Consider the following 57,671-nt stretch of genomic DNA (forward strand, 5'->3'; position numbering starts at 1 on the left):
CACCGAATTTTGACCTCTCTGAGGTTGATCAAAAAAATTCGGAGACAACAGCGATCAGAGGGACGATCCGTAACCGTAACGACCACCAAAGCGCTAAGAGTCAATCCATGATGAAGAACGCTCATATAAACATCCCGAGAGGAGATTACACTGTGCTCGATATCAAACAGATTCAAGAAATTATCCCGCATCGTCCGCCGTTCCTGTTGGTGGACAGAATTTTGGAGATGGAAGATGGCAAACGTGCGGTTGGTTTGAAAAATGTAACGATTAATGAACCATTCTTTATCGGTCATTTCCCTGAGTATCCGGTAATGCCGGGTGTTTTGATCACCGAAGCATTGGCTCAGGTTGGTGCAGCGGCTATGTTGAACCTGGAAGCTAACAAAGGAAAAATCGGATTTTTGGCGGGACTGGACAACTTCCGATTCCGTGGACAAGTTGTGCCCGGAGATACGTTGATTCTGGAAGTGGAGATTACACGTCTGAAGGGTTCTATCGGTAAAGGTAAAGCAACTGCCCGAGTGAACGACAAAGTGGTCGCTGAAGGCGAGATTATGTTTGCACTGTCAGACCCAAGCTGATTACATACGTGAGCATTGACATCATGCAGGAACGTAGACGGACCGAATGATGCAAGATGTTGAAGTAACTCAGCACACCTGAATTTATATAGACGGAAGGGGTTTATCGGAATGGAACAGTTAAGCACAGCAGCAGCAGAGACGTTGCAGCAATGGTTGGAGGATGCTTCGATTGATGAAGCAACGAAACAGGAGCTTCGTGACTTGCAGGATCAGCCGAAAGAGCTGGAGGAACGTTTTTACAGAAACCTGGAGTTTGGTACAGGTGGATTGCGCGGAGTCATTGGTGCCGGAAGCAACCGGATGAACCGCTACACCGTAGGTCGGGCAACGCAAGGATTTGCGCGTTATTTGCTTGAGCAGCATGGTGACCAAGAAGGCAAACCTTCTGTTGTCATTGCTCATGATTCCCGTCATTTCTCACCTGAATTCACACTGGATGCTGCGCTTGTACTGGCTGGAAACGGCATTGTAGCCAAGCTGTTCCCATCCCTGCGTTCAACTCCTGAGCTGTCATTCGCAGTGCGTCATCAGAAGGCAACTGGAGGGATCGTTGTAACAGCGAGCCATAACCCACCGGAATATAACGGCTACAAAGTATACAATCATGAGGGCGGTCAATTGGTACCGGATGAAGCTGAAAAAGTCATTCAGTACATCCAGGAAGTGCCTTCCCTTGCTGACGTGAAAAAGCTGACGCAAGAAGAAGCAGAAGCTCAAGGGCTCCTGATCTGGTTGGGTGAAGACCAAGATCAAGCGTTTGTGGATACCGTAGCAAGCCGCAGTCTGAGCCGCGAACTGATCCAATCCGGCATAGGCCGTGATTTCAAAATCGTTTACACACCGCTTCACGGAACAGGTAACATTCCTGTACGTCGCGTGCTGGAGCAGATCGGATTCGAGCAAGTGCACATTGTAGCTGAACAGGAACAGCCGGATGCTGAGTTCTCTACCGTGAAATCCCCTAACCCGGAAGAACGCGAAGCGTTTACGCTTGCAATGAAGCTGGGAGAATCCGTAGGCGCTGACATTCTGATCGGAACAGATCCGGATGCAGACCGTATGGGTGCTGTCGTGAAAGACAACGATGGCAAATATTTCGTCTTGTCCGGTAACCAGTCTGGTGCCATTATGGTACATTACCTGTTGAGCCGTCTTCAAGAGACCGGAACACTGCCAAGCAATGGTGCGGTTGTCAAAACAATCGTAACAAGTGAGATGGGTGCTGTTATTGCTGAACATTACGGTGCAGAAGTGATGAACACACTGACGGGCTTCAAATATATTGGTGAAAAAATGAACCAGTTCGAAGCAACAGGCAGTCATACATTCTTGTTCGGATATGAAGAGAGTTATGGCTACCTTTCAGGCAACTATGCCCGTGACAAGGATGCTGTCCTTGCCTCGATGCTGATTGCTGAAGCAGCTGCGTATTATAAGAGCCAAGGCAAGACGCTGTATGATGTCTTGCAAGAGCTGTACAACCAATTCGGATATTTCTTGGAGAAGCTGGAGTCCCGTACGCTGAAAGGCAAAGACGGCGTGGCTCAGATTCAAGCCAAAATGACGGACTGGCGTTCCAATCCGCCACAAGAAGTAGCGGGAATTGCGGTACAAGATGTGCTGGACTATTCCCTTGGTCTGGACGGTCTTCCGAAGGAGAACGTACTGAAGTTCATTTTGGCAGACGGTTCATGGTTCTGCTTGCGTCCTTCAGGAACAGAACCGAAGATCAAAGTATACTTCGCCGTGCGTGGAGAGAATTTGGAAGATGCGGAAAGCCGGATCGAGCGTCTGGTGACAACAGTGATGTCGCGTGTAGACGCACAATAATACAAATGCAACAATGAGCAAGAACATGAGAAGGCCTCTCCGCACCGTAAGGTTGGTTGGCGGAGGGGTTTTTCTTTGAAATAAAAGTGTAGATGGTTCTAGCATATAAGAAGGCTTGTTGACACAAGCTGTTTGTAACCTATTGTATGAATGTTAAATGAACGAATTACTTGAGCTGAACGTGCATTTGGTTCCAACACTTGAGGAGGTACATGTAGTGCGTCAAAAATGGCTTTATTGGAATAACGCTTCTCGGAAGTGGTTGTGGCTCGTCGTTATTATCGGTCTGGTCGCGTCCATCCCTGTAATCAGTGATCGGGTGCAGACAGAATCTTCTGCCAAAAAGGTGGAGCTTGTCTTCAACTATCGAGGTCTGCTGGATATTTCCGCCTATCAGGCACATCCGCAAGATTTCATGAATGAACAATTGACTCGTCTAAAAGACGCAGGCGTAACAACGATGGCTGTGTTCGAAAGTACATTGGACGAGCTGAGAAAGACACGCCGACTAATGGTATATAACGGCCAGGATCTCGCGAACCTGACCAAAGATGTGATCCCTTCTAATGCGAATTACACGTATGTGTTATTTACATCGGAGGAAAACGCACAGACGTATACCCCTATTATTGAACAAACGTTCGCTGATCGGCAGATTCCGGTAGTGCCTTGGGAATATGAAGGTCGTAGCGGCTTAATATTGCAGACTCCTCCGGAGAATGCCAACATGCAGCCTTTGCAGCCCGATCCGGTTGCCGTGAAGATGCTACGTGATAAAGGGTTCTACATTTTGCCGCGGATCTCGGACAGTGTGCCATACAGCCAGGAATCGATGGAGCGCTTGCTTACCTTCTTCGAAGAGAATGGCGTAAAGCGCATCTTGTTTGATGGTGATGCTGTGAAAGGGTACAATGATAATGCAGAGATGAAAAGTCTCGACCAATTTGCACAGTTGCTGAACAAGCACAATATTGGTCTTGCAGCCATTGAGAACTTGAAGAAACCGCAGTCTGGATTCCAGACCCTTGCATATAAAACGGATTACAACGTTACGCGTCTGTACTCCCTTAGTGATGGAGATGCCAATCTGGACGTAGACACAATTGCTGACCGTTTTGTTCTCGCAACCAAGGATCGCAATATTCGTATGCTCTATATGAATGCATCGCCAAGCCGGAATACAGCAAAGGCCATGATTACAGATCCAATTGAGAATCTGATCAATAGCTTAGGTGAGCCGGGTCATGCGGTAGAACGCATGGCGAAGCATGGATTCGAGTTAGGACAAGCTGAAGCATTTACAGTTAAGGATTCTTCGATTCAGCGTTATGCCAAGCTGGTTGCTCTTGTTGGTGCAATTGCCATGATTGCACTTATGGTTTCTTATTTTATCCCACTACTGACTTTGATCGCATTTGTGGTCGCTTTGGTGGGCAGTGCAGGATTGTTCCTTTTGAAACCAACGCTGCTGGAGCAAGGAATTGCCTTGCTTGTGGCAATCGCCGCGCCGACCATAGCGATGGTGCTGGCCGTTCGTACAGTGAACTATCAGCAACAGCGTCAACCCGACGCATCCGCGGGTCGTCGTTTGAAACAAACGTTAGTTTTATATGTAAGAACTTCGATTCTGTCATTTCTGGCGGTACCTTTTGTCATCGCATTGCTTAACAGTATTACGTACAGTCTGGTGATTAACCAGTTCCGCGGCGTGAGTCTGTTGCACTTTGCGCCTATGGCACTGGTGGCGATCTATATTGTGTTTTACCGGGGTTCGGGATCGTTCTCTATTAAACAAATTAAGAATATTCTTCGTACACCGATTACCGTTGTAATGGTAGTACTGGGACTTGTTGCTGCCGTTGTTGGATATTACTATTTGAGTCGTACAGGCAACTCGGGTTCGGTTACACCATTCGAGATGTTCCTACGTGTTGTGTTGGAAGATACGTTCGGTGTACGTCCGAGATTCAAAGAATTTATGCTGGGACACCCGCTGTTTATCGTTGGCGTGTTCGCCGCTTTAAAATATCGTAAAGTCATCTTTGTGCTCATTATTGCAGCGATTGGACAGTTGTCCATGGTGGATACGTTCGCGCATATCCATACGCCGGCTGTATTGTCACTCATTCGTGGAGTGATGGGATTGGGACTTGGCTTAATCTTCGGTATCATTGCTGTGGGTGTGTGGCAAGTAGCGGAAGGATGTTGGAAAAAATGGTCACCACTTCTCAAAAGTTAGTCATCTCGGGGTATTACGGATTCCGCAATAGCGGAGACGAAGCGGTGCTAAAGTCGATTTTGACAGCGCTGGAAGAGGAAAGCCAAAGGTCGAACATAACCATTGAACCTATTGTTCTCTCGGGTGATCCCGAGTCAACAACCGCCATGTACGGTGTACGCTCCGTGCATCGTATGAAATTGAAGGAAGTCCGTGAAGCGCTCAAGGAGAGCGACGGGTTAATCAGTGGCGGAGGAAGTCTATTGCAGGATGCAACTGGACTGAAATCCATTCCTTATTATCTGGGTGTAATCAAGCTGGCCCAGTGGCTGAAAAAACCAACGTTTATCTATGCACAGGGGATTGGCCCAGTGAATCGTAAAATTTTCAATCCGATGATCAAATCGGTCTTTAAGGCCTGCACCTATGTATCCGTTCGGGATGAACAATCTGCAGATTACCTGCGTGGGCTCGGGTTACAGTGGAATCAGATCCATGTTGTACCCGACCCCGTAATGGGTTTGCCATTACCTGAAACAAAAGTTGAGAGGGGCGTAGGTGCTGTCTCAGCAAATGCTACTACTCAAGCTAATCGAGTGGAACCTTCAACTGGAGGACATACCAAGCTTCCTGTGATCGGCGTTTCGGTACGTTTTTGGGAGTCAGACCGGAAGGAACTTACAGCTATTGCAGCAGGATTAAAAAAGCTGTGCTCCAAAAGAGCGATGCACTTGCGTTTTCTGCCATTTCATCTGCCAGTTGATGAACAGGCATCACGATTCCTTATGGAAATGCTAGGTGATGTGACCAGCAAAGGCAGCGAGATTAGCATCACAGAAGATCTGACCGATCCTCAGCTTATGCTGGAGGAAGTCAGCAAGTGTGATCTCGTCATCGGTATGCGTCTGCACAGTCTGATCTATGCAGCTTCGCAATATGTGCCTCCGGTGGGTATCTCGTATGATCCGAAAATTGATCAATTCCTGCTTCGTCTGGACAGTGAACCAGCAGGAAATACGGATACACTCGATGGAGATAAACTCGCCAAGACTGTTGTTGGACTGCTGGATCAACGTTCACAGTGGTTGAAGGAACATGAAGAAGGCATCACCCAACTGAAGCAGGAAGCCAGAGTGCCTGCACAGCAGATTATTAACTATTTAGGCCGCAAAGGATGAGATAAAGATGAGTCAGACCGGATCAATACCTACCGTTTCGATCTACGGCATTCCTTTTTCCAAACTGACGATGAAAGAAACGGTAAAGGTTCTCCAGGAAGCTGTGCTGTCCAAGCAGACACCACATCAGGTCATCACAGCCAACCCCATTATGGTTATGGCCGCATTGGAAAATCCCGCAATTATGGAAGTCATGCAAGCTGCGGAATTGATTGTTCCTGATGGAACAGGTGTCGTATGGGCTGCGAACTATTGTGGAGATCCTGTAGCTGAGCGAGTGCCGGGTTTTGAGCTTTTACATGAATTGCTGCGTGTTGGAGAAAACTATCGATGGGGCGTATATCTGCTGGGTTCCACCCCTGAGGTGATTCAAGAAACGGCAGTTCGGTTACAACAGCAATATCCGGCGATTCGAATTGTGGGTTATCGCGACGGTTATTTTGGTCCGGCTGAGGATGAACAGGTCATCGCTTCCATTCGGGAAGCGGCACCTGATCTGTTGTTTGTAGCACGTGGGGCGGAGACCCAAGAACCGTGGATTCACAAGCACAAAGATGCACTGCAGGTTCCCGTAACCATGGGCGTTGGCGGAAGCTTTGATGTGATTTCGGGTAAAACTAAACGTGCGCCTGTCCTGTTTCAAAAGTTAAGACTGGAGTGGTTTTATCGCTTATTGCGTGAACCAAGCCGGGCTGGCCGGATGCTTGCGCTTCCGAAATTCGCTGTTAAGGTGATGCGTGACAAAGAAAACGTGACGAAAGTCCGTTAAAAACAGGTAATTGCGAGATAAATGCGTGTTTTTGCTAGAAATTGAGGATGGCTTTTCGGGTGTGATGAGCGTATAATTCATTCCGGATTACATGTGTGCCACTCCATGAAAACAGAAGCGTTACACTTGGCACTACGATTGCAAGGCAACCTGTCGATCGCCGTTATCCCCAGATTTCCTTTTATCCTTTTCCAAAGGATGAAATCCGGTGATAAATGCGAACGTTACACTTCTCTAGTTTTCCTTGTACTCTCCGTTATCGTGTAACAAAATTTTTCATCAAAAGTGACTAACAAATAATTTTTTATATATAAAAAGAGATCAGGGGATTTATAATTTCGTACAGGTATTATAATTGGGGGTCGAATGTTCAAATGGTAGCGATCTTTATCATTGGATTTATCGTGTCAATGGGACTGGCTCTTGCCCTGACACCACTTGTCAAAAAGTTCGCAGTCCGCATTGGCGCAATGGATACGCCGAATGCACGTAAAGTACACACACGGATCATGCCTCGTCTTGGTGGTCTGGGGATATTCCTGGCCTTTATTATTACAGTTGCTGCATTGCTTCCGTTTGTATCGGCATGGTTCACGACTCGGGATATGAGTTTTGTCAGCGCGTTTCTGATTGGTGGAACAATTATTGTACTGATCGGCGCACTCGATGATCGGTTTGAACTATCGGCCAAAGTGAAGCTGCTTGGTCAGATCGTTGCTGCTTCTGTCGTTGTATTCGGATTTAATATCCGGGTAGATTTCGTTAACATTCCGTTTCAGGATTCCTACTCTTCACTCGAAGCTTGGGTATCCATACCGCTGACGATCTTCTGGATCGTTGGTGTAACGAATGCGATTAACCTGATTGATGGTCTGGATGGTCTGGCAGCCGGTGTATCTGGTATTGCAATTGGTACCATTGCCGTAATGTCATTCCTCATGGGTAACATGATGATTGCCTTGATGTGTCTTGTATTGCTGGGTAGTATTATCGGATTCCTATTCTTCAACTTCCACCCGGCCAAGATCTTCATGGGGGATACCGGATCACTATTCCTTGGTTTCTCTCTGGCAATGCTGTCCATGCTGGGATTCAAACAAATTGCTATCGTGTCCTTTATTACACCGCTGATCATTATCGGTGTGCCGCTCTCGGATACCTTCTTCGCGATTATCCGTCGTGCGGTACAACGGAAACCGATTTTCGCACCGGATAAAGGTCACCTGCATCACTGCTTGCGTGAACTTGGATTCAGTCACCGTCAGACGGTACTGATCATATACGGAATTGCCGCGTTCTTCGGAGTTCTGGCCATTATCCAATCTTCCGCTGCCATGTTTGAAGCGAACTGGGTAACGTTTGTGGTCATCTGTATCATGATGTTCTTCCTCCAGGTGGGGGCAGAAGTTATCGGGCTTGTTAGCAAGACGAGAAGACCGGTTATTAACTTCCTGATGCGCATGCGCGTCAAGCTGAATCCGGAGACCCGTTCGAAATCATAAATAGATAAATGTAATGGTTATAGCTATTCTTGAATATTATTCCAGACCCAACCTTATCCCTTGTGGATAAGGTTTTTTGTTTATTTTGAGATTTTTACTAAATAATTGGATCTTTTTGCCGATATATAAAGGTAACTGACTTAAAAGAGGAGAGATGATATTTAATGCAACAAAAGAAACGGCCGTTGGTCTGGATCATGTTGGTCACCATGGTGTTCTCATTGTTCCCACAGGGTCTATTCGGTGGGTCCGTTGCTTCGGCTGCGGATTCATTTACGACTTATTTTACGCCATCCGATCGAACGATTCGTGAAAGCTCTAGACTTTCGTTAGTTTCTAACAAAGGTGAGTTTATCACTCGGGATAATGTGTATAAAAGCCCAACGTCATCATTAACGATAACAGGCACATTTGCTATGGTTAATGGAACATCGCTTAAAGTGAAGGTGGAGCAGTTGAATCTTGCTCAGACTGGAGCTGTCCAAGAATGGAAAGTTGATGAAACACGCACGACTACGACTGCAATAACTGACAATGGTAACAATCGTTTTACAGCAAATAGTGTAGGTTTGTTTTCCGGATTTAACAAAGTTACATTTATCGGGACACAAGGACAGAGTACCGTGGAAAGCTCAGACACATTCTATGTTTTGTATGATCCTGCCCCATTTATTGAAAATTTCACTCTTTTCACAGATCCTTCAGCTGAGGGAGGTAGTGTAGCTTACAATTTAAATGAAGGTACAGAGACTGTAGTTGACACAGAACGGGTGGATTTTCAAGGTAATGTGAAGAATGCAACTCAAGTTATCGTGTCTGTTAATGGTAAGGACGACATTGATACACCTGTACGGCCAGATGGAAGCTTTTTTGCGGCACAAATGAAATTGTTGCCAGGAAAAAATATATTGAAGTTCAAAATTGTAAGTGAAGCAAATCAGATCGAAACAGAGCGTGTGGTTTATTATTTTGATAAAACTAAGCCGTTCGTTCAACTTAATGTAAATATCGGTAGTGAGACGAAATCGGTATTGAGCAGAAGCGAACCGGCAACGTTCACAGATCCAGATAAGACAACTGCAACATTATCTGGTGAAGTATTGATTCCGTATGAGGAAGGTAGTAATAATTTTGCTACAGATGGAAAAGTAACAATACAGCCTGGAGGAAAAACAACCTTTGACGATTATGATGTTACAGTAACTGAAGAGAAACTAATTACAGGTCCCGACGGGAAATCTGTGAAATACAGAATGGTTAAGTTTCAAGGGGTTCCAACCTATGATTTAACACCTGATGGTTCCATAATAGCGAAAAATCAAATCCTTAAAGTTAACGTAACCCAAGGAACATTCAGTGCAGAATATGCAGCGAATTACGTATATTCATCGGATGCACAGGATATTACTAACATTTACTACCTACCTAATTACAAGGGTGGAGTTATCGACTCCAAGGTTCCAATTAACGGAACAATGTTGCAGGATGATGAAGTATTTATATTAGTTGAGTCCAGCAGACCAATCACAAAGACGCTAAAAGCTGTATATCTGCCTTCAGGGGCTAATGAGCTTGATATTACAGAATATACTGGCACTCCGGCTGCTAGTGGCTTAGAGTCCAATCAAAAAGTATACGTTATTAAGAAGCTTGCGAGCGGTAAACAACAGATCCGCTTCTCATTTGGAACGAATGTTTCACCAGAACTCTCAAAAGTTGTTGAGCTGACTTATGCTACAATCAGTTCGATCTATGTAGAGAGCCTACAGAATGGTAGAACATATACATTTGACTCATCTAAAGGCACACAAAACCTGACTCTTAAAGGGGAACTACTTGGTTTTAAGTCCTTGACTGATCTCAAGGCTGAGTTGATTGTAAATGGTCAATTAAAGGCAACGACAGATGTAAGTATGGTGAAAGATCCGGTTCTTGCTTTCCCTAAAACTAAAGACTTCAACTTCAGTCTACCGATTCAGAGAAATGGTCCTATCTATTATGGAGAGAACACTATCGAAATACGGGCTATTGAAGAAGATGCGGGTGGGCTACCGAGAACGATATCCACGATTTTGAAAATTAATGTAGTGGATACGAATAATTCAACGATTTCTACATTCATGCCTACATTGATTCCTAAAGACTCCAGAAGTGTTTTTGATAAAAACACAGTATCGACATATTCTGAAGATGAACTGACTAAAATCTTTGCCGTCACTCCAGACTTTGTATTCAAAGATAACAAATACGTAACAAGTGAAAAAGAATATGATTTGGTATTCCGAGGTAGTGGTGCACAGAACATTAATGTGACATCTGGATCAAAAGTGATCTTCAGCAAAACCGTTAATACAACACCGGTTCTGGATATCATCAACAGTGGATCAGTTGGAGGAGAAACAACTGGCTCTGACTTTGCGGGTAATGAAGATCAGTTTATTGCGAGGATTCGCGGTTTGAAGTTCGATGCACCGGGAACCCAAGTTTATACACTCGAATTAATTAATAGTACAGGTGCCCGCTCTACACAGAGAATCGAGATTGTCCGTGAACCTGCGTCCTATCGAATTGTTGCGCCTCAGCCAACAGTAGGTAATCAAATTGTCGTAAATAAAAACTTTATCCGGTTCGATATCGAGGCAGAGGGAGCAACGGAGGTTCTTATTGGTAAAGAAGCAGCGGTTAAACGGCCTGACTATAACAATCGTTTCATACTGGATTATGTGGGATTGAAGGCCGACAAAGAAAACAAAATCAAGATTAGCATTACGCGTGCTGGTGGGACTACGAATGATACGGTAACTGTGTATTACACCAGTGCGGTTACAACAGATTCGCAGTATATGGCTCCTAAAGTAGCCAATAAATACACGGTGTTCAATAAAGAATTAACGTTGTCCTTCCCTAAAGGGACGGTTCTTCAGTCGGAGAACTCGATAGGAATCACGAAATTTTATCCTAACAACAAACTTTTGTTTGGTATTGCAGAACCAGCAAAAGGTATTGTAGAGCGAATTAATGATTATGGAAATTCAATCGGCGTTGATTCGGATGAAAGAGGTACAAATGTTCAAAAAACACCAATACAAGTGTCTCCAACGATTTCTGGTAATTTCGCATCTACTTTAAGTACAGGTGATTTTGCACTGATTTCGGATATCTACTGGATCAATGGTGGCTTAGGAGAGCTAGGTAACAAAAGCGACAATGGATACAAACCTGGTACAAACGGTCTAGCTCCTTATAGCGTAGAAGGGACATTTACTAATTATGCTGCAGAACGTATCCTGACACCTTCACAGCGGGGAACATTAACTCTGAATTATGATCCATCTATTGTAGATGATGTAGGGTCTACGATTACGGTTTACAAATACTCAGATAAAACAAATCCAGGTAACTGGGTATCCATCGGTGGTAAAGTAGATACGAAGAAGCATACGATTACTGTACCGTTTAATGAGTTTGGTTATTACAAAGTCATGAAGCAGAGCAGAAGTTATTCGGATATCACGAATCATCCATGGGCAAGAAATGTACTAAATGCGATGTATTCCAAAGGGCTGATGAAGCCGTTGAAGAGTAATTCATTCGGTGCAGATGATCAAACAACACGTGGGGAATTCGCAACATTGTTGGTTAAGGGAATGGATATTCCATTGATAAATCCAACCAAACAAACGTTCAGTGACGTAGGGAAAGGCACTGGAGCTGAGATTTGGAGCTATGAAGCCATTGAGACAGCAGCGCGTGTGGGGATTGTACAAGGACGCAGTGATGGATTCTTCCAGCCACAATTACCAGTTTCCAGAGAAGAAGCGGCTGTTATGATTGCACGTGCAATGAACGCGAAACTTGCGGCCAATGATAGCAAGTTATCTTCAGCGCTAGGTAAGTCGTTCCTGGATTCATCTTCAATTGAGTATTATGCTCGTCCAGCTGTACAAGCAGTGACAAAAGCGAAGATCATGGAAGGAAGCCCTGTGACTGTTCCGGGAGCTAAGAAACCTTCATATCAATTCAATCCAAAAGGGAACATGACTCGCGCGGAAGCGGCGAAGATTGCTGTGGAATTGCTCAAAAAGAGCACAGGTCTATTCCCTAAAACCTTGAGTTAATTCATTTGATACATGGAATCAATTTAGGAAGGACCTGTCCCTTACTCTAAAGGGGCAGGTCCTTTTCATGGCTGTCAATGAATTGACATAGAGTACTTTTATAATAGAAGAAACAGAACTTTTACCAATAACTATTTTTGTAATTTGCTAGAGTTTAAGATACAATAACGGTAAATACACAATGATCTAGAGGGTGAAGTTAGCTAATGAAACCGATTTATTCGAAAGCCCAGCTGGGCTACATGAAGGCAAAGACACAGTTTGAGAAGCAGGCAGTCATTCTGGAGAAAAAGTTGGAAGATACACGCAAGACTCAGGAGATCTCTCAGGAAGTTATGGAAGGGCTTGTACAGTCCACTGGCTTCCATGATGCGTATAACAATCTGGTTCTGGCTGAGAATGAGTTGATTGAATGGTCTCACACAACGATGAAGCATGAGAAAACGTACCGTGAGAACAGACAACCAATTGACGATATGTATCTGAGATTGAATAGTGATCCAAATATGCGTGCTCAAATCATTGAACTCGCGATGAAGATTAAATAACTTATATTTCCAGAAATGCAGGAAAAGCATCCCAATAGGGGTGCTTTTTTATTTTATTTTTTGTGAATTTTGTCGCTTCATGGGCTGAAGTTGCGGGTATAAATAAACGTTGGTAGCACAGGTAAACCAGAGATCACAATTCCAGATTCACTGCTGTATCAACGGTTTGAAAAGGTTTTGAATGGCTTCAATACCCGCACTGTACCTATACATAAAAAAAATCAAAACTTTTTTTGTGCAATCCGCAACTTTTTGAAATCTACTGCGTTTAAAGTGTAGAGTCGAAAACATTGGGCCTGTTACCAAGAATGACCTCGTGAAGAATCTTGTCTATTTTTTAGAAAAAATTGCTTTACGGCACGAGAGACCCATTGTATAATACGTAAGGTAGGATTAGGAAACTACTCTATTTACGTGTGATTCTGATTTACAAACTAGTTTACAAGTTTCTGTGATATGCTCACAGACATCATTTATATTAACTTGCTCACAACTCTGGAAAGGGGGTGCAACAATATATGAGGAATACGAGCGACCCTATTAAAAAAGAAAATTCAAATGTTATGAACGCCCAAGGAGGAGAAAAAAAGGTTATGAAGAAAATTTTATCCGTAGCATTGTCTACAGCAATGGCATTCTCAATGTTTGCATCTGTAGCATTCGGTGACACAGCAGTTTCCCCGCAACAACAGTTTGATGCATTGAAAGCAAAAGGTATCTTCAACGGTTATCCGGATGGTACAGCAGGTCTTGACAAAGACATGACTCGCGCTGAGTTTGCAAAAGTTATCACTAAATTGCTGGGTCTGAAAGAGATCACTGGAACTCTTTCTTACACTGACAAAAACTACACAGCTAAAAACTGGGCTGTACCTTACATCGAAGCAGTAACAGCTGCTGGTATCATGGAAGGTAAAAACGTTGAGAAGAAAATCTTCGACTTCAACGGTAAAGTGACTGTGTCCGAGATGGCTACAATCCTGACTCGTGCATTGGATCTTGAAATCCCAGCTGAAACAAACAACACTGCTCCAGCTTGGGCTAAAGGTTATGTTCAAGCAGCAATCAACGCTGGTCTGGTTGATGCAAACACTAACTTCACAGCTAACGCTTCCCGTGAATTGCTTGTAGGCGCTGCTTACTCAATTGACCAAGCGCAAAGCTTGAAAGTATCTTCTTACACAGTAACTGAAGGTGGAAAAGTTGTTGAATTCAAAATCAGCGACGGCGAAACTGTAAAAGTTACTTTGGATAAAGCTCTTGAAGCTAACAAAGAAACTGAAGTGAAATTTACTTACAAAGATAAGAACTTCACTGAAAAAGTTACTTATGTTGTAGAAGCTGCAACTAAAGTACAATCCGCTACTTCCACTAACCTGAAAGAAGTAGAAGTTGCTTTTGACGGTAAAGTAGACAAAGCTACTGCAACTGACAAAGCTAACTACACAGTGGACAGCAATTCCAAAGGAATCAAATCCATCACTTTGTTGGCTGATGGTAAAACAGCTCGCCTGTTGTTGAACGAATCCAGTCAATTCACACAAGGTACTACTTACAAAGTAGTAGTTAAAAATGTGAAATCTTCTACAGGTACTGTAGTGCCACAAGGTGAAGTTTCCTTCACATCTTCTGATAATGTACTGCCTACAGTAACAGAAGTTAAAGCTCTGGGAACTAAAGTTATCAAAGTAACTTTCTCTGAGCCGGTTAAATCTCCAACAAGCAGCAACTTCCAATTGGATGAAAAAGCTTTTGTTGGATCTGTAACTCAAGGTGCTAACCAACGCGAAGTGATCCTGCGTGATTACACAGGTTCGATCTCCGAAGGTGCGCATAAACTTACAACTTCACTGATTGAAGATTATGCTGGTTTGAAATCTTTGGCAGCAACAACTGATTTCACTGTAGCTGCTGATACTGAAGGTCCTAAAGTGACTGAAGTTTCTGCTACTTTGGAAAAAGTAACTGTTACTTTTGATGAAGAAATCGATCCACAAAGCGTATCTAATGAGAGCTTCTACTGGAAGTCTGGCGATACGAAAAAAGTAGGTAAAGCAACTCAAATCTCTGGTAACGTATATGAAGTTGATTTCACTGAAAACCGTCTGCCAGGATACGAAACTACTTTGTTTGTAGAAGTTAAAGACTACTCCGGTAACGCTAATGCTACTAAAGAGCACAAAGTTACTGCAAGCGTTGATTTGGTTCAACCACGTGTGCTTGAAACAACTTACGGCCCAACAGTTGAAGGTCTTCGTTTGACTGTTCGTTTCGATAAGTCTGTTACTGCGGCAGATGCTAAATATTACACTGTTAAAAAAGGTAATGATGTAATTCCTGTTAAGTCCGTTAAAGCTGCAGGTGGATCCGACAATAAAGTGTTCTATGTAGAATTCTACAGTACTGACCTTAAAGGGACTCATAGCCTTAAAGTAGCAGATGTTCAAGATACTACAGCTTTGCGTAATACCTTGGTAACTTATGAAGGTACTTTCGTAGCTAGCGATAGTCAAGCTCCGCAACTGGAAAGTTTCGGTATTGATGCTAACAATGATACTAGACGTGTTGCTTTGACTTTCGATAAAGAAGTAGACTTGGCAACTTTGAACAATCGTGCTAACTACTACTACACATTCAAAAAAGACAACTCTACAGCACAAAAATTGTCTTTGCCGAATGATGTACAAATCAATGTAGATAACAGTGGAAAATCAGTTATTCTTGTTTTCCCACAAACAATTGATGGAACAACTATTAAATTTGGTGGAGCTGAATCTGTTCAAGCAATTAACATTGTTGGATTGAAAGCTAAAGCTAACCAAGTAGTTGGTGGAGTTGATGCTCCACTCGCAGTTGCTGATCTTACTTTGAACTCTGTAGTATTGAAAGATGCTAAAACAGTTGAAGTCACTTTCAATAAAGCAATCTCTAATGCTACTAGAAATGACTTTACTTTGAATGGTGAAATTCCATCTACTGTAACTGTAAAAGACAATGTTGTAACTCTGAAGTCTACTTCTGATCTTAGTGGTGCGGTTGATGTTGAAACTGTGCGTAACAACTCTATCCAGTCTTATGCAGGATACAAAATTGGTTATGTGATTGAAACTCCAGTAGGTGTTGTTGCGCCTCGAGTTGACGAAAGTGCATTGCCATCCAACAAAGTTATTGTTCAAACAGGTAAGAAATTTGTAATTCCTTTCACTGAACAACTGGAAACTGCAAACCAAGCATCTGTTGCAACTGATTTGGTAATTAAGAAACTTGGCGAAGAGAACACTCCAAAACTTGATCCAATCAATGACTATCAAACAACAGTTGAGGGTAAAAATGTTATTGTAACAATTGACCCTTCTGTAACTTACAACCAAGAGTTCTCTGTACAAGTGAAAGATGAAGGTGCAACATTTATCCGTACAGTAGGTACAGATAAAAAAGCAGCTAAATCAAGTGTTTACAAAACTACTGCTAATGAAGCAGCTCAACCAACAGGTGTAGCTACTACTGCACCAGCAGCAACAACAACTAACGGTGCTGCTCAAGTAACAGGTGCTAATCAAGCGGTTGACTTGCCAGTTAACGCTAATATCACTACTGCAGGTTTTGTAATTGTTACTGGTGATGTTAACGGCACAGTTGTTAATCAACAAGTAGCAGTAGCTCTGGCTGATGATTCTGCAGCTGTAGCAACAAAAGTTGCAAGTGCTTTGAACATTGCTGGTTTTAATGCTACTGCAACAACTAACAAAGTTGTGTTGACATCTGCAGAGAAAGTAGCTAATAAAACTGTAACCCTTACTCTAAAAGATGATACAGCTGTAGGCGTGACTCAAGCTAATGCAACAACAGTAACTCCTGGTGTTGCAGCAGTTACGGGTGTGGCACAAGTTGTAACAGTTCAAGTAACTGGAGCTACAAGAGATGGAAGCAACAAAGTTACATTTACTGATGGAACTAACACTGTTGTGAAAACTATCTCTGTTAAAGCTGGTGATTCTGCTGGCGTAGTCGCAGCTAAAATTTCTGATGTATTCGCTGGACAACTTAACGGATTTACTGTATCTTCTTCATCCAATGAAGTTAAATTTACAGCTACCGTTCAAGCTACTGACAAACCAGTTCAAGTAACAATTTCTGCAAACTAAAATTGTTATTGGTAAAAAAACCTACCCATATGGGTAGGTTTTTTTTATTGTTAAAAATTATATTATTATACACTATATGTACAAGCATACCTCAAGCAGCCGCATATTATATGACAAAGAATATGGATACGATAATGTGATATTTTAGTAGTCCACTATATTGTTTCAGTATTTACTTCACTAAAACCAACAACATCGTAACTTTCTCTCCATCCCAAACGTTTATACTATAAAGCAACAAGCAACTTATGGGAGGTTTGGAAGTGGATCATAAAAAGGTCATAACGACTTTGATAACTAGTATGTTATTCATCAGTTCAAGTGGAGGTTTAGTAGCTGCTGCAAGTACACCAGCTAACTCAGGTAAACCTGCTACAAATAACAGCGCAACAACAAAGAAGCAACAGACAACAACCACGAACAAAGTCGTACATACCCTGGCTAAGGTACCTGCGGTCAAAGTAACTGCACGTAGTACCGTGAAGTTAACAGACGTCAATATCTTGTCGCAAGACGACGGGAATACGGTGACGTATACACTGACGTATAAAAATAATGACAGCACACCGATGATGATGCTCGATTATTGGAGCAAAGTGAAAACAAAAGGTGGAACAAGCTTCTCTCCAAAGCTGATCGCCAAGGATCAAGAGAAGAAGACAGTATCACCGGGTTCCACGGTGGATCTCACATACGTTATGAAGGTTGGACGTGAAGTGAAATTGAGTGATCTGAACTTCCTGATTGTAAAATGGGATTTCAGTAAACCAAATTATGAAAGCACGTTGGGGAAATTCAATGTTCCCGCATCATATAGCATCACTACACCTGTAGGTAAAACAAAGACGGTTCGTCTGAGTGATTCAGCCGTCAAGGTTAAAGTCTCGGGAATTAAAGTGTATCCAGGTGAAAATAAGAAGCAATATGTCAAAGTTGGCGTGAACTTGAACAATATCAGTTATAAGCTATTGGATAATCCAAACATCAAGTGGATTCTACGTACACCAGGTGGTACGAATTATCCGTTGACCCCGGATAAGGATAGTACGGGTGTCAGTATTCAGGCACAGGCCAATAAAACGTTAAATTTAATGGCTTCTTTGCCTACAGCGTTGAAACTGGAAAAGTCCGAATTACTGCTAGTGGAAGAACAAGGTGAAGAGAAGACAGCTCTGCCAGTGGCTGCATTACAGCTTCCTGAAGCTAGCCAAACGAATGTAAACGTAGTAGCGAATCAACCGAATATCATCTCGATTGATGGACAACCTGTATCGACTCTATTGGAATCTGCTCGTGTCCGTGGTGAGGATGAAGAGTTTGATCTAACGATGCAGTGGGTCATTAAGAACCAAGGGAAAAAAGAAGTTAAGGTTCCCAAATACGCATTAGAGATCCGTACAGAAGATGGAACTTCCTATCCGATCGAGACCAAGGCATTAGATGATCTGAAGTTGAAGCCAGGTGCGACTAAAACGATCAAACTGAACTCTACGATTCAAGGGAATGGCGATACCAGCAAAATCAAATTATATGCGATGACACCTACAACCAAAGATGAGAGCAAAGAAGGGGAAACATCTGGCGGAGGCACGAGTGGCTTTGAGTTCTCTTATCCGATTGGCATCTATGCTATTCCTGAATCCGTAACAAGTGGAGATGGACTTACAACAGAAACGGTAATTAAGAATAGTAAAGGTACATTCGGGGTATCTGTTGGCTCCTTACAACGTCTCCCATGGACAGACAGTGATATTATTGCTGCCAAGGTCACCATCCGTAATGCATCGACCAAAACGGTTCAATTGCCTGAGCTGGAAGCAATGTTTACAATCGATTCTGCACGTATTGATGGAGATACGAAGCTGATTCGTGCAGAAGGCGGCAAGTTACTAGGTTCTGGTATGGTCACCGAAGCTTATCTCCTGACGAAGATTCCATCTGAACTCAATATGAGCCGTCTGGAATTAACTTTGCAGGAGAAAGTAAGTGAGGAAGAAAAGAACGATTGGATTACCCTTAGTACGTCCGGTTTAATTCAGCCCCTCTCTTATGTAGGCGAAGGGAAAACCTATACTCAAGGAACTGCAGATAAAGAAACAGAGCTGGGCATACGCAGAACATATATATATCCGGGATCTTCGTCCGATATTGTATACACCGAATTCGAGATGACGAATAAGTCTCTGCGTCAGAGTGGCCTTGCGAAGTTGGTAGGATACTACAAAACAGCAGATGGTCAATATTACAAAGCAACAGCCAAGCAGGCAAACCGTGTACCGGGACCAGGTCAGAAGAGTATCGTTACGTTCTGGGCCAAAGTGCCGAAGAGTGTAAAAACATTATCTGATATGCGTCTGATTGTAGGTGAAGGGGTTGCTGACAACAAATTTGTAACCGGTGAAGGTGATGCAACGGCTTATGTTAATGCCATGTCATTTGAAGTACAGCCAAAATCATTATCTGTTCTATCTTCTCTGAATGATATCGACTTGTATCCGTTCAAATTCTCGGGTAGCAATATTAAAGCTTACCTTACAGGTGGAACGGCAGTACAGATTGAGATGATCTACTCCTTAACACAGGAGGAAGCTGTGGATAGTGGAGAGTATGGACACAAGCTGATTCTGTCTCTAACCGATGGGTCAGGTAAAGTGTTTGATAAAGAGATCACACCAGGAACTGATCTGAAAACAGGCATTAACCAGACGCTGAACTGGAGTATTGATGATACGGTATTTGATAAAATACGTGGTGGCTCATATCGCGTAGCCTTGTATGATGTTTTCGAAGGTCAACGAATTCGTCTTGCGGAACAAGGTTATAGTTACGATGTATCCAAACTGCCTAAAGAAGAACCGATCATCCCGGAGTTCCCGGAAGAGGGTTCTAATAATCCCAATAATAATCGGTAATTTGTACGCAAATTAAGATATTTTAAAGCTAAGACCTCGCTTCCACATCTACGGAAGCGAGGTTTTGCTTGTCGCATGTCTATTTTTTCTCTATAGTTAAAGTTAATAGATTACCAGAGGAGGAAAATGATTCACATGAAACCTTATATGAAAGTATCCCTCGCTGCGCTCGCCATTGGTGTTGGCGTCTGGGTTGGGTCGGTATACAGCAATACAGCCATTGGAGCAGGCACCAGCCAACCAGGAACAGCGGATGATCCGGTTGTAACAAAGAGTTATGTAGATCAGCAGATCCAACAGGCTTTGGGTGGTAAAATCCCGACTGGAGTAGGAAGTACCAATACGGGAACAGACAGCAATGCAGGAAATGGTAACAACACCGGCTCTACAGGAACTGGAAACTCCGGTAGCACAGGTGGAGACACATCCCTTCCTCCACTGGTCTCGGGCGCTTCTGAAGCCGTTGAGATCGTAACCGTGAAGCCGGGTCAACAGCTGATCGGAAAGTCTGGCGCGGAGTTCATTGTACGTAGCGGCAAAGCTGTGATCGTCAGTGAAGGTACGAATGGTGTAGCGGATCTGACGGACGGGATTGACCTGACGAATGGACAGGTAGCGCCGACCAATCACCTGCTCTCTTTTCCAAGGGATGGACGGGGGATCACGGTCTTGGAAGGAAACAAATACAGCTTAACTGTAATGGTTCGTGGTGGATATACTCTGAAATAGGATTTGTAGCTGTTAAAGGAATTATTCATTAGTTATACATTTTATTTGCTCAGATTACCCAGTTCTAACAAACATTAATACGGCTAGCCAGCCTTGTTCCTGCTCACTCTATAACTGTTGACAATCAATTAATGGAGGTGCAGGAATCATGGCTAGAAGCAATCGCAAAGTGGTACCCGAAAGTCGTCAAATGCTGGATCAGATGAAGTATGAGATTGCTGCAGAGTTTGGTCTTAATGTAGGTTATGGTGGCAGAGGTTTAGCTGGTGCGGATACAGAATTTGGATCTGAACTGGGTGAAGTGAGTGATCACTCCTATGGGCAATACAAAGGGTGGGGACATCTGACTTCCCGCGAGAATGGATCGGTTGGTGGAGAGATCACGAAAAGGCTAATTCGCCAGGCAGAACAGCACTTATAGGGCATTTTCCTTACCCCATTTCGTTTGACACGTCTTGACAAATACGTTAAGATGGCACTTGAGGTATGCAACCTTTTCCACTAGGGAAAGGTTGATTTTCGTTTGAGGCAATTACCTGAAAAATCCTTATCTTCGGTACTGCGGACCCTGCGTCCTTATTCCATTTTGGAAAGCTTCGAGGGTACAGTGAACGAATCGCTGTCATGTTTTGTTCGGGCAATCGCCATACTATTAGTTATGGGAGGTTGAAACTTCATGTCTGTTAAAGGCCGGCATCTATTTACATCGGAGTCTGTAACCGAAGGACATCCGGATAAAATCTGCGATCAGATCTCAGACGCCGTATTGGACGCGTTCCTGGCGAACGATCCTAATGCTCGCGTAGCTTGCGAAGTTTCCGTAGCCACAGGCTTAGTGCTTGTCATCGGTGAAATCAGTTCAGCTTCTGAATACGTGGACATTCCGTCCATCGTTCGTAATACAATTAAGGAAATTGGGTACACCAATGCCCAGTTCGGTTTTGATTATAACACTTGTGCAGTTCTGACTTCTCTGAATGAGCAGTCTGCTGATATTGCCCAAGGCGTTAACGCAGCGTTTGAGAACCGTGACCCGGAACAAATGGCTCGTGAGACAGAAAACATTGGTGCAGGTGACCAAGGTCTGATGTTCGGTTTTGCAACGAACGAAACACCTGAACTCATGCCTTTGCCAATCGCTCTGTCCCACCGTATCGCGCGTCGTCTGGCGGAAGTGCGTAAGAACGGTACATTGGAATATCTTCGTCCGGATGGTAAAACGCAAGTAACGATTGAATACGACGGTGACAAACCGGTACGTGTGGATACAATCGTTGTGTCTACTCAGCACGCTGAAGAGACTACGCTGGAGCAGATCCAAAAAGATATCAAAGAACATGTAATCTTGCCTGTTGTTCCAGCTGGATTGCTGGATGAGCAGACTAAATATTTCATCAACCCAACAGGACGTTTCGTTATTGGCGGACCTCAGGGAGATGCAGGCCTTACTGGACGTAAAATCATCGTAGATACCTACGGCGGTTATGCACGTCACGGCGGTGGTGCGTTCTCCGGTAAAGATCCGACAAAAGTAGACCGCTCAGCAGCATATGCAGCTCGTTACGTAGCGAAAAACCTTGTTGCTGCAGGTCTTGCAGACAAATTGGAAATCCAGCTCGCTTACGCGATTGGTGTAGCCAACCCGGTATCGATCAACGTGGATACATACGGAACTGGCAAAGTCAGCGAAGAGAAATTGGTTGAGCTTGTGCGTAACAACTTTGATCTTCGTCCGGCTGGCATCATTCGTATGCTGGATCTGCGTCGCCCAATCTACAAACAAACCGCTGCTTACGGTCACTTCGGCCGTACAGACCTGGATGTACCTTGGGAGCAAGTGGATAAAGTAGACCTTTTGAAAACTCAAGCAGGTCTGTAAGTTAGGTGCAATAGTAATGGAGCCCTTGATTCCGTTAAGGAATTAAGGGCTTTTTTGTGCTTCCATCGATTTCACTGCTTGTCATGGACAAAGGAAAAATTATGGAATAAATCCCCAAATAACTAAATGAAATCCCTTCTCTAACCGAAATACATAATGAGGTCTGTGCATCAGACAGGAGAAGAAATGCAGATAAGGGGGAAGATCAGTGGAATTGAAGAGAATTGCAAGAAAAGGCATGCTTGGAATCTTAATTGTTATGCTGACCGCTCAAGGTTGGCTTACGGGTTGGAGTGGAGTCGAACAGGGAGCATATGCTGCACACGTATTAAGTGCAAATGGAATAACGAATACTGTTCCTGCCGTGAAAGGAACGAATGTGGATAGTTCAATACCATTCGTTATTGATTTTGATAAACCTGTTCAGAAGGCACCAGGTACACAAAGTTCAATCTTGATTAAGCGTTTGGATGACAATACAACGATGGGTTCGGTGCTGGTATCCAGTGAACAAGTCGTGATTGATCCCACACCACCGATTACAGATCCTACGACACCGGATGCGGGAGACAGTACGCCTGTACCAGCTATTGGCCTACGAGTGACGATTACACTGGGCAAGACTCTACCGGGAGCAACATACTACGTAGAGATAGATAATAAATCATTTGTTTACGCGGACAATACTGCATTTCCGGGACTGACTAACAAAGAGTGGACCTTCAGTACTTTGGGGCTAGGCTCAGCTTCCCTTGTGAGTAGAGTTCCTGATAACGCAGCAATGGTATCCCCTTCAACTAAGGTAGTGATGACGTTCGATAAGCCTGTAACCGCAGGTAGAGGGAATCTCATTATTTATCAGGGAAGAGTTGGTGGTACTGTATTTGAGCAGATTCCAGTAAACGCAGGAGCACCTCGAATTACAGGTTTTGGAACCAATACGATTACGATCGTTCCCACGAATAACTGGAACAACAACACTACATATTACATCGTAATGCCAGAAGGTTATTTGAGGGATAGCAATGAGAATGATATCAGTGCAATTAGTGGGAATGTTTGGGGATTCAATGTCATATCCGATCCGACGTCCCTTATGGTATCTACTGTATCTCCCGCAAACGGTACTACCAATGCACCATTAACGGGAAAATTAACAGTTACGTTCAACAAAGAACTTGATCCGAATTACATTCAGAATGTAACGCTCAAAAAATCAAATGGAGCAACCGTTGCATCCAAGACAGTCATGAATAGTGCAAACAATAGACAATTGCTGATTACACCTGCGAACGCATTGGACAGCAACACGAATTATGTGGTAGACATCCCAGCCAATACGTTTCGTGATAAAGCAGGAAATACATTTACAGGCCTTAATGGGTCTACATCATGGGCCTTTAAAACATTAAGTGCAGATACAACTGCACCTGTGTTGAAGAATGCTAAGATGCATAGCAATAACACCATTCGCCTGACTTATGATGAGTGGCTGTACAGCACTAATTCGCTGAGTAGTACTTATGCTGTAACTGTAAATGGTGAAAAGAGGAATGTCAGCTCCACTTATATCTCAGGTGACAGTGTATATGTTGTCTTGGATACGGGTGTAGCAGTAGGACAGGTTGTGCGGATCGCATATGCACCCGGTACTACAAGTAATCGTCTTACAGATCAGTCTTCCAATGCTGCGGCTGCTTTTGGCGCAAGAGATGTGGAGAATGGTTTAGATTCTGTTATGTCCAAGCCGCGAGAAGGTAACGTGTATTACAGTACAATGACGTTGTACTATCCTGAGACGGTATATATCACTTCAAGTGATGCAGCAAGACAATTCAGTGTAACTGCGGATCAGTCGGCTGTAGGCATCAATAGCATATCAATCAATGGCAGCTCTGTGGTTACATTGAATCTTAGTCGGTCAATTACGGATGGTGAAGTCGTTCGTGTTGCATACACGCCAGGTTCATGGCCTGTAAAAGATACACGTGGACAGGCTCTTGCTGGATTCAGCGGCTTCTATGTCCGTAATTCAATTGATACCAAACCACCTGAGTTTAAGAGTGCTGAGGTGAGTGGTAACAAGTTATGGATGCGTTACAATGAACCACTGAACACGACGAATAAACCGCTCAACAGCCAATATTCTGTTCTGGTCGATGGTAAGCCAGTCTTCGTTAATGCTTCCGAGATCGAAAATGATCTGGTTACGTTAACGCTGGCTTCAGCGGTGAAGGATACACAAAATATATCTCTATCATATGTACCTGGGGCATTGCGATTAACGGATCTGAACAATAACCCAGCAGGATATCTCAATCTGACTCCAGTAACGTACACATATGGAAATGGCAAAATCCTTTCGGCTACGCTTCAGGGAGACACGGTTCAGATTAATTTCCGTGATTCAATCCAGTCCCAGGCTGCACTAACAGCATCTCAGTTCAGTGTAGTGATTGGTAATTCAACCACAACTGTATTGTCTGCTTCAGCTTCTGGCTCTGTGGTGACGTTGAAAGTGGATACTTCAGCAGTAACATCGACAGCTACTCAGACGGGAACGGTGAGTTATGTACCTGGGGCAGTGCCGTTACGGGATGCGTCGAATGTCACGATAACAGCATTTGGTCCACTTACGTTACAACAGACGAATAATAGTTCGAACAATAATCAGTCGGGAAACCGTCCTTCCTGGTTGTCGGAATTGGATGCAACGAGCTATGGTCAGTCTTTACTTGTGATGAATAATACTACGGCTTCTGCTGTATCTGCGATGTCCCACTATAATCGGCCGACTCGTCAATTCAACGTGGATGCAACCAAGTTGATTCAGTCCTTTGAATACGCTGGAGCAATCGGGAAATTGACTCAGCCGGTGGTATTTGAGATTCCGGACAGTGAATCGGCTGCGTATGTTGGATTCCCATTAAATGCACTGACTCAGATTGCTGCAAGTTATCGCACAGGCACTATTGGTGTGAAGTATGGCGATCTTCTCTGGACGGTGCCGCTGTCTAATTTAGATATGGCGGCTATGAGTCGGAGTGTAGGAACGTCAAACACAAGTACAACGACAGGAGCAACGGTTCCATCCTTATACGTTCAGTTAGAGACGGTACCTGTCTCTTCATCGGGGACGATGGAAGGCTTGATTGCAGGTGCAGGAGCGCAGAAGCTTGGCAACTATACGGACGTATATTTGTATGCCGGTAATGGAACAAGCGATCAACGTGTAGATCAGAATATCAAAAGCCAACTGGCCATGCAATTGGCTGCCAATACCCCAAGTGTAACATCTGGATTTACGTATATCGATCCAGTTACGTTTAGGTTATCCAATGTACCTAGTTCCTTTAAAAATACGACAGGTGGTGTAGTTGTTCAAGGACAGCTGAATGGCAATCAGTCAGTAGTCCCTGTTAACAACATCGTTAGTTATCCGGATACGGCGTCACACTGGGCTAGTGAGGTCATTAAGGAGCTCTCTGCCAAATGGATAATTAACACACCGGGTGGTTCCTTCTACCGACCAAATGAGAACATAACACGTGCGGAATTTGCTGAATTGGTCGCTAGAGGTCTAGGACTGAATGGAGAACCTACTGCAGCAAGTCGTTTCCAGGATGTTCGTAGCGGTAGTGTGACAAGTGCCTATATCGGTGCTGCTGCTGAAGCGGGAATCATTACAGGAAATACCGATGGTACGTTTAAGCCAGATCGCCCCATTACGCGTGAGCAGATGGCACTTATGATGGTACGTGCGATGAACTACGGTGGGAAAACAGTCTCTCTTCAATCTTCGGCTGCTACCACTCTATCCAAGTTCAAGGACAGCAACAAAATCCAGTCCAAGGATTCTGTTGCCAAAGCTGTGCAGGAGGGAATCATTCAAGGCATGACAGCCAGAACATTTGAACCTCAGGGAAATGCAACTCGTGCACAGGCAGCAGTGATGTTGAAGCGGGTTTTGGACAAATTAGGATATCTATAATAGTAATTAGCTCTTTATCTTAGTGAAGCGAAATCGATCAGGGGAATAAGTTCAACTGGTTGGTTTCGCTTCTTTATATTATAAAGTCATAAATTTCATGGATAGAGGGTGTAAATTTGCTTAAAAAAATGCTAGTTTTTGTCCTCGTTCTGGGGTTAATATCTATACCATCACTGGCGTATGCTCAAGATAATAAAGAATCCATACAACTGTACGTAAATGAAAAGCCAACAAATATTAAACTGATGACAAAATCAGGAACGGTGTATGTTCCGTTTCGAGAGTTTATTCAACTAATGGGGTACCAAGCGGATTACTCAGTGGTAGATCGAGAGATCTCAGTTAAGATCGGGAAATCAAAATTTATCTTTCTACCGGACGATGGTTACATTAGTGGATCGGGAGATTACTACGAATTACAAAGGCCAGGTATTCAGATTGATGGAAAATTCTTTTTACCTATCCGTTATGCCGCCTGGTTAACCAAGCATGCGGTTAAGTATGATAAAAAGTCGAATACGGCGTGGATGGTGCAGTATGGGTATGGTCAAGAGAAAGAGATACTTGATTTGATAACAACATATGATAGAGCTTTCACTGTAGAACTACTAGCTTCAGATCATATGCAGAGATCTTATTTGACGGATAGTAAGATAGCACCCCAAGTGAGCGAAATCCCTGATCGAATCTACAATGTCGATATCACAAGCATTACATATGAATCTGCGAACCAGGCATTATTGTACGTTACTTATATTCATAATAATCAGGTAATGGACGACCAGCATGAGATCGTATTCAGAATTAAGAAAGAAAATAATATGTGGAAAATACTTCAGGATCGATATCTTTCCAGTAATACTACGCTTCCAGAAGATATCGATAAATCTGTACATACGATAAAAGAGAATTTTAATGAGAAGCAACAAAATGTCCTATCTGACCTCAGGCAATATTATAGAGCGTTTTAATCAGAAAGACTTTGATTTAACGTATAAATACACTTCGCCATTTGATATTGGACGAATGAACGCAAATGCAGTTGATGAATGGAGAACATGGGAGCACATTACAAGAGCTTCCTTTGAGTATGGAGACACTACGTATCATATGTCTAATGAACGAGTCGTGTTTCTTGGGGAGAAGCAAGCTGTTGTCCATGCTACGATGCAATGGAGTAGTGTTTCAGAGAAGATAGAGCAACATAGTTCTGAATATAACGCACTAATCTATCTTGATTATGCCAATGGGCACTGGAATTATAGTGATGAATTTAACATTGATGCTAACTATGAAGAAACCAATAGAGAGTTACCTGAAATATTTTTTCCAGAATTATAATAGGATTCAACATAAATCAATATTGTTCTAGAACTCAGGTGTGCAGTTAATGCCGCGCCTGGGTTTCTTTTTGCCAAGAATACCCTCAAAGTTAGCTGGGGGCGTAACTTTTTCCACAAAAAGCAGTCTATTAATAGAAGAGTATACTAGAGATCTCGCTATCGGCTGCCCACTTGGCAGTGTTCGTGATGTCTAAGATTGATATACAAGATGGGAGAGACGTTTCAGACATGCTGGGGAAACATGAGAAACAGCTGGAAGACGTTAAGGGCAGTAAGGTGAAGAAATGGGCGATTGTGACGCTGGCGGGTGTGATCTGGATTGCACCGGTGATGAGCGCAGGTGGGCAGATGTGGTCAGGCACTTCGTGGCAATCGGTGGCCGCTGCAGCATCTACAAATACAAGCAAGTTGAGTGAAGAAATCCTGACTTCGGGTGCGAAGCTCATGAAATACAGATATACAACAACACGTTCCGGTTCCAAGGTCAACGTACTGGCGGATGTAGTCCAGGTGGATCTGCTGAACCCGTATGTGAAGCTGGATGTAATGACAGGCAAGGGCGGTAATCTGAACAGTAAACAGAGCACAGGTGCCATGGCCAAGGAAAACGGTGCAGTAGCTGCTGTAAATGGCGATTACTTCAATGTATCCGGGGAACTCTCGCCAATTGGTGGACAGGTCTCCGATGGCGTGCTGGTCTCCACACCTTCCGAACTGTCAGGCATGTATGCCCTCACGGTGACCAAGGATGGCAAACCGATGATCGACGAGTATTCTTTTGACGGAACTGTGAAGGCACAGGATGGTTCAACCTTTGCTTTGCGTGGGATAAATAAAGAGGATTATACGGTAGAGTCGGGTGCGGTGAAGTATAGTCATGCCAACTCGATGTATATTTATACACCGGCATGGACATCGAGCAAACGACCAAATGATCCTTCCACAACTCCAACAGAGGTTCTCGTGCAGAACGGAGTAATCACCCAAATCTCGGATAAAAAAGCGCTAAACATGACGGTGCCGAAGGATGGGTACATTTTGCGTGCGCATGGAACAGCGGCGACATGGATCATGAGCCATCTATCCGTTGGGCAAACCTTGGATGCGGATTACAAGCTAAAAGCCAAAACAACCGGGCAATCGGTTGATCCTAGTAACCTGGAGATGATGATTGGCGGTCATACCATTTTGGTGAACGGTGGAAAGGCAGCTTCCTTTTCCCGTGATATCGCATCTTCCGGCATTGGTGGCATTCGTGCCAGAACGGCAGTAGGATACTCCCAGGATGGTCGGTATGTCTACATCATCGCAGCGGAGAAAAACAGTAACAGCAGCGGGATGTCGCTGACGGAACTGCAATCCTTTATGACCAGTGTGGGTGTCTGGAAAGGCATGAACCTGGATGGAGGCGGCTCCACAACAATGGTAACACGTCCGTTGGGTGAGCAAACCGCTGGTCTGACGTTCAACACAGAGTATGGCACCGAGCAACGTCAGGTTGTAAACACGCTAGGTGTGTTCTCTACGGCTCCTGTAGGTAAACTGAAGGGCTTTGCCGTGAGTGGTAGCCAAACGTTGCTGGTGGGTCAAGAGGGCAAGTACACAGCCAAAGGATATGACACCTACTACAACCCGATCGCAACAGGCGATATCAGCATGTCCTGGAAGTCCAGCAACAACAGCATCGTGAGTGTCAGCAACGGTACAATCAAAGGCGTGAAGCCAGGCACAGCAACGCTGACGGCAACGAGCAATGGAGCTTCATCCTCGATTAAAGTATCGGTATTGGGTGGAAGTGAATTGGCTTCCCTGACAGCAGGATCGGGTCTCGGTTCGCTCCAAGCAGGCACAACGATGTCCATTCCTGTAACGGCAACAACGAAGAGCGGACAAAGTGTGACGGTTCCGGCAGACTCGCTGACATGGGAATTTATCGGGTTCAAAGGTAAAGTTACTGCTGACCAATTAACGGTATCTTCCGTTAATTCTGGTGCACAAGTAGGATATGCGATTGGTCGTTATGATGGTTACAGCACAGTCGTTGTACTCTCGGCTTCTGCAAGTGAAACGATCTGGGAGAACTTCGAAAACGTGAATTATCCGATTAACTTCACAACGAACGCAGCGGGTGTAACTGGTACGGCAACAGTCACAGCAGGAACTGGTGAAAAAGCCGGCTCCAATGTACTGCAACTCGGTTATGATATGACTGCTGGAACAGGCAAAATGTACGCTTATGCACAACTGAATGGTTCTACTGGCAGAGAGGTATCTGCAGCGGCTACGTCGATGTCGATGGATGTTATGGGAGATAAAAGCCTGAACTGGTTACGTGCCGAATTCACAGATGCCAATGGCAAAACGGTATATGCCGATCTCGCCAAGGCGATTGACTGGAACGGGTGGAAGAAGCTGAGCGTGGACCTAAACGGACTGAACATCGCCTATCCGGCGAAGCTGAAGCGGGTCTATGTGGTGAACGTGGAAGAAGGTCAGGATGAGCGTGCGAAATCAGGTACGGTTGCTTTTGACAATATCGCATTCACGATGCCTTCCAAGTCCAGTGAAGTCGGATTGCCTACGGGTACAGCTTCGCTTGTGCTTGGACAGAAATCGATGACGGTGAACGGAACGAAAAAAGTGATTGATGCAGCACCGGTCCTGAAAAATGGTACAACGTATGTGCCAATCAAACATGTTTTGGACGCTTTTGGTGGTCAGGCAAGCTGGGATAGCAAAAATCAGCGGATCACGGTATTACGTGGTGGCAAGCTGATTGATTTGATTGTAGGGCAGAAAGAATTCATTCTGAATGGTAAAAGACAGAGCGCAACTGTTGCACCATACGTAACGGGTGGTAGGACTTTAGTCCCGCTAAGACTCGTTTCCGAGCAACTTGGTCTGACTGTAAAATGGGAACAGAAAACGAAGACCGTTACCATCTCATCGTGATATGGTATGATATATACCGGAAACGATAGAAATGGAGTCGAACAAACGTGGATTTACAAGCCGATGCCATAGACCGCGTCATTAAAAACGCCATACAAGTCATGGAAAACAGCAAATATCAAATGTTCGAAATTATGGACGCAACTCGCGATGAGCTGAAAACACTCAACGAAGAGTTAAAGTCGGTACTGAAGGAGACGGCGGAAACGATCGAGAAAGTAGATCAATTGGAGCTGAACTACCGCCGTTCCCGGATCCGGCTGACTGAGGTTAGCCGCGACTTTGTCCGTTATTCCGAACATGATATCAAGCAGGCGTACGAGAAAGCAACACAGCTGCAGCTGGATCTGATGATTTATCGTGAGAAGGAAATGTATCTGAAGGCTCGTCGGGATGATCTGCAGAAGCGTGCCAAAAATGTGGAAGCTTCTGTGGAGCGTGCCGAGACCATCGGTTCGCAGATGGGTGTTGTACTCGAGTACCTGTCAGGTGAACTGGGTCAAGTGACCCGGATCATCGAATCTGCCAAAAATCGACAAATGATTGGTTTGAAAATAATTTTGGCCCAGGAAGAAGAGCGGAAACGTATTGCTCGTGAGATTCATGACGGGCCTGCGCAGATGCTCGCCAATCTAGTGCTTAGGACGGAAATTGTAGAAAGAATGCTCATTAAGCAGGATTTTAAGATGGTCCAGGCCGAAATAGTAGATTTGAAAGGCCAGGTTCGTTCCAGTCTTGAAGAAATGAGAAAAGTTATTTTCAATCTGCGTCCTATGGCACTGGATGATCTGGGACTGATTCCAACGCTTCGGAAGTATGTGCAGGATTTTGAGGTAAAAACGAAAATCCGGTCGCTTTTTGAAACAAGAGGTAAGGAACATCGTTTATCTTCAGCCATGGAGGCTGCAATCTACCGCCTCGTGCAGGAAGGTCTGTCGAATGCTGCAAAGCATGCTTATCCCACTTATGTTGTAGTGGAAATTACATACCAGGCTCAGCTCGTCAAAATTGTCGTTCAGGACAATGGGCTTGGGTTCAAACCGGAGCTTCTTGCCAAGAAAAGCAAGGATCATACCCACTTCGGTCTGATTGGGATGAGAGAACGGGTTGAACTGTTAGAAGGAAGAATAGAGATTGAATCCGCAGAAAATCAAGGAACCAAAATAGTGATTCATATCCCGACAAACGTGGATAAGGGAAAGGAGTAGCAGGATGATGGAAAACCGTGATACTGGTAAAGCATCGATTAAAGTTCTATTGGCTGATGATCATCAGCTGTTCCGTGAGGGACTGAAACGCATTTTAAATATGGAGGACGACATTGAGGTCATCGGCGAATGCGGCGATGGTATTCAAGTGCTCGAATTCTGCAATCAGGATAAACCTGATATCGTATTGATGGATATCAACATGCCAATCGAAAACGGGGTTGAAGCAACGGAGAAATTGCGTGAGCTGTTCCCTGATGTCAAAGTCATTATCTTGTCCATTCATGATGATGAAAGTTATGTATTTGAGACGCTTCGTAAAGGGGCTAACGGATACTTGCTGAAGGATATGGAGGCCGAGTCTCTGATCAATGCGATTCGTTCCGTGCATGAAGGACATGCGTTCATACATCCGAAAGTAACAGGCAAACTGATCATGCAGCTGCGTCGTATGACGTATCTTAATGAAACAGGGGCAATGAGTGAAGGGGCTTCGAAGGAAGCGGGTGTTAAATTTGTTGCTGGTGACAATAACCCGCTTACACGTCGTGAGGCTGAAGTACTTCGCTTGATGGCAGAAGGTAAGAGCAACAAAATGATTGGTGAATTCTTGTTCATCAGTGAAAAAACAGTAAAAAACCATGTCAGCAGTATCCTGCAGAAGATGGAAGTGGACGACCGTACGCAAGCTGTTATCAATTCGATCAAATATGGTTGGGTTACGCTCTAATAACTTTCTGTTTTTCGTAAAGCAGTATTCTTACGGTAAGTCAGTCCATTGGTTGATTCAACCTAGACGAAGTATAGATTGGTGTTCACTCGCGCCCTTTCCAGAATGTTGGATTGGTCTGCGGGTTAATGGACTTTATCACTGCAAATGAGCAAAGTGCAAGGTTGTGCGGAACATATGTTCAAGCGTAGGCGTGAATGAATGACCTGGCCTGTCTTTCTTCGTCCGGTGTCGATCAGCGTGGAATATGAGTGATAGGAAATGCAAGTGTAACCCTTCAGGAAGTACAGCATATACTTGTTGTATACAGGGATGTTCGCCATGGGTGAGCATGACCTTCCGAGGAGGTGCAGTTGCCATGGTTGCTCATCTGACTATGATTCTGCTCATATACTTCCTGGCGGCAATGGCCGTTCATGCCATGCACCAGCGCCATCTTTCCCGTCCGGAATCTGAAGGTTTCGAGCAGATTCTGCTCATCCCTTCCAATCAGGCAGGGCGGATCGAAGGCATTGTAAGAGAACTTTGCCGGGAATTATTATACCGTGGTAAGAGCTTCAGATTAACCGTTGTTGCTGATCGTACAGAAGCGGAAACGATTACGATTATTGAAAAGCTTATGCAAAGGCAAGGCATGGAGACATCTTATCTGCCTGCTGTCCCTGCTGATATTGAACGGGTAGCACAGACCGATCACACGTTTCGACTGATTGATTTGCGTGAGTCAGAGCAATAAATCATCATGTGAGCGGGAAATGGGATTAACATTTCGCAGATCTACAGTGAAAAGATTACAGCAGAAGCTGTAGTCTTTTTTTGTAATTGTAGCCAAGTCTGCTTTTAAATTAAAAATGGGTTTTTATGCAATCTATGGTTATTGTCTGGGTATGGTGAGTTCATGAGCACTAAAATAAACTTTTCGAAGTCAGAACTCTTAATTTAAAAGTATAGACGATTCAGATTGGAAAAAGTTTCGCAACTTTAAAGAAAGATTCTGGTTATTAGCAGAATTGGTGTGAGTGTACTAGAGGGGATAGATCGGCCCATAAAATGAAAGCAGACTCTTCCATTATATTGACCAATGGTATATTAAACCATATAATTACTTAAAATGGATGTTGGACGTGAGAAAAGTGTGTTTCTGGAAGGGGGTATCTTCTTGAGTATAATAGATAAGACGATCCGAACAGAATTTTTACATTACATAGAGGAAAACAAAATCCTTCTTTATCATTTTGCAGAGAAATCAGGCATTAACTCTGGAACGCTAAGTAGAGTGATTAATGGTTCACAGCCTATATCGGTAAAAATCCTGGATATTATGACAGAATATATGGGGTTGGAAGAAGGATATTTTTATGAACAGTATGTGAGTGAGTTGTTTGATGATTCTACAATGAACTGGAGACGACTGCGTCCGTTTATCACTCGCTGTGCAGAGCTTGGGAAAAACGATTGTATTGAAAGAACAGTAGATCTAATGATGGAAAATCCTTCGTATATCAAACCTTTGTTTGATTGTGCCGAATCATTTAATGCCGAAGGGAGCGCGGAAGCTGCACTAATTATATATCGTAAAGTGTGTGAAGGGGAACGGTACCAGCATGCCGAAAGATTGGCGATCTGTCAGTATCGAATATTCAAGCTCTCGATTAATGATGATCAGCAGAATAATCTGGAATGTGCTGTGCAATTTGATCCGTATGTCGCGCGCCTTAATGAGTTGGATCAACTGGATGCGCTGAAAGATCTGATGAATCTATACCTCTCATTGCGTCGTTGGGACAAAGCGGAACAACTGGCAACACGAATGGGCAAACTGGCGAGGGTGCAGTACAAAATCAAACAGCAACGGATTAGAAGGGGGAAGAGTTATCAGGAGCCTTCCAAACCTTTGTTTGGTTATATTTTATACTCGGATTTGATCATAGCATCAATATATGGAGAAAAGAATGAATATCAGCAGGCGTTATACTATGTCTCATGCTATGAAAATCACGAATGGATTATTGAGAATGATCTTGAGGCGGAGCTTACAAAGAGTCAGTTTCGGGAGTGGGCAACAGCAAATAGGTACCTCTTTGAAATAATGGCAGGAAGAATTGAGATTTTAGATGAGTATGTGGATTATTTATCTACAAAAGAAAATGAGATTCTACGTGGGTTATTTAAGCTTATTAAGGCAGCACTAAATTATAATATGAATATGGATCATGTGTTGGAGCGCTTTAAGACCACAATATCATCATTTATGATCACACATGAGAAGGTGGGGTCTTATACCAATCAGATTATAGATGATCAGTTCGTGAATTTCTTGGCAGATGTAGCGGATTATTATCTAAACTCAGACCGGATTCGGGTTGGGATTCAATTTATACTGGATAGTTTGGCAATCTCAGCTAGAATTAATAATGATGCTTGTATGGTCAGAGGGTTCTGTACATTTGATTCCATTCGGCATTTAGCAACAAACGAAGAGCTTCATAAGTACACTACACTGCTGAAGGAGGTTCGAAAAGAGAGATGAAGATAAAATTCATAATCATTGCTACCATAATTACCATCACAACAATGGTGGTACCATTTAACACGTCTTCTGCTACGGAGAATGTACCACCTGAAGTTCCAGAAATTTTGACGACTAATTCTCATGGTCAAGGTGGTTGGTAGATCTTATTTTATAGATTATAGAGAGTTACCTGTGAGAGAATGGCCACATTTCATTTTCTTATAGGTTTTTTGTATATCTGACATGAATCTTGGTTTTTACATAAGAGGTTACACTATTTCATAGAGGTGAGGATGCTATGAAATATGTTGTGAACAATCAGGAAAGTGACTTGGAACGTGAACGGGAAAGTTTGCACGCGTTGGTTGCGATTTATGGTTTACAACATCCAATCGTAATTAAGCAATCCGAGATTTTAGATGAGTTGATTAATCGATATAATCGAATGTTCTCAGGCATCTCCAAACTAAGTAATACATAACTGGTTCCTGGACATTTCAGACCAATATGATTGAAGTAAACATACATCGTAGAATAAGGTTCATCTAAATGATATATATATAATAGTCTGGTTAGAAGTTGTTCAGCACTTGATCAGCAACCTTTAATTCGAGTTGGGAAATAAACTTTTTGAATGGCTGAATTTGTAGAGTCGAGATTCAATTGGTATAGTGATAAGTAGATTGATCATAAGAAGATTGAATATGGACATGAAGCACATGCTCCGGCGAACAGCCGGGTTGGCATGTGCTTTTTTTGCGTTCAGGAGAAAGTACGATGGGGGAGGAGATTAAATGAAGGTTGCTTTGTATGTGTGCCGTGTAGGGGAAGGGTGGAGCATGGTGTTATCACTCGATATTCGAGTGGATGTGGCTTGGTGGCTAGAGGGAGGAAGTGGGCGACATGTGCTGCGCTGGTTGCTGTTAGACAAGGCGTTACCGTTAAGTCAGGCGTCCTGGTTGGTTGAACATTTTGGGATGGAGCGAGGTATGGATCAGTGGGGCCAGCGCGAATGGCAGAACTATCTTGCGCGGAAGCTGGATGTGTATGAATTGGCCTCGGGGGAAACAGAGGCCAGAAAAGGTATAGCAGGCAAAGCGGGGAGTGCCGCTGCGCGTGGTGCGTTGGTAGGCGGGATGCCAGAGCCGTATCCCGCCGTGCAGTGGGCTCAGCTGGAGCGGGACGCGGCCCTGCTGGCTGAGCGGATCAGCGGCCGCCAATTACTGGCGGCCGAGGCGGAGGCGTTGCTGGCGGATACCGCCCAGCCGCCAAGGGAGTGGCGCGCGGCTGCGCAGCTCGCGCGCTTGCACGGGCGGCTGAGTATCACAGCCGCCCTCGAAGGGCCTGCCACGCGCCGTCAGCACGCGTGGCTTGGACGCGCGCGGAGCGCGCCCCGCTGCCACCGTTGTGGCAGCGAAGCCAGGCAGCGCGTGCCCTGCGCTGCCTGCGGCCTGGCGGCGTGCGCCTACTGCGAGGCTTGCCTCGCGCTGGGGCGCAGCCGTGCTTGTGCGCTGCTGCTACGCAGTGCAGCGCAAGAGGCCGTGCCACGATGCGGCGAAGCACCGCGTGGCACGGCCTTGGCCCCCACCGGCGGCGGACTCGCCCGGTGGGGGCTTAGTGCAGCGCAGAGCGCGGCAGCAGCCGCGGCGCTTGCGTTTTTGGCCCGCCCACCCGCAGGGGATGGGCCGGGGCGGTTCTTGCTGTGGGCCGTGACCGGGGCCGGCAAGACCGAGATGATATTCCCCCTACTCCAACATACATTGGATCGTGGCGGACGAGCGCTGGTCGCTACACCGCGCAGGGATGTGGTACTGGAACTGGCCCCGCGTCTGGCGAAAGCTTTTCCGGACACCTCACTTGCTACCCTTTACGGAGGCAGTGACGAACGCTGGAAAGATGCTCAGCTCACGCTTGCGACCACACACCAACTGATGCGTTTTTATCAGGGATTTGATCTCGTCATTATCGACGAACTGGATGCTTTTCCTTATCACAACGATCCCATGCTCGCTCACGCGGCGGCATCCTCCTGTAAACCGGAGGGGAATTTCGTCTATCTGTCTGCTACACCGCCAGCTCGGCTGCAGAAGGAAGCGGCAAAGGGGATGCTGGCCCATGCCAAAGTCCCGGTACGTTTTCACCGTCATCCTTTGCCTGTTCCGCGCTTGGTCAAGATGGTTACCGTTGCTGAATGTATTAAGAAACGAAAACTTCCTTCTGCCTTGAAGACTAACGTCCAAATCTCATTGGAGCGTGACGCTCAGGTATTTGTCTTTGTAACACGCATTGCCCAAATTGAGGCGTTTGTGAATCTGGTGCGTTGTACCTTTCCCGGAATTCATATCGAAGGAACTTCATCTCAGGACCCTGATCGTGCTAACAAAGTTAAAGCCTTTCGTGATCGCAACATTCGTTTGCTCGTAACGACAACGATTCTGGAGCGTGGCGTGACCATTCCGCGCAGCGATGTCTTTATATTGGATGCAGACAATGGTCTCTTTGATGAAGCTTCACTGGTCCAGATGGCGGGTAGAGCAGGGCGTTCCATGGATGACCCAGCGGGTAGAGTGGTTTTTGCATCGTCGCGTCGGACACGTTCACAGGTGAAGGCCGTTGCCCAGATTCGGAAAATGAACACCATAGCTCGTCGCAAAGGCTACCTTCAGCCGCCATCTCAAAAATAATTGTCATCTGCTACGTTCGTATCCACATTTCACATTACATTCCCAAGACTGGAGGTATGCCACCTATGTTCAACTGGCTCAGCAACATAACCGATCACGCGCAACTCCTGACCCAGCGTCTCCATCACCTGCTCGCCCCACCGGGAGCGACTTGTCTGACATGTGGCACCCGAGCGATTCTGTCTTCAACTTATCCAGGCATATGCCCACGTTGTGTGAAACAGATTCCATGGATCCGTTCCATCCGCTGCCTGCGTTGTGGTCGGGGAGTCGGTTGCCCGGACTGTGTTCGTCCACACATGCAAAACCGTTCTTTTGTCTCCAATCGCAGCGCCGTACAATACAACCCTCTTATGAAAGAATGGATAGGCATGTACAAATTCAGAGGTCATGAAAGATACGCGCCGCTCTTAACCGCGCTGTTGATTCAAGCCTTTCAAGCGATGAGCGAAGAACGAAATTCTACTTTGGCAAAAGAACCCCCAGCCCCCGTGGCTCATTCCGCCACACATGCTCAACAAATGAAGCCACAATGGCGGCCTGACGCGGTCACCTATGTCCCGGTGAACAGCGAGCGTCTGGCCGAGCGTGGCTTCAATCAGGCGGAGCGGCTGGCTGCTGGGCTCGCCACCGCCTGCCGCCTACCTATCGTTGATCTGTTGCAGCGCCAGATCAACACCACCAAACAAAGCTTCAAATCACGCGGTGAGCGTATCGAAACGATGAAGAATGCTTTTAGCATCAACCCGGATGGCATGAAGTTAATTGAAGAGCTATACAGGGCATCTAATCTGCCAACATATATGGGCATATCGCATGCCAAACCCATACAGCTACTGCTGATCGATGATATATACACAACAGGTAGCACCTTGGACGCTTGTGGGCGGATTATTCTAAATGCTGGCTTCTACATGGAGATTCCGGTCAATGTTTACACGCTGACACTGGCAAGATCCTAGACAGTAAATCCAAGTAATAAATGACGTGCAACATTCTTCAGCCACTTTAGGTGGGTGATCTATACTGTATAATTAATAGTAGACAGGAAAATATGTTCCTTTATTAATCATTGGTACGTTAATGCGTGTCTCCATTCCATTTATTCCGTTTGAAATATAGTTGTTTGATGAAATTATAAATGAAAGCGTAATAAGAAATCTTTTACATGTAAAAAAGAGGAATTGGTTTTCTCGCGCAGAATAGATAGTTTTGCCGTTCACCACAGGTGACAGCATAGGGAGTGGCACAACATATCTGTTGAAGGGGAGAACAAAAGTGGTCGCAGGAAAAAGAAAAAATGGATTTTACTTATGGACCGTCCGTCTACTAGTATTCATGCTGGTATTCGGACAGTTTGGCGTGTACGGGGGGAACCGGGCACATGCAGCAGTAGGAAGCGGGATAGTCTCATCAAGTAATGATTACCAATATGTGTTGACCAACAACAACGGCCAATTACAGGTGAATCAAAAATCAGTTAAGCTGGGTTGGGTGAGATCATATGAGATTTCAACATCAGGATATTCTTTTAGGAGAAGCCAATCGATTAATGGAGCAGTTGAGGACATAACCAAGATTTCATTTGGCTCCTATACATCTACTTATGCCGGTAAAGTTACCAATGCCTTTATCATCGACTTTGCTGAGGTATGGGAGTATTACACGACTATGGAATACAGACAATCCGGAACCAATGTTGGAGTATGGAATAATTCCTCCGTTGATGAATTTGGAATGACTACGCCAAGATATGTGCAAAGCTATGAGGCTACACAGTTAAGTCTTGTGATTAATGCCGATACAGGAGCGGTGGTAGATTTTGTATCTAACCTGAATCCGTATTACATACGGAAAGCAGAATCATTCAGTTTTGTAAAAGAGCCGGGGACAACACAGCCTATTACTACAAATCCTGCTGTTCCAGCTAATTTGGCGGCTGATGCCAGTGATGTAGCTATTAATCTCAATTGGTCTGCTGCTCCACAAGCTGTTCAATATGAGATTGAAGAGAATGGCGTAGTCAAAGGGCCTTTTTACGGAATCAATTATACACGTTCTTCACTTACACCCAATACTACATACACCTATAGAGTACGTGGAATTAACAGACTAGGAGCTAGTGAGTGGAGTGAGCCGGTTGCAATAACAACCTTGCTTGAGAAACCTGTTTTGGCCGTAACGCCAGAGGAAGGCAAGAATACGATTCAGTGGATGGCGGTTGAGTCTGCAGATCGCTACCAGTTGCAGATTGATGGTGGTACACCATTTGAATTAGGAAACGTAACTTCCTATGTACATGAAGGGCTTGAAGCTAATTCAACGCATACCTATGTGCTAAAAGCCTTCTCGGCTAACAATGAGAGTGCGTGGAGTAAAATGGTGAGTCAGTTAACAGTACCTGATCGTACCAACGGGCTGACGGTTACTGATGCCACATTCAATAAATTAACGGTAGCTTGGACTGCGGTAAAGGGTGCTACAGGATATGATTTGGAGATTGATGGCACTAATGTTGCTGTAACAGGCACCACTTATAGTAAAACTGGCCTTGTAGCTAATACAGAGTACACTTTTAGAATCAGACCTAAAAATGCTGGTGGTGCAGGAAGCTGGAGTGATGTAACTACAGGAATCACCCAGATGAGTACACCCGTTATTCAGTCCAACCCTTCACAAGAAGAAGTTGTTCTCATCTGGTCACCAGTTGATGGTGCAACGTCATATGAAGTTGAGGCAGATGGCGTTGTCGTTGGAGATATATCAGATTCAATCTATACGCACACAGGGCTCAAATCTGGAACGGCCCATAAGTATCGTGTACGAGCTATAAGTGACAATAACGTTAGCGCATGGTCGGCAGTAAAATCACAGAATACGTTGCCTGATTCCGTTAATGGATTGGTGGTCAGTGCAGCGACCAATGCAGCTGTAACTGTGAAATGGACAGCAGTAACCGGAGCCACAGGTTATGATCTCGAGATCGATGGAACAGTTGTCCCTGTAACAGGAGTAACCTACACGAAGAATGGTCTCGCAGCAAATACAGATCATACCTTCCGTATTCGCTCAAAGAATGCCGCTGGTGCAGGGGCATGGAGTGATCTGATCAGCGGAATAACGCAGTTGAACACACCTATCTTGAAAGCAACATCAGAAGAAAATGCAATCAATCTGACATGGGATGATGTAGCGGACGCAACGAAATATGAAATTGAGGCTGATGGAGCAGTAGTGTCAACAGTAGAAGAACCTAGTTATAGCCATACAGCATTGCTGCCAGGAACAGCCCATAAGTATCGCATTCGTGCGTTGACGGATACCAATACAAGTGCATGGACAGCAATCCTGACGCAGAGTACATTGCCTGCAATAGTATCAGGTCTCAGTTTAACATCCACAACAAACACCACAATTGCCTTGAAATGGAGTGCAGTGACCGGTAGCTCTGGATATGACTTGGAGATTGATGGAGTGGTAGTTCCAGTTACTGGTTTAACATATACGAAGAGTGGTCTTACAGCGAATACGGACCATACGTTCCGTATCCGTTCCAAGAATACTGCAGGTGTGGGTGTGTGGAGTGACGTAGTAAGTGGCATGACTCAACTCAATACGCCTGTTCTGAAAGCATCTTCCCAAGAAGATGCAATTACAGTAACTTGGGCAGATGTTACTGATGCAACCAAATATGAAGTGGAGGCAGATGGTATTGTTGTAGCTACGGTTACGGCGCCAGTCTATACGCACGAGAGTTTGACTCCAGGAACAACGCATAAGTATCGTGTACGAGCCCTGACGGAGATGAACGTTAGCCCTTGGACTGCACTTCTCACTCAGAATACTTTACCGGGTTCAGTCACAGGATTGAGTGTAACCTCTGCAACCAATGTCGCTATCGCGCTTAAGTGGAATGCCGTAATTGGAGCAACGGGTTACGACTTGGAGATTGATGGCACGGTAGTAGCTGTAAGTGGATTAACATACAACAAGACAGGTCTTGCAGCCAATACGAATCATACGTTCCGGGTTCGCTCCAAAAATACGGCAGGTGCCGGAGTATGGAGTGATATCATTGACGGTACGACATTGTTGAATACCCCTGTTTTAAAAGCTTCCTCGGAAGAGACTGCTATTACAGTAACATGGGCAGATGTATCAGATGCGATCAAGTATGAGATTGAAGCAGATGGCTCAATTGTTGCAACAGTTAATGAGCCGAAATATGTGCATTCAAGTCTTCAGCCAGGAACAGCGCATAAGTATCGTGTACGAGCACTGGCAGATACAAACAACGGGGCTTGGACTGCTGTCTTAAATCAAAATACACTACCAGGTTCAGTTACTGGATTGGGCATTACCTCTGTAACGAACACAACAATGGCTTTGAAATGGAATGCTGTAACCGGAGCAACAGGTTATGAACTTGAAATTGATGGCACAGTTGTAGCTGCTACTGGATTAAGCTACAACAAGACCGGACTTGCGGCTAATACGGATCATACGTTTCGCGTTCGCTCCAAAAATGCGGCAGGTGCCGGAGCATGGAGTGATGAGGTAAGTGGTACAACATTATTAAATACCCCTGTTCTAAAAGCTTCCTCTGAAGACACTGCGATTACATTGACATGGGCAGATGTAACAGATGCAACCAAGTATGAGATTGAAGCAGATGGAGTCGTTACTGGTACAATTAGCGAACCGAAATATGTGCACACTAGTTTGCTTCCAGGAACGGCGCATAAATATCGTGTACGTGCACTGACGGACTCTAATACAGGTGCCTGGACTGCAGTGGTGACGCAAAGTACGATACCTGCTTCAGTTACTGGTTTAAGTATTAGCTCGGCTACGAACGTAGCCATTGCATTGAAATGGACGGCAGTAACGGGAGCAACAGGATATGATCTTGAGATCGATGGTACAGTTGTACCAGTAACGGGAGTAGCTTATACGAAGAGTGGGCTTGTGACAAATACGGATCACACGTTCCGTATTCGTTCTAAAAATACAGCAGGTGCAAGTATATGGAGTGAGATTGTAGATGGCACAACTTTACTTAACACACCTGTGCTAAAGGCTTCTTCTGAGGAACAAGCGGTCACCTTGACATGGCCTGAAGTTAAAGATGCAACCAAATATGAGATTGAAGCGGATGGAGTCTTAGTGGGTACTGTTAAGGTGCCTACTTATACTCACAATAATCTGATAGCTGGAACAGCACATAAATACCGCGTACGCGCTCTGACCGAAACCAATGTTGGAGCTTGGACTGCGGTCTTGACACAAAATACGTTGCCTGGTTCTGTGACCGGGCTAACGGTAACAAGTGTAACGAACACAGCTGTTGCTCTGAAGTGGAACGCAGTCTCAGGAGCGACGGGATATGACCTTGAAATTGATGGCACGGTGGTACCTGTTAGTGGAGTGGTTTACACCAAAACGGGACTTATCGCCAATACGGATCATACATTCCGTATTCGTTCCAAGAATACTGCTGGGGCTGGGGCTTGGGGAGATGTAACAGATGTTACAACCCAGTTAAACACACCTGCTCTGAAAGCAACATCAGAGGAAACAGCTATTACTTTGAATTGGCTTGATATCAAAGATGCAACCAGTTATGAAATTGAGGCAGATGGAGCAATTGTTTCTAAAGTAACCGATCCCTCATATGTTCATAGTGATTTGCTTGCAGGAACATCGCACACCTATCGTGTGCGTGCATTAACGGATAAGAACAGCAGCGCTTGGTCTACGGTCTTGACTCAAAGCACTATACCAGGCAGTGTGACCGGATTGAGTATGAATTCTGCAACAACAGTAGCCATTGCTATGAAGTGGAATGCAGTTACGGGAGCAACAGGATATGATCTGGAAATTGACGGTAAAATAGTCGCAGTAACCGCTTTGGCTTATACCAAAACAGCACTTCTAGCCAATACAGAGCATACCTTCCGCATTCGTGCCAAAAATGCTGCTGGCATTGGTAGCTGGAGTGAGATTGTAACCGCCTCGACCCAATTAAATGTACCAACAACGCTGAAAGCTGTACCTGAAGAAACCGCAGTTACGCTGACATGGAATGAAGTTGTTGGTGCAACAAAATATGAGATTGAGGCAGATGGCATAGTGGTTGCTACTGTAAGTGATCTCTTGTATGTCCATAATGGAGTACTTGGTGGAACCATTCATAAATATCGTATTCGTGCCCTGACCGACACCAATGTGAGTGCATGGACAGCAATATTGTCGCAAACTACGTTACCTGCCAGTGTCTCCGGTTTAAGTATTAACTCTGCAACCACAGCGGCTATTGCGCTGAGATGGAGTGCTGTAACTGGAGCTACCGGGTATGATCTGGAGATTGATGGTACGGTGGTTGCCGTGAGTGGAGTAGCTTATACGAAGAGCGGACTTGCACCAAATACGGAGCATACTTTCCGGATTCGTGCCAAAAATGCTTCTGGTGCGGGAGCTTGGAGTGAGATCATAACGGGAATGACTCAATTAACTACACCTGTGCTGAAGGGAACTTCGGACAAAACAAACGTTATTCTGACATGGGAGGCGGCTATGGGTGCTTCGTCTTACGAAATTGAAGCAGATGGGCAAATTGTGGCGACTGTCAATGACACAACGTTTATTCAGTCTGATCTGTTACCGTCCAGTTCGCATAAATATCGTATTCGGGCATTCAACGATCAGAACACAAGTGCATGGTCTTCTGTACTAAGTATTAGAACATTGAATTAGTGATATATAATGGGGAGCAGGATTGCGTATATGTGCATCCTGTTCCCCTCTTTTGTTTTGCAAATAGACTATGGCTTCATCAGAGAAAATAAGGTAATGTATAGTTATTATCTATTCGGAAATGGAAGTTTGAGAGGGGCGTTTTAGCGATGAATCTAGGTAATTGTCCTCGCTGTGGTAAATTATATGCGTTGAATTTTCGAGATGTATGTTCAAACTGTATTAAGGAAATAGAGAAGGAATATCAGATCTGTGTAGATTATTTACGCGAAAACAAGGGCACCAACATACAGGAGCTATCCGATGCAACGGAAGTTTCAATAAAAAACATTACCAAGTTCATCCGTGAGGGACGAATTTCCATCGAGAATGCCCCGAATATGATGTATCCTTGTGAAGTATGCGGAACATTGATTCGTGAAGGTCATATGTGCGACTCTTGCCGTAATCGTTTAACGAAAGACCTGGCAGGAGCTGCTCGTGAAGTAGGTCAGAAGGATAACAACAATTTAGGCGGACGAACCTACAATGCTGTCGACAAACTACGCGATTCATAGGAGCGAGGGCTCAAATACATGTTTTGCTATAACAAATGTTTTGAAACGTACCGATAAACTTATTAAAGATTATCGGTTTTTTTTATTATCCTAATCATTTTGAAAACATAAAGATTGAAGTGAGAAAAACGTATATCAACATAAATTCCTAATCATGGAAGGAAGTGCATTTTAAATGAAAATCAATGAACCGAGTAGAATTGGAGCAATCAATTCATATCAAAGGAACGTTGAATCCAATCAGCAGGCTGATGCCAAGAAGAGCCGCCGTAAGGACGAGGTATCCATTTCTCCGGAGGCGATGAAGATGCTTGAAGAACAAAGTCGTACACAGGATGCAGGACGCATACAACGGATACAGGAACTGAAGGAACAGGTGAGTTCGGGAACGTATCAGGTAGATAGTAGCAAGCTTGCTGACAAGCTGCTGCCGTATTTTAAGTCTTTTGATAAGGAATAGGTGATCACGTAATGGCAGCACTGGACAGATTAATTGCAGTTTTGCAGCAAATGGAACAAAGTCACCGCGATATGCTGGCACTCAGCGAGGTCAAGAGACAGGTCATTGTCAAAAACGATGTGGATGAACTCATTGCCGTTCTGAACAAAGAATCCCGTTTCATGAAACAACAAGAGCCATTGGAGATTGAACGGCAGAGCGCAGTTCACGAATTGCTTCAGGAGCGGGGCATCAAGTCCATGCTGAACCTGAATATCACCGAGATCTCGAAGCTGATTTTTGATCCGGCTGACAAACTGCGATTGCTTGAAGTCCAGAAGAAGCTGGCGGGAACACTGCAGGAATTAAAGGAAATCAATCAACTGAATCAAAAGCTGATCGAGCAATCGTTGATGTTTATTGATCTTTCAATGGATATCTTTGCTTCTCGGCCAGAACAGGATGCCACATATCAGCATCCTGCTGATAAGAACGGTAATCCAGGGCGAATCGGTCTGTTTGACACGCGTGCCTGATTAAATTAGGGGGAAACCAGAGTGACATCAACATTTCATTCAATCGAAACGGCTAAACGCAGTTTGTTCACACAGACGACAGCTCTTAGCACAACAGGCCACAACGTAGCCAATGCCAACACCGAAGGGTACTCACGCCAAAAGGTAAACATGCAGGCATCCATTCCAATGGAGCCGTTCGCATTTCTGCATAGCACAACACCAGGACAGCTCGGTACAGGGGTAGAGTTCGACTCCATTACCCGTGTGCGTGAGAAATTTCTGGATGACCAATATCGTAATGAAAACACCAACTTTGGGAGTTGGTCCATTCAAAGAGACACGCTTGAGAAACTTGAAGCTATTGTGAATGAACCATCGAACACCGGATTTCGGACCGTTATGGATAACTTCTACAAATCATGGTCAGACCTGAGTAAGAATCCTGAGGATGTTACAGCACGTCGTATTGTCAAGGAAACAACACTGGCTCTTACGGATGCGATGAATCAGATTAGCCGCCAATTGGGTGCGCTTAGCGAAGATCTGAATAGCAATATTGCTGTGAAAAGTAATGAGATTCAGGGCTACCTTGGTAACATTGCAAACCTCAATAGTGCCATTGTAAAAGTCGAGTCTCTTGGCGACAATGCCAACGATTTACGTGACCAACGTGATCTGATGACCGATAAGCTGTCCAAAATCATGAATATTACTGTTACGGATTCTCAACAAGGATACCAGATCCAGATGAATGGACAGGCACTCGTTACAGGCGGGGCTGTACAAGTGGCGGTCGATCCTGCTTTTCTGAATACAGCATATACAGCGGGAACACTCACTAATGGTGAGGTTTATGGCATGATTAAGTCGAGAGACACTTTGGTAAGTGATTATAAGAAGCAGATGGATGAACTTGCTAACACGCTTGCAAATGGTGATATTGAAATCACACTTCCAGCAGGATCGGTTATCCCTGCTACGAATGCCTTAGGACTTGCAGGGGGGGCGTTAGCAACAGACACGAAGGTAACCGTAAAGGGACTCAATGGTCTGCATCAGCTGGGGTATACGATGGATGGTACAACCACCCCAGGTCTACCTTTCTTCACAGCAACGGATGGTGGAACAGCAATTACAGCTGGAAATATCTCATTGAATGCAGAAATTTTAGCTGATCCGAATAAAATTGCTACTTCTTTGCGTACTACAGATGCGTCCGGCACAGAGACTGTAATCAAAGGTAATAATACACTTGCCATCTTGCTCGCCAATCTGAAAGATACACCAATGAAGTCTGCCGACGGCATGCGTAATGCAGCTATTGGCGCACAGTTTAGCGCCATTGTTGGACAGTTAGGGGTGCAGTCTCAGGAAGCCGCACGTCAGACATCCAACTCGGAATTTTTGGTGGAGCAGGTGGAGACACGTCGCCAATCGGTTAGCGGAGTATCATTGGATGAAGAGATGTCCAATATGATCAAGTTTCAACATGCGTATAACGCATCCGCACGATTTATGACCACTTATGATGAATTACTTGATAAATTAATTAACTCTACTGGGACAGTAGGCAGATAATAGAAGGGAGTGACATAACAGACCATGAGAATAACAAATAATATGCTCAGTTCACAGCTACTATTGAACCTAAACCGGAACGCACAACAGATGAATAACACCCAGACCCAATTAGCTACAGGTCGGAAGATTAACAAACCTTCAGATGATCCGGTAGGAATAACGTACTCCCTTCGTTATCGTGCAGAGTTATCCTCCAATGAGCAGTATCAGAAAAACGTGGACAGTGCAGTTTCTTGGCTGGAATTCAATGACACTGTTTTGAACCAGGCTGGAAACGTAATGCAACGTCTTCGTGAGTTAACGGTGCAAGCTTCGACGGGAACAAATCCTCAATCGGCATTGGATAGTATCAATGAAGAAGTACAACAACTTAAGGAACAGCTTGTGGATATATCCAACAGTAAACTGAACGGAAAATATATTTTTAATGGCGAGACCTATGATATTAAGCCTTATGATTTCCCTTCTAATCCAGATGGCTCTTTCGACACAACCAATGCTGCTTCTGTTGTAACGGATAAAGGTAAGGTTAATTTTATTGTTGGTGAGAGTGTACAATTACCAATTAACGTGGATGGTAATGAAGTGTTTGGTACAGGTACAGAAGATGACAATTTATTTGTTATTATGAATACAATTATGAAAGCCTTGTCGGATGGTGACCAAAAGGAACTTTCAAATCAACTTGACAACATTGACAGTCGGATGGACAAAATGCTGGCAATTCGCTCTGAGATTGGTGCGAAGACAAATCGTGTTGATCTGATGATGGGAAGATTGGATGATCTAGGCATTAACTTAACTGATCTTCAATCTAAGGTGGAAGATGCAGATTATGCAGAGTTATCCATTCAATCTAAAATTCAGGAAAATATCTACAATGCTTCTTTGTCTGCAGGTGCAAAAATTATCTCTCCATCTTTGGTGGATTTCCTTAGATAAAGGGGGATCTAAATCATGAGGTCTCTTCCTGTAGTTCAGATTAGAACTACACCTTCTATCCTAAATATGGAGACTAGTCCTGGTCAGTACTCTATTCGTCAGCCTAAGGCAGAAGTTCAGCTAAACACCAGACCTGCCAAGCTTACAGTGGAGAGTCATCCAATCACTCTTCATGTAGATCAGAGCAAGGCATTCTCTGCCTACAATGGTGGCAATATGATTGACATGAATGCCCGGATTTACTCAGGCATTGAACAACAGTTTTTGCAAAACATGGCTGAACGCGTTCAACAGGGAAATCAGTTGGCTGCTATTCATAAACCGAGCAATACGATAGCTAATATTATTGGTATGGACTGGCAACCAAAGACTTTTCCAGAAACAAGGACTCCTGCTTCATTTGATAACGTAGATATTCAAATTGATACGAGACCGCCAGACATTAGCTATGAACCAGCTGTCTCCGAAATGAATGTTATTGTGAATAAACCAGAAATTGAGTATCAACGAGGTAAGTTGGATATCTATGTGAAACAATATGCATCAGTTCAATACACCCCACCTGCCATAGATGTGGGGTTGTGAGTTATAATGTAGAGCTATAGACGGTCTCGGATGCAGCCCTCTATGGCTCTTTTTGTATAATTTATTATTCGCCAAGGAGGCGTTCGTTATTATTATTCATACAAGTACGTGGGGAGAATTAGAGATTAGTGGGGAAGACGTTTATAAGTTTCCCAAAGGTTTGCCTGGATTTGAAGAAGAGACAGAGTTTGCGTTAATCCCATGGGAGGAAACGCCGTTTATTTATTTACAGTCTGTACGAGAGCCAAATTTATCGTTCTTGTTGGTAAGTCCATTTACGTTTGTGTCCGATTATAGTTTTGAGCTGAGCGAGATAGACAAGGAAGAGATGGGAATCATTGACCAAGTATCGGTGTACTCCATGGTTACGATTCATTCACAAACGAATAAATCTACCATGAACCTTCTTGCACCTGTTGTCCTTAATCCCGAAAATCGTATGGGTAAGCAGGTTATACTCCATCAAACCAGCTACGATACACGTCATCTTATCTGGGCAGAAGATGAAGCGAAATCAGAGAAAGGTGGCGTTTGACATGCTGGTACTATCACGAAAAAAGGGAGAGTCCATCGTCATTCAGGATCATATTGAGGTGACTGTACTTGCTGTAGAAGGTGATACGGTTCGAATAGGTATCACTGCACCCAAGCATATTGATATATTTCGACAGGAGATATATGCATCGATCCAGGAAGCAAACCGTGAGTCTGCAACACCTATAGCAGCCAATGTTGAAGCATTTATGGAACGCTTGCGGAATGATAGTACTAAAAAAGAATAAAAAAATTCCAATTTGCTATAAACAGTTGCTCCTCTTCTGTCGATATATTATTTAGACGCTGCTTCGGCAGGGCGGCCGACCTTAATGTCGCGGCGTTTACCACAAGGATGTGGAACTAACTTATTTTCAGGGAGGAAATATCAAATGATTATTAACCACAATATCGCGGCGTTGAACACTCACCGTCAACTGTCTGCAAACACTGCTAACACTAACAAAAATATCGAGAAACTGTCTTCCGGTCTTCGCATCAACCGTGCTGGTGACGATGCTGCAGGTCTGGCAATTTCCGAAAAAATGCGCGGTCAAATCCGTGGTTTGGATCAAGCATCCCGTAACTCGCAAGATGGTATCTCTTTGATCCAAACTGCTGAGGGTGCATTAAACGAAACTCACTCCATCCTGCAACGTATGCGTGAACTCGCAGTTCAATCCGGTAATGATACGAATACTGCTGGCGACCGTAAAAACCTGCAAGATGAAATGAACCAATTGAATGAAGAGATTGATCGTATTCAATCTACTACGCAATTCAATACCAAGAACCTTCTTGACGGTTCTATGGGTAAAGCTGTTAACACTGCTGTTGCGAATGTTAATACTAACAATGCTTTGAAAAATAGTACTGGTGCGGCACTTACTGCTGGGACAACAACTTTGGTTAGTGCTACAGATAAAAATGGTAATAATCTTGGAATCACCAAAGGTGACCAAATTACTGTTTCTTATGTAAAAGATGGAACTACAGTAACTAACACAATCACTGTAACTTCTACAACTGCTTTGACTGGTCTGGCTAACACATCAAGTGGTGGTGCGGATACTAACTTGGCGCTCACTGTTTCTACTGGCAATGTTCTAGTTACCGCAGCTAATAACGGAGCAACAGGAGCAATCAATGGTTTGACAATTTCTGTAAAAGACTCTAGCGGTAATATTCGTACATCTGCTACTAACGCATTGTCCTCGTTTAACGAAACAACGGCTGCAGCTAATGTCCGTACGGATGGAACTGCAACATTCCAAATTGGTGCAAATACAGGCCAAACAATGAACTTGTCTATTGAAGATATGGGATCTTCCGCTCTGGGCGTGAAAGGACTGCAAATTTCCACTCAATCCCAAGCGACTGTAGCAATCAAAGTTATTGATGTAGCTACTCAAAAAGTATCCAGTGAACGTTCTAAACTGGGTGCTGTTCAAAACCGTCTGGAGCATACAATCAACAACTTGGGAACTGCTTCTGAGAACCTGACAGCAGCTGAATCCCGTATCCGTGACGTTGACATGGCTAAAGAAATGATGCAACAAACCAAAAACAATATTCTGGCACAGGCTTCCCAAGCTATGTTGGCTCAAGCTAACCAACAACCGCAAGGCGTGCTTCAACTGCTCAGATAATTTGTTTAAGCTTAATACATGTGCCCCACTTTCTGTGGGGCTTTATTTTTATAGTTTGATTTACAATGAGTTTTTTAAATATGTATTTAAGGAGAAAATGTAGTGAAATTAATTGATGAGAATATTAATATTTTGTCTATGAATACTTTGCATTGGATTGGTGAGCCCAAAAACGAAGATATTTCGTTTAGCCTCTATGAGAAGGATCCGGATAAGGGGGATTTAATTAAAGTAAATAATCAAATCATATATTTGAAGAATAGCTATGATGCTACTGTTTTACCTAATGTGTTGAAGAAAGAACTCATTTTTGCCATAGGTCTATACTCAGTTTCAGAACTTAAGCAATTAATTCAAAGTATGAGCAAAGAGTCTTTTCTGATCATTATAGAACCGAGTTTCTCATTTTTTAATCACGTTCTGAATGAAGAAGAGCTTTCTTTTATCCGATCTTCGAACGTGATTCTTTTTGCTGATGATTTGAGCAATATGCCTATGTTTTTGGAACATTTGTTCTCTACTAACCTGATTTTTTACGTTAAAAATATTAAATTCTATTTCACCACGTATTACCGGGATTTTGATGTTGATTCTTGTATTTCTGTTGTTAAACAAATTAAAGAAGTAGCTCAATATAAAACAACATTGTATGGAAACTCTGTAGACGATAGTTTAATAGGGTTCAGACAGAATATGCTGAACATTAAAAGTGTCGCACGTTCGAAGGATGTTTCTCAATTAAGAGATTTGTTTAAAGACTTGCCTGCTATTGTTGTAGCAGCTGGCCCATCACTTAATAAAAATATAAAAGAATTGAAAAAAACTAAAGGTAAAGCCGTTATTATTGCAGTGGATACGATTGCTGAGAGGCTGTGTCAGGAAGGGATTGTGCCAGATTTTATTTGCTCAATTGAAAGAGGAGAATTAACCTATTCCTATTTTTATAAAGATAAGTCGTATCCATCTGAGGTTACATTAGTGGCACCCCTGTTAGTTTATCCGGAAATATTCGAAGAATTCCAAGGAGAAGTTATTATTCCAATTCGTGAAAACGTTGGAGAGTATAACTGGCTTAAAGAAATATTAAATCTAACACAAAATAATTCAATAAGCATTGGTTTATCTTGTGCTCATATTGCTTTTGGATTTGCTGAACATTTAGGAGCTTCACCTATTGTTCTTGTTGGACAAGATCTTGCATATGGTAACACTCTAGCGGAAACTCATGCCAGTAATACTATCTATGATCAGAAACCTATAAATGCTGATAATGTGGCCAAGAGAGTGTATACGAAAGGATATAGTGGCGGCGAAGTCGCGACAACTGACACATGGAATGCATTCCGTAATTGGTTCGAAGCAGAAATATATAAAAAACAGCTAAATGTTATTAATGCAACAGAAGGTGGGGCTTTGATCAATCATACATCGCAGATGAGTTTGAAAGAAGTGTATGACCAATATTGTGGCCCTAGTTCTTACTTATTGAACGTTTCTCAGGAGTTAAAGAAAATTAATAATTATTCTGTAGATATTAACCAAATTAAAAATAGCCTAAAGGGAGAATTGGGAAATTTCAAAGAAAAAGAAATGAAATTAAAAAAACAACTTAGAAATCTCCAACAACTAGTCATTCACAAACAACGTTCTCAATCTCAACTTTTGAAGTCGTTAAAAATATTAGAAAAGACCGATGTTCTCTTTGGAGAGCTAATGAGTAACTGGCTCTTACGTCATAATTTACAAGCCGTTTTGATTACTAGTGTTTGGAGATTGTTTGAGATAGAGCAATTTTTATCAGCAGATAATTTAAGCAAGAACAGGGAAATTCAAATCGAATTTGTGAAAACAAGCCTACTTGTTCTCTCGGAAATTATAACAGTGTTAGAAAACCAATTGGAGATTGAATAAACGGGAGTATACAAAAATTACCTAATGTAACTTTGAGAATATACCGATAAACATAATAACATTAATTATTGTGGAGGCGGGCATTCATGAATATAGAATTATCATTAACGGCAAATACTACTATAAGCAGACAGCATAACTCTGAATACAACGATCAGCATTCGTTGACTGCACAATCGAGTCCTTTGGTCTCTAACCCTAAAGAATTGAAGACCTCAGTGGTTCAGAATTCTGTAGTGAATGAACAACTTGTTAAAACAATAGAACGGGCAATTAAGTCTTTAGAAGGGCCACAAACTTCGTTGGAAATTAGTGTTCACGAAAAGACGCATGATATTATGGTGAAAGTATTGAACAGAGAAACTGGAGAGTTGATTCGTGAGATCCCACCTGAAAAAACGCTAGACTTAGTAGCTAAAATGATGGAAATTGCTGGAATTCTTATTGATGAGAAAATCTGAATCTAAGGGGGCAAAGTAATTATGGTAACTCGTATTAATGGTTTTTCAGGTATGGATATAGATAGTCTTGTGAAAAGTATGATGACTGCAAAACGTGCTTCATACGATAAAATTACCCAAAATAAACAATTGGTAGAATGGAAGCGTGACAGCTATCGGGAGATAAATAGCAAGCTCTATGATTTCCGTTTTAATAAACTTACGGACAAGTATGGTAAAGATTCAGCATTAAATGCTAATAAAGCTATTATTACGGGGAATAAGGATGCACTTAAAGCAGATGCCACTGCTGATGCTAATGGAATTGATATGAAAGTTCAAATATCAAAACTTGCAACAAGTGCTACCGTTCAAACTACAGGTACGGATAAGGTTTACAAAGGTACTTCTACTCTTGCAGAAGTTGATGGTGTTAATTTGGCGGGGATGAGTGAAACTGACCGTAAGGATTATCTTGATAAAGGCTTCGATCTAGTCATCAATGGTGTAAGTTTCAAAGATGATAGTGGTAAGCCATTGTTCAATGGTCTTACATCAATTTCAAGTATGATTTCTACAATCAACTCAAATACCAAGGCGAATGTCAATGCAAGTTATGACGAATTAACAGGCCAGCTGATCATTCGTTCTAAGACAAGTGGCCCTGCTGGTAAGGTAGATATCGGAGGGAACACTGGTACAAATTCTGTTATTAATTTATTTGGTGGTACACCTGATAAAACAGTTATCGAGACCAACGGCACAGGTTCAGGTTTTTTAGGAAGTACCAAGTTGTCTGCACTTACTGGGGCCGCTGAACCTTTTTCTCTCAAGATTAACAATGAAACTTTTAGCTTCGCTGGTTCTGCTTCTATTGATGATGTTATAGCAGAGGTGTCAGCTCGTGCAGGTGCGAATACAACAGCAAGTTTTGATAAGGAGACTGGTAGGTTGGTCTTCACTTCCAAAAGTGGAGATCCAATTAAACTTGGAACCGATACAGGAGATAATACCTTGCTGGCTTTATTTAAAGGAGAGCAAAATTTCAAATCTGGTGAAAATGCAAAATTAAATATTAACGGAGTAGATGTTGAGAAAGATAGTAACAACTTTATTTTAAATGGAATTACATTCAATTTACTTTCAACAACCCCCCCTGGGGAGACCGTTAATATCACAACTCAAAGAAATCCCGATAATGTTCTGGAAACTATTAAGGGATTTATTGAAGATTATAATTCTTTACTCAGTACATTGAATACCAAAACGAGTGAAGCCAAATATCGTAGTTTTTCACCACTTACAGATGAGCAAAAGAAGGAAATGAAAGAGGCGGATATTAAAGCCTGGACAGAAAAATCACAAAGTGGTTTATTGAAAAATGATGATATATTGACATCCACGGTTTCGCAGATGCGGATGATTATCACCGCAAATTTAAGTGATCTTAGTGCTATGGGGATAACTACAGGTAAGTACTATGATGAAGGTAAACTTATACTGGATGAGTCTAAATTGAAGAGTGCTATCTCTGATAATCCTCAAAAAATATTGGATTTATTTCAAGGGTCGGCAAGTTCTCCTTCTACGGGAATTTTTGATAAGCTAGCTGAGAAAGTTGGTAATTCAATCAACATGATTTCTGACCGGGCGGGTACTGACCGTTTTTCCGGCTCAATCACAGGAGCTTATAAACCTGAAAGTGTTATGGGGCGTGAACTGAAATCATATGATAGTCGTATGGATACAATGCTGAAAAATCTTACTATTGCTGAAAACAGATACTACAAACAATTTACTGCAATGGAACAGGCCATGAGCAAATTAAATTCCCAGTCTTCCAGTTTGTTATCAAGTCTGGGCTTGAATTCATAGTTAGAGGTGAGCGAATTGATTAATTCTCCTTACAATAAATACAAGCAATCAGCAGTCCAAACTTCAACTCCAGCCCAACTTGTTGTTATGCTGTATGATGGAGCAATAAGGTTTATCAAAACTGCGCTTCAAGGCCTACAGCAACATGATCATGAGAAGACAAGTACAAATCTTGGTAAGGCCCAATCTATTGTCAGTGAATTGATGGGTACGCTTAATTTTGATTATGAGATATCAAAGAATTTGTATTCTCTTTATGAATATACTAACTATCTCCTTATCGAAGCTAATGTGCGTAAAGATGATCAAAAGATAGAAGAAGCTTTAAGTTATCTAGTTGAATTGCGTGAGACCTGGGTCCAAGCTAATAAAATAGCATTAGGTCAAACGGAAACTGCTAATGGATAATTATATCGAACAATTAGAAGAGTTAACTAATTCCTTTATGGATAGTATTAAGACATGTTCTTATGAGGAATTTGAAGAATTTATTACAAAGAGACAATCCATTGTGGATTTGATTAATTTCGAATTGCAAAATAAAGAAGTTTCCACTGACGATCAAAAAGACAGGATTAAAAGAATACTGGGATTGGATCCGGTTATACTGCGGAGAATGGACTCACTGCGTCTTGAAGCTCAGGAATGGTTGTACAATCGTAGGCAAGCTGCAACTCAACGTAGTGCGTATGAATCTAATCTCTCTCCGGGTAGCATACTTATGGACCGTAGAAAATGATAGAAATGTTATTAAAAGAAACCCACTCAGTTATACACTGAGTGGGTTTTTTTGCTCTAAGGATTCATAGAAGATTGTTTTAAACCGATATATGATAGTAAAGTATTTAATCTGATAATACGAAGTCGGGCCCCTTGTTGTGAAAAAAAGTTTGTGTGTAGACTAGAATATTCACAACACTTTAATATATGAGAATCAGCCTAGGAGATATTAAAAGGTTGATTTATCTATAAATTTAATATTTAGTATTTAATAATTGAACTTCTTCAAAATTGTAGTAAAGGAATTCTTAAAAAGTGGTGGGAATATATATGAGTACCAAAATTCATAAAAACAGATTGATGAATAGAATGTGAATTGGACTGGAGGTTAATAGTATGTTTAATAACAAAATAATATTAATTACTGGGGGAACTGGATCAATAGGTAGCGAAATTGTGCGGAGTTTATTGACCTATCGTCCAAAAGCAATACGGATTTTCAGTAGAGATGAAAGTAAGCAATTTGACTTACAACAGGAGCTTAAAGAATTTGATAATATAAGATATTTAATTGGTGATATTAGGGATAAACAAAGGCTTGGGTATGCGATGGAAGATGTTGATCTTATTTTTCATGCAGCTGCCTTAAAACATGTTCCTTCTTGTGAGTATAATCCGATGGAAGCCATCAAAACGAATGTTATAGGTGTACAAAATATAATCGAAACAGCTATTGAGCACAATGTTGAGAAGGTCATTGCTATAAGTACAGATAAAGTTGTAAACCCGACAAGTACAATGGGTGCGACCAAACTATTGTCTGAAAAACTGATCTCGGCTGCGAGTTTCTACAAGGGTAGCAAACGAACCATATTTGCATGTGTTCGTTTTGGAAATGTAATGGGTTCGAGAGGGTCGGTGATTCCTTTGTTCAGGAATCAGATTGTTGAGGGTAGACCTCTAACGGTTACGCACGCGGAAATGACGCGGTTTATGATGTCCATTCCACAAGCTGCTCAATTGGTCATCGATGCTGCAAAATATTCTCAAGGCGGTGAGGTATTTGTACTCAAAATGCCAATCCTTAAAATTACGGATCTGGCAAAGTGTCTGATTGATTCATATGAACAAGCGGGAACTCTAAGTTATTCCGGTGAGATGATTGAAACGGGTATTCGACCTGGAGAAAAATTATATGAAGAGCTTATGACCCTGGAAGAATCGGAAAGAGCTTTAGAGAATGAACAAATGTTTATTATTCCGTCTCTATTCCTGGCGAACGAATATCACTATGAAGGTTTTAGAAAAGCAGAGCATCAAGAATATTCT

41 protein-coding genes (1 of these 41 running past the window's edge) are annotated in these 57,671 nt (G+C 43.4%); 40 read left to right on the forward strand and 1 reads right to left on the reverse strand.

The features are described 5' to 3' along the window. Positions 1 to 152 precede the first annotated feature (152 nt). From fabZ to IFU39_RS22945, 23 genes are all read left to right on the forward strand, one after another. On the forward strand, positions 153 to 584 hold the full coding sequence (gene fabZ / locus IFU39_RS22835; protein ID WP_062836974.1) for a 3-hydroxyacyl-ACP dehydratase FabZ: 432 nt from the start codon (positions 153 to 155) through the stop codon (positions 582 to 584). A 111-nt stretch (positions 585 to 695) separates the two neighbouring features. After that, entirely contained in the window at positions 696 to 2,417 is a 1,722-nt protein-coding gene (locus tag IFU39_RS22840) for a phospho-sugar mutase (RefSeq protein WP_091036315.1), read from the forward strand. 217 nt (positions 2,418 to 2,634) lie between these two features. Beyond that, a complete protein-coding gene (locus IFU39_RS22845; RefSeq protein ID WP_133386091.1) occupies positions 2,635 to 4,656 on the forward strand; it encodes a DUF5693 family protein in 2,022 nt (673 codons plus the stop codon). Beyond that, positions 4,632 to 5,813 carry a polysaccharide pyruvyl transferase CsaB gene (csaB, locus tag IFU39_RS22850; RefSeq protein WP_127549046.1) on the forward strand — a complete coding sequence of 394 codons (1,182 nt, stop codon included), beginning with the start codon at positions 4,632 to 4,634 and terminating at the stop codon, positions 5,811 to 5,813. Before IFU39_RS22845 ends, csaB begins: the two co-directional genes overlap by 25 nt. A 7-nt stretch (positions 5,814 to 5,820) precedes the next feature. After that, complete coding sequence (locus IFU39_RS22855; protein ID WP_192134997.1) at positions 5,821 to 6,582, forward strand: WecB/TagA/CpsF family glycosyltransferase; 762 nt, start codon at positions 5,821 to 5,823, stop codon at positions 6,580 to 6,582. Positions 6,583 to 6,956: 374 nt separating this feature from the next. Next, the gene (locus tag IFU39_RS22860) at positions 6,957 to 8,084 is read left to right on the forward strand and encodes a glycosyltransferase family 4 protein (protein ID WP_036667762.1); all 1,128 of its coding nucleotides are present in this window, start codon (positions 6,957 to 6,959) and stop codon (positions 8,082 to 8,084) included. A 164-nt stretch (positions 8,085 to 8,248) separates the two neighbouring features. Next, positions 8,249 to 12,202: an S-layer homology domain-containing protein gene (locus IFU39_RS22865; protein ID WP_192134999.1), complete on the forward strand. Its 3,954-nt coding sequence runs from the start codon at positions 8,249 to 8,251 to the stop codon at positions 12,200 to 12,202. Positions 12,203 to 12,408: 206 nt separating this feature from the next. Continuing rightward, positions 12,409 to 12,750: a hypothetical protein gene (locus tag IFU39_RS22870; protein ID WP_036612519.1), complete on the forward strand. Its 342-nt coding sequence runs from the start codon at positions 12,409 to 12,411 to the stop codon at positions 12,748 to 12,750. A 518-nt stretch (positions 12,751 to 13,268) separates the two neighbouring features. Continuing rightward, entirely contained in the window at positions 13,269 to 16,895 is a 3,627-nt protein-coding gene (locus IFU39_RS22875) for an S-layer homology domain-containing protein (RefSeq protein WP_192135000.1), read from the forward strand. Positions 16,896 to 17,158: 263 nt separating this feature from the next. Continuing rightward, on the forward strand, positions 17,159 to 19,807 hold the full coding sequence (locus tag IFU39_RS22880; RefSeq protein WP_192135001.1) for a hypothetical protein: 2,649 nt from the start codon (positions 17,159 to 17,161) through the stop codon (positions 19,805 to 19,807). Positions 19,808 to 19,942: 135 nt separating this feature from the next. Beyond that, positions 19,943 to 20,536, forward strand: a complete 594-nt coding sequence (locus IFU39_RS22885) for a hypothetical protein (protein ID WP_192135002.1) — start codon at positions 19,943 to 19,945, stop codon at positions 20,534 to 20,536. Between the two features lie 148 nt (positions 20,537 to 20,684). After that, positions 20,685 to 20,957: an alpha/beta-type small acid-soluble spore protein gene (locus IFU39_RS22890; protein WP_017691962.1), complete on the forward strand. Its 273-nt coding sequence runs from the start codon at positions 20,685 to 20,687 to the stop codon at positions 20,955 to 20,957. A 255-nt stretch (positions 20,958 to 21,212) separates the two neighbouring features. Beyond that, positions 21,213 to 22,415 carry a methionine adenosyltransferase gene (gene metK / locus IFU39_RS22895; RefSeq protein ID WP_076254038.1) on the forward strand — a complete coding sequence of 401 codons (1,203 nt, stop codon included), beginning with the start codon at positions 21,213 to 21,215 and terminating at the stop codon, positions 22,413 to 22,415. Between the two features lie 208 nt (positions 22,416 to 22,623). Then, positions 22,624 to 26,406 (forward strand): S-layer homology domain-containing protein, encoded by a 3,783-nt coding sequence (locus IFU39_RS22900; protein ID WP_192135003.1) that lies wholly within the window; start codon positions 22,624 to 22,626, stop codon positions 26,404 to 26,406. A 116-nt stretch (positions 26,407 to 26,522) separates the two neighbouring features. After that, complete coding sequence (locus IFU39_RS22905; protein WP_192135004.1) at positions 26,523 to 27,377, forward strand: stalk domain-containing protein; 855 nt, start codon at positions 26,523 to 26,525, stop codon at positions 27,375 to 27,377. Beyond that, positions 27,337 to 27,747, forward strand: coding sequence for a hypothetical protein (locus tag IFU39_RS22910; protein WP_192135006.1), 411 nt, complete (start codon positions 27,337 to 27,339; stop codon positions 27,745 to 27,747). Before IFU39_RS22905 ends, IFU39_RS22910 begins: the two co-directional genes overlap by 41 nt. A gap of 230 nt (positions 27,748 to 27,977) precedes the next feature. Then, positions 27,978 to 30,701: a stalk domain-containing protein gene (locus tag IFU39_RS22915; RefSeq protein ID WP_192135008.1), complete on the forward strand. Its 2,724-nt coding sequence runs from the start codon at positions 27,978 to 27,980 to the stop codon at positions 30,699 to 30,701. Between the two features lie 47 nt (positions 30,702 to 30,748). After that, positions 30,749 to 31,909 (forward strand): sensor histidine kinase, encoded by a 1,161-nt coding sequence (locus IFU39_RS22920; protein WP_192135010.1) that lies wholly within the window; start codon positions 30,749 to 30,751, stop codon positions 31,907 to 31,909. 7 nt (positions 31,910 to 31,916) lie between these two features. Next, positions 31,917 to 32,639, forward strand: coding sequence for a response regulator transcription factor (locus tag IFU39_RS22925; RefSeq protein ID WP_026081439.1), 723 nt, complete (start codon positions 31,917 to 31,919; stop codon positions 32,637 to 32,639). 331 nt (positions 32,640 to 32,970) lie between these two features. Further along, the gene (locus IFU39_RS22930; RefSeq protein ID WP_143781457.1) at positions 32,971 to 33,375 is read left to right on the forward strand and encodes a hypothetical protein; all 405 of its coding nucleotides are present in this window, start codon (positions 32,971 to 32,973) and stop codon (positions 33,373 to 33,375) included. Between the two features lie 423 nt (positions 33,376 to 33,798). Beyond that, positions 33,799 to 35,169 carry a helix-turn-helix domain-containing protein gene (locus tag IFU39_RS22935; RefSeq protein ID WP_192135012.1) on the forward strand — a complete coding sequence of 457 codons (1,371 nt, stop codon included), beginning with the start codon at positions 33,799 to 33,801 and terminating at the stop codon, positions 35,167 to 35,169. Positions 35,170 to 35,449: 280 nt separating this feature from the next. Further along, complete coding sequence (locus tag IFU39_RS22940) at positions 35,450 to 35,632, forward strand: aspartyl-phosphate phosphatase Spo0E family protein (RefSeq protein WP_100528416.1); 183 nt, start codon at positions 35,450 to 35,452, stop codon at positions 35,630 to 35,632. A 313-nt stretch (positions 35,633 to 35,945) separates the two neighbouring features. After that, complete coding sequence (locus IFU39_RS22945) at positions 35,946 to 37,835, forward strand: helicase-related protein (RefSeq protein ID WP_192135015.1); 1,890 nt, start codon at positions 35,946 to 35,948, stop codon at positions 37,833 to 37,835. 185 nt (positions 37,836 to 38,020) lie between these two features. Here the strand turns inward: IFU39_RS22945 and IFU39_RS22950 are convergent, their stop codons facing one another. Beyond that, positions 38,021 to 38,227 (reverse strand): hypothetical protein, encoded by a 207-nt coding sequence (locus tag IFU39_RS22950; protein WP_192135017.1) that lies wholly within the window; start codon positions 38,225 to 38,227, stop codon positions 38,021 to 38,023. 99 nt (positions 38,228 to 38,326) lie between these two features. Between IFU39_RS22950 and IFU39_RS22955 the strand changes: the two genes are divergently transcribed. The 17 genes from IFU39_RS22955 to IFU39_RS23035 all read left to right on the forward strand — a co-directional run. After that, positions 38,327 to 38,797, forward strand: a complete 471-nt coding sequence (locus IFU39_RS22955) for a ComF family protein (RefSeq protein ID WP_192135019.1) — start codon at positions 38,327 to 38,329, stop codon at positions 38,795 to 38,797. 250 nt (positions 38,798 to 39,047) lie between these two features. Next, the gene (locus tag IFU39_RS22960) at positions 39,048 to 44,591 is read left to right on the forward strand and encodes a fibronectin type III domain-containing protein (RefSeq protein ID WP_192135021.1); all 5,544 of its coding nucleotides are present in this window, start codon (positions 39,048 to 39,050) and stop codon (positions 44,589 to 44,591) included. A 149-nt stretch (positions 44,592 to 44,740) separates the two neighbouring features. Next, positions 44,741 to 45,148, forward strand: coding sequence for a TIGR03826 family flagellar region protein (locus tag IFU39_RS22965; RefSeq protein WP_017691972.1), 408 nt, complete (start codon positions 44,741 to 44,743; stop codon positions 45,146 to 45,148). 175 nt (positions 45,149 to 45,323) lie between these two features. Beyond that, complete coding sequence (gene flgM / locus IFU39_RS22970) at positions 45,324 to 45,608, forward strand: flagellar biosynthesis anti-sigma factor FlgM (protein ID WP_047840678.1); 285 nt, start codon at positions 45,324 to 45,326, stop codon at positions 45,606 to 45,608. Between the two features lie 11 nt (positions 45,609 to 45,619). Continuing rightward, entirely contained in the window at positions 45,620 to 46,123 is a 504-nt protein-coding gene (locus IFU39_RS22975; protein ID WP_076319201.1) for a flagellar protein FlgN, read from the forward strand. 21 nt (positions 46,124 to 46,144) lie between these two features. Beyond that, positions 46,145 to 47,683, forward strand: coding sequence for a flagellar hook-associated protein FlgK (gene flgK, locus IFU39_RS22980; RefSeq protein ID WP_192135023.1), 1,539 nt, complete (start codon positions 46,145 to 46,147; stop codon positions 47,681 to 47,683). 24 nt (positions 47,684 to 47,707) lie between these two features. Beyond that, positions 47,708 to 48,628, forward strand: coding sequence for a flagellar hook-associated protein FlgL (gene flgL, locus IFU39_RS22985; RefSeq protein WP_192135025.1), 921 nt, complete (start codon positions 47,708 to 47,710; stop codon positions 48,626 to 48,628). A 15-nt stretch (positions 48,629 to 48,643) separates the two neighbouring features. Next, complete coding sequence (locus IFU39_RS22990; protein ID WP_192135027.1) at positions 48,644 to 49,213, forward strand: DUF6470 family protein; 570 nt, start codon at positions 48,644 to 48,646, stop codon at positions 49,211 to 49,213. Positions 49,214 to 49,265: 52 nt separating this feature from the next. Beyond that, a complete protein-coding gene (gene fliW, locus IFU39_RS22995) occupies positions 49,266 to 49,748 on the forward strand; it encodes a flagellar assembly protein FliW (RefSeq protein ID WP_197997878.1) in 483 nt (160 codons plus the stop codon). A gap of 1 nt (position 49,749) precedes the next feature. Further along, complete coding sequence (csrA, locus tag IFU39_RS23000) at positions 49,750 to 49,995, forward strand: carbon storage regulator CsrA (protein ID WP_192135029.1); 246 nt, start codon at positions 49,750 to 49,752, stop codon at positions 49,993 to 49,995. 144 nt (positions 49,996 to 50,139) lie between these two features. After that, on the forward strand, positions 50,140 to 51,396 hold the full coding sequence (locus tag IFU39_RS23005; protein WP_192135031.1) for a flagellin N-terminal helical domain-containing protein: 1,257 nt from the start codon (positions 50,140 to 50,142) through the stop codon (positions 51,394 to 51,396). Positions 51,397 to 51,498: 102 nt separating this feature from the next. Further along, positions 51,499 to 53,307: a 6-hydroxymethylpterin diphosphokinase MptE-like protein gene (locus tag IFU39_RS23010; RefSeq protein ID WP_192135034.1), complete on the forward strand. Its 1,809-nt coding sequence runs from the start codon at positions 51,499 to 51,501 to the stop codon at positions 53,305 to 53,307. A gap of 86 nt (positions 53,308 to 53,393) precedes the next feature. Further along, the gene (locus IFU39_RS23015; protein ID WP_192135036.1) at positions 53,394 to 53,768 is read left to right on the forward strand and encodes a flagellar protein FlaG; all 375 of its coding nucleotides are present in this window, start codon (positions 53,394 to 53,396) and stop codon (positions 53,766 to 53,768) included. 21 nt (positions 53,769 to 53,789) lie between these two features. Further along, positions 53,790 to 55,622 (forward strand): flagellar filament capping protein FliD, encoded by a 1,833-nt coding sequence (gene fliD / locus IFU39_RS23020; protein ID WP_192135038.1) that lies wholly within the window; start codon positions 53,790 to 53,792, stop codon positions 55,620 to 55,622. Positions 55,623 to 55,628: 6 nt separating this feature from the next. Beyond that, positions 55,629 to 56,030: a flagellar export chaperone FliS gene (gene fliS, locus IFU39_RS23025; RefSeq protein ID WP_397376320.1), complete on the forward strand. Its 402-nt coding sequence runs from the start codon at positions 55,629 to 55,631 to the stop codon at positions 56,028 to 56,030. After that, complete coding sequence (locus IFU39_RS23030) at positions 56,023 to 56,361, forward strand: hypothetical protein (RefSeq protein WP_192135040.1); 339 nt, start codon at positions 56,023 to 56,025, stop codon at positions 56,359 to 56,361. The genes fliS and IFU39_RS23030 overlap by 8 nt, the downstream gene beginning before the upstream one ends. Before the next feature lie 377 nt (positions 56,362 to 56,738). Continuing rightward, positions 56,739 to 57,671 carry the 5' portion of a UDP-N-acetylglucosamine 4,6-dehydratase family protein gene (locus tag IFU39_RS23035; protein ID WP_192135042.1) on the forward strand. 87 nt of this gene lie beyond the right edge of the window, so only the first 933 of its 1,020 coding nucleotides appear in the window; its start codon is at positions 56,739 to 56,741; its stop codon lies off the right edge, out of view.

Source organism: Paenibacillus sp. CFBP 13594 (genome assembly GCF_014842675.1).
GTDB lineage: Bacteria > Bacillota > Bacilli > Paenibacillales > Paenibacillaceae > Paenibacillus > Paenibacillus amylolyticus_B.

Bases quoted from the DNA above. Each gene is read 5' to 3' on its own strand.
- IFU39_RS22840 (WP_091036315.1), top strand. From the start codon at position 696: ATGGAACAGTTAAGCACAGCAGCAGCAGAGACGTTGCAGCAATGGTTG.
- csaB (WP_127549046.1), top strand. From the start codon at position 4,632: ATGGTCACCACTTCTCAAAAGTTAGTCATCTCGGGGTATTACGGATTC.
- IFU39_RS22855 (WP_192134997.1), top strand. From the start codon at position 5,821: ATGAGTCAGACCGGATCAATACCTACCGTTTCGATCTACGGCATTCCT.
- IFU39_RS22860 (WP_036667762.1), top strand. From the start codon at position 6,957: ATGGTAGCGATCTTTATCATTGGATTTATCGTGTCAATGGGACTGGCT.
- IFU39_RS22865 (WP_192134999.1), top strand. From the start codon at position 8,249: ATGCAACAAAAGAAACGGCCGTTGGTCTGGATCATGTTGGTCACCATG.
- IFU39_RS22870 (WP_036612519.1), top strand. From the start codon at position 12,409: ATGAAACCGATTTATTCGAAAGCCCAGCTGGGCTACATGAAGGCAAAG.
- IFU39_RS22875 (WP_192135000.1), top strand. From the start codon at position 13,269: ATGAGGAATACGAGCGACCCTATTAAAAAAGAAAATTCAAATGTTATG.
- IFU39_RS22885 (WP_192135002.1), top strand. From the start codon at position 19,943: ATGAAACCTTATATGAAAGTATCCCTCGCTGCGCTCGCCATTGGTGTT.
- IFU39_RS22890 (WP_017691962.1), top strand. From the start codon at position 20,685: ATGGCTAGAAGCAATCGCAAAGTGGTACCCGAAAGTCGTCAAATGCTG.
- metK (WP_076254038.1), top strand. From the start codon at position 21,213: ATGTCTGTTAAAGGCCGGCATCTATTTACATCGGAGTCTGTAACCGAA.
- IFU39_RS22910 (WP_192135006.1), top strand. From the start codon at position 27,337: ATGTCCTATCTGACCTCAGGCAATATTATAGAGCGTTTTAATCAGAAA.
- IFU39_RS22915 (WP_192135008.1), top strand. From the start codon at position 27,978: ATGCTGGGGAAACATGAGAAACAGCTGGAAGACGTTAAGGGCAGTAAG.
- IFU39_RS22925 (WP_026081439.1), top strand. From the start codon at position 31,917: ATGGAAAACCGTGATACTGGTAAAGCATCGATTAAAGTTCTATTGGCT.
- IFU39_RS22930 (WP_143781457.1), top strand. From the start codon at position 32,971: ATGACCTTCCGAGGAGGTGCAGTTGCCATGGTTGCTCATCTGACTATG.
- IFU39_RS22940 (WP_100528416.1), top strand. From the start codon at position 35,450: ATGAAATATGTTGTGAACAATCAGGAAAGTGACTTGGAACGTGAACGG.
- IFU39_RS22945 (WP_192135015.1), top strand. From the start codon at position 35,946: ATGAAGGTTGCTTTGTATGTGTGCCGTGTAGGGGAAGGGTGGAGCATG.
- IFU39_RS22950 (WP_192135017.1), bottom strand. From the start codon at position 38,227: ATGACCTCTGAATTTGTACATGCCTATCCATTCTTTCATAAGAGGGTT.
- IFU39_RS22965 (WP_017691972.1), top strand. From the start codon at position 44,741: ATGAATCTAGGTAATTGTCCTCGCTGTGGTAAATTATATGCGTTGAAT.
- flgM (WP_047840678.1), top strand. From the start codon at position 45,324: ATGAAAATCAATGAACCGAGTAGAATTGGAGCAATCAATTCATATCAA.
- IFU39_RS22975 (WP_076319201.1), top strand. From the start codon at position 45,620: ATGGCAGCACTGGACAGATTAATTGCAGTTTTGCAGCAAATGGAACAA.
- flgL (WP_192135025.1), top strand. From the start codon at position 47,708: ATGAGAATAACAAATAATATGCTCAGTTCACAGCTACTATTGAACCTA.
- IFU39_RS22990 (WP_192135027.1), top strand. From the start codon at position 48,644: ATGAGGTCTCTTCCTGTAGTTCAGATTAGAACTACACCTTCTATCCTA.
- csrA (WP_192135029.1), top strand. From the start codon at position 49,750: ATGCTGGTACTATCACGAAAAAAGGGAGAGTCCATCGTCATTCAGGAT.
- IFU39_RS23005 (WP_192135031.1), top strand. From the start codon at position 50,140: ATGATTATTAACCACAATATCGCGGCGTTGAACACTCACCGTCAACTG.
- IFU39_RS23015 (WP_192135036.1), top strand. From the start codon at position 53,394: ATGAATATAGAATTATCATTAACGGCAAATACTACTATAAGCAGACAG.
- fliD (WP_192135038.1), top strand. From the start codon at position 53,790: ATGGTAACTCGTATTAATGGTTTTTCAGGTATGGATATAGATAGTCTT.
- IFU39_RS23030 (WP_192135040.1), top strand. From the start codon at position 56,023: ATGGATAATTATATCGAACAATTAGAAGAGTTAACTAATTCCTTTATG.